The following is a 46121-nucleotide window of genomic DNA, read 5'->3' as shown; positions in this document are numbered from 1 at the left end:
ATGAGTATGTTCGTTAATCATAATGTGCCCTCAAACAAGATTTGAAGATCTGATCATGACATTGAGATTTAGTTCAAAAAAATCCCCGCTAATTTCTTAGCAGGGATTTGTGTATAAGAGACAGCCTAATCGGTGGCTTTTGTGTGTTTGGTTACTTTAAGCTGCGCTTATTAAAACTTCATTTCTATTTTACCGTACACGTAGCGTCCGTTAAATCCATACGGCGAGAAGCTAGAGTATGCGAACAAGCGTGAGAAAGTGCTTACTTCGTCAACATTTTCGCGTGTTGCGTCTGGGTAAATATCAAAAATGTTATTCGCTCCCAAGCTTAACGATACGTTATTGGTAAGTGCATAAGCTACGTCTAAATCAGTGATCCATTTTGGTTTTAGTACTTCATTTAGCTCTGCCGTTGATGATGGATCTTGAGTTTCACCGTAACGTGTTGTTCTAAGCGTGGTGCGTATGTCGTCGTTAGTCCATGTTGCGCTTAAGTTGTACTTATTACGCGGTGTGCTTACTTCAAAACGACGCAGCTCAGTGCCTGAGAACAGGTTGTCTTGATCGAACCCTGCACCTTGCAGCTCTGCTGGTGGGTCGATAATATTTGTTACTTCATTTTTACCGTAGTTGTAACCTAGGTTAAAGGCTAAATCGCCATAACCATCAGTTGCTACATTATAAGAGGCAACCACATCAACACCACGGGTTTTACTGTCAATTGCATTTAAGAAGAAACGACCTTGATTAGCACCTGTGCCTTGAAGTAAATCGGCAATAGCATCGCCCGATAAGTTGTTTGATAACACAATGCGGTCATCAATTAATATTTGGTAGTAATCAACCGATAAGCTGAAATTAAAGTCGGTAGACCATGTAAAACCAACGCCGTAGTTTGTTGCTTCTTCAGCTTCAAGACCCGGTGAGCCCAGTGCTTTTGCTACATCACTGCTTGGTGCGAACGTACCTGTTTCGGTTGGTTCGCCATCAACAAATACAGTGGCCACTGAGGTAAAGTATTGTTGCTGCAAAGAAGGTGCTCTAAAACCAGTTGATACAGAGGCGCGCAGCGCTAAGTCTTCAGTTAATGAATAACGAGTCGCAACTTTACCGTTAAGTGTATCGCCAAAGTCTGAGTAATCTTCATAACGGGCGGCAACCGCTAAATTCCAATCGTCGGTTAGGTAGGTTTCAAGGTCTATATACAAGCTCACGTTATGGCGGCTATTATCGCCCTCTGATTCGGGTGTAAACCCTGGGAATACTTGTGCGCCCGCTGCGCCAAATGGGCCATCAACTGGGTCGGTTACTGCGCCTCCTGGGCCAAATGTGCCTTGTGCATATGAAGCTTCTTCGCCTGCATCTATTTGGTATCCTTCGCGGCGATACTCAGCACCTACAGCTACACTTACCGAGCTTTCTAAAAAGCTGACGTCTACTTCGCGACTAAAATCAACGTTTAAGGTAAGTTGATTGTAAGTAAGTGTTCCTGCATCAAAGCTTGTTTGGCTAGTCGGGCCGTATGAGGTATTTAAACTATTTATTACACCAAACTCAAATGCATCTTGACCATATACGGCCGATACATCGTAATTCCATTCACTTACAAAACCTTTAGCGCCAAGTGCCAGTGAAAAGTCATCTATGTCTGAGGTGATAACAGGTAAAAAGCCATCAGGATAAACTTCTTCTATATTACGGCTATCGCTTGCACGGCGATAAAAACCACCGCCTTCGCCTTCGCGTTTGCTGTAAGAGCCAAACGAATATAAATCGACCTCATTTGTTAACTGGTAACCTGCGTTATAAAACACTGAAAAGTCTTCTACATCGCCATTACCAAAGTTATGGTTATATCGATTTACGGTAAGTTCACGTGGGTCGAGAGAGCCATCATCTAATCGTGCGTAGTTTTCACGATTATCGTAGTCAGAGCGGTTAGTTGAATGGCGGTCGCGGTATTCTGTTGAAATGTTTAAAAAGCCATTATCGCCAAGTTCAAAACCCATATTACCTTGCAGCGTTAGTGTTTGGCCGTCTGTTAAAGAGCGATCGCCCCCTTCGGTAAAGGCTAAATTACCATCACTGCCTTCAGATACAGACTCAAGCTGTGGTACACCGTCCATTTCGGTTACGTTAGCACCATATATAGCCGCCACTGAGCCACCGCTGCTGGCACTTTTAAGCACAATATTAATAACACCGGCTATAGCATCAGAGCCATATTGGGCTGCTGCACCATCACGTAATACTTCAATGCGGTCGATAGCATTTGCTGGAATAGCATTTAAATCAACTGATGATGAACCACGACCCGTTGAGCCATTTAAGTTAAGTAATGCATTACTGTGGCGGCGTTTACCATTAACAAGCACTAAAGTGTGATCAGGTGCTAAACCACGAAGTTGAGCAGGGCGTACATGGTCGCTACCATCAGTAAGTGATGCTTGCGGGAAGTTAAAGCTAGGTAATAAATTGCTAAGTAGGGCATTCGTTTCAGTAAAGCCTGAATTTTTAAGTGCATCTGCACCAATTATATCGATGGGTACTGCGCTGTCTTCTACTGTACGGCCTAATCGGCGAGAGCCAATTACGCTTATTTGTTCGATGTTTTCTTCTGCTTTGGTGTCTTGCTCTGCAGCATTTACTGAGAGCGAACCAACTAGTGCAGCTGATGCACTCATGGCGAGTAATATTTGTGGTACCGACTGCTGTAATTTTAATAACGGTTTTCTATTCATGCTGTATTTCCCCATACCCATTGAATTATTTTAGTTTTGTACAAAAAGATAAAGATTAAACCTCTTTGTTACCTTGAACATATACTTAATTAACAAAGTCAGTCAATTGAATAACATTCAATTAATTTAAGGGTTTTTATAATTACATTTGGTTGTTTTTTATAATGACCATTGTTTTAGTTATATAGCGAAGGTAATTGCTAAGTAATTGATGGATAATGAATTATATTTAAAAATTAAATTTAACGTTTAATTAACTGGTAAGATGAGGTTGGTAGATTTAACTAATTATTTGTAGGAAGCCATTTTTATTGGGCTGGCAATAAACAACTGTTGAGCTATAAATATTTTTAAAAATATAAAATAAAAATACACCCATTAAATGTTAACTAAATTAACATTTAATGGGTGTGTTATAAATTATGTACTACTCATTAGAACCTATACTTTAAAGCATGAAGTAATTTTGTTTTTATAAGTAATTGGTATAAAAAAGAGTGCTAGAAATAGTGTTAAAATTTAATTTTTCCAATAAGTATGTCTTTAAACATTACCCAATCTCCCCACAAACTGTAAAAAGGGTGTTTAAAAGTAGCAGGGCGGTTTTTTTCAAAAAAGAAATGCCCGACCCACGCAAACCCATATCCAATAACAGGTAATAGCCACAATAAACTGTAGTGTTGTTTTAATGATGCTATTGCGATTACAACAAGAACGAGGGTGCTTCCTATAAAATGTAAGCGGCGGCAAGTCACGTTGCGGTGCTCTTTTAAATAATAAGGGTAGAAGGCTTTAAAGCTTTTATACGTGGGGTTTGTACTTTGCATAGTGTGCTCTTTTATTGTTTTTTATTTTAATGAGGGTCGTGCTATTAAAGCGTAAGTTTACATTTGTTTACAGCGATAAATGGCGCTTAACGCATCTAAATAGACAAAAGGGCTAAAAGTTAATAACTTAGGCGCACTATTAATAAATAAGAATGGAACTCGGGATGTTTAAACATACTCTAGCGTGTGCTGTAATTGTAGCGCTTAGCGGCTGTTCAGAGCCAACTAATACGGTAACTCAAGAAGAAGTAAAAGCACCTATGAAGCAAGTTAACGCAGTTATATACCCAGAAACAAAAAAAGGCGATGTAGTAGATACCTACTTTGAAGAAGCGGTTAGTGACCCATATCGTTGGCTTGAAGATGACATGAGCAGCGAGACTGCCGATTGGGTTAAAACGCAAAATAATTTAACGTTTTCTTATTTAGAACAAATTCCTTATCGCGATAAGTTAAAGCAGCGCCTTGAAAAACTAATGAACTACGAAAAAATAGGCGCTCCTTTTACTGAAGGCGATTACACCTATTTTTATAAAAACGATGGCCTGCAAAATCAATATGTTTTGTACCGCAGTAAAGATGGTGGCGACGTTGAAGTATTTTTAGATCCAAACAAGTTTAGTGAAGATGGTACGACGTCTATGTCGGGTTTATCGTTTTCAAAAGATGGGTCATTACTCGCGTATCAAATATCTGAAGGCGGCAGCGACTGGCGTAAAATTATAGTTATTGATGCACATACTAAAGAACAAGTTGAAGAAGCGCTTGTTGACGTTAAATTTAGTGGCATAGAGTGGCTTGGCAACGAAGGTTTTTACTATTCAAGTTACGAAAAACCTAAAGGCAGTGAGCTTTCGGCTAAAACAGATCAGCATAAAGCGTATTACCATAAGTTAGGTAATGCACAATCTGCTGATAGTGTTGTATTTGGTGAAACTGATGAGCAAAAACATCGCTATGTAGGCGCTGATGTAACTCATGACGGCCGCTACTTACTTATTTCGGCAAGTACGTCTACTTCAGGCAATAAGCTGTTTATAAAAGATCTAACAAAAGAAAACAGTGAGTTTGTAACGGTTGTAGGAAATACTGATTCAGATACATCAGTTATTGATAACGAAGGCAGCAAGCTGTTTTTAGTTACTAACCTTAGTGCACCAAACAAAAAAGTAGTGACGGTTGATGCAAGTAACCCAAGCCCAGAAAATTGGGTTGATTTAATTCCTGAAACCAAAAACGTACTAAACCTGACAAAAGGCGGCGATACCTTTTTTGCCAACTACATGGTTGATGCTATTTCTCAGGTAAAACAGTACAACAAAAAAGGCGAGCTAATTCGCGAAATTACATTGCCAGGCGTGGGTACAGCACGTGGTTTTGGCGGTAAAAAAGATCAAACAACGCTTTATTATTCGTTCACTAACTACAAAACACCAGGTACTACTTATACGTTTGATGTAGCTACGGGTGAATCGGGTGTTTATCGCAAGTCAGCTATTGATTTTAATAGTGATGATTACACGTCTGAGCAAGTGTTTTACACATCAAAAGACGGCACTAAAATACCGATGGTAATTACCTATAAAACAGGCATTAAGCTTGATGGTTCTAACCCTACAATTTTATACGGTTACGGTGGTTTTAATATTAGTTTAACGCCAAGCTTCAGCCCCGTTAATGCGGTATGGCTTGAGCAAGGTGGTGTATACGCCGTCGCTAATATTCGCGGTGGTGGTGAGTACGGTAAAGACTGGCACAATGCAGGCACTAAATTGCAAAAGCAAAATGTGTTTGACGATTTTATTGCCGCAGCTGAGTATTTAAAAGATAAAAAGTACACATCTAAAAAGCGCTTAGCACTTCGCGGTGGATCTAATGGTGGTTTGTTAGTTGGCGCAGTGATGACGCAGCGCCCAGACCTATTCCAAGTAGCTCTACCTGCTGTAGGCGTACTTGATATGCTGCGCTACCATACATTTACTGCGGGCGCTGGTTGGGCATACGACTATGGTACCAGTGAGCAAAGCAAAGAAATGTTTGAATACATTAAAGGTTACTCACCACTTCATAATGTAAAAGCAGGTGTTGAGTATCCAGCGACTATGATCACAACTGGCGATCATGATGACCGCGTTGTCCCTTCGCATTCGTTTAAGTTTGCAGCTGAGCTTCAAGCAAAGCAAACGGGTAATAATCCAACGCTTATTCGCATAGAAACCAATGCGGGGCATGGTGCAGGTACACCAACGAGTAAAACAATTGAGCAGTACGCTGATATATTTGGTTTTACGCTATATAACATGGGCGTAGAGTCGTTATAAAAGCGCTTTAACAAAATAGCTAACTTTAATAGCTGAGCAAAAAGGCCGAGTAAATTAAATTTACTCGGCCTTTTCAATGTTAGCAGTTAGCAGTTAGCTACTGCATAGGTGAAAACAATCGTTGGTATGTTTTATAGGCGTACTCGTCGGTCATTCCGCTCAAATAATCGCAAATTATACGCATCCCTTGGTTTTGCTTTTGCGCTTCTATGTATTGTGCTTGTGTTGTTTCGGGCAATAAACGCAGCGGATCGCTAGCAAACGCGGTAAATAACTCTATTAGTAAGTTTTGACCTTTGAACTCTATTTGCTGCATTTCGGGGTCACGTATTAAACGTTGAAACACAAAATGCTTAAGTATTTGCAATACACTGTCGTATTGGGCATCTAATTTAGCGGTGTACTTTAAAATGGGGCATTCAAAGTTATCGTTTTGTATATCCAAATGTATATGAATAATAAAGGTATTAACCAGCTCACCTATGGCATCTTTTCGCTCATAATCATTTTTTGAAAACAAGCGCTGGGTCAGCGATTCAAGCATGTCGTTTAGCCAGTCAAAGTTTAGTGCTTTTAAATGGGGCAGAGCATGGGTTTGCCAATCGTCTAATGTGAGTACGTGGGTTGCAATGGCATCTTCTAAGTCATGTACCGCGTATGCTATATCGTCGGCATGTTCCATTATGGCGCTGTCGAGCGATTTATACGTTGTTTTAGCGCGGTACTTATCAATAGCGGCATGGTTACCTAGCAATGTTTTATCGTTTTGACTCAGTGGTTCTACTATCCAATTGAATATGGCTGCATCGTCGTTGTATAACCCTTTGGCAGGGCGCCAATCATCTGCTTTTATAAATGCACGACCGGTTGTGGCATCGGGAATGGTATGCCAAAGCGTATTAATAAACGCGGGGTATTTTATAAAACCTAATAAAGTACGACGAGTTAGGTTCATACCGTGCCCATTACTATAGGGCTCAAGTTTTGCAACTATGCGCAGTGTTTGTGCGTTACCTTCAAAACCACCGTGATCGCGCATCATGTAATTTAGCGCTATTTCACCACCATGACCAAAAGGCGGATGGCCAATATCGTGCGCCAAACACAGTGTTTCTAGCAGTCCAGTTGATGGAAAGTGCGTAAAGTCGCTATGTTGCGCTTTTAAATGGCGCAATATGCCGGTACCAATTTGCGATACTTCTAAAGAGTGGGTAAGGCGAGTGCGGTAAAAGTCGTTTAGGCCTATGCCCATAATTTGGGTTTTAGCTTGCAAACGCCTAAATGCTGCGGCATGAATAATACGCGAACGGTCGACCTGCCACGGCGAGCGGTTATCGTTAGGACGATGTTTATATTGCTCTATTATTCGGCTTTGCCATTGTTTATCCATACTGCTTACTCACACATAGTTAATATTATTAAACTTTGCTCAGTATACCCATGGACTTATAAATTGCGAATGAACAAATGCACTACATAGGCTCTGTTTTATCTAAAACCCAAATCCACTGCTGAAAATTCAACCGTAAAAGGTCATCAAACCCCAGTTATTCGCGTTTATAAAGTGGCTTAGGTATAATGCGCCTTCGTATGCTTGTGTATTAACCATGCATAGTTGTTGTTTCAAAGAGAGAATACATGTTAAAAACGATTTTTAAGCTTTTACTAACAGTGTTTTTTGTATGGGCGCTTGCATATCCGTTTATACAAAATGATGATGTTGAATTAGATGAACAAACGTCAGAACAACCAAAAAAAGTGAAGAAAAAAGAAAAACCATTACATAATGTAAAACTGCCAAAGTTTTCAGAATTTAGTGATGTTAAAGAAAAAAAACATGCATTTTTTAGCTTTATTCGTCCGCACGTTGAAGCCGAAAACAAAAAAATATTACAGCAACGCGCTAAGCTTGAAATAGCACGCATGATGCTTGAGGGTAACGAGCCACTGCAATCTAAACAAAGCAAAGATATTGTTAAAATTTTAAAGTCGTACGGTTTACCAACCACCATTGATACGCTAATACTTACGCAAGCACTACGCCGTGTTGATATAATCCCTAAAGAATTAGCGCTTATGCAAGCTGCGAATGAATCTGCGTGGGGCACATCGCGTTTTGCACGTATTGGCCTTAACTTTTTTGGTCAGTGGTGTTACACAAAAGGTTGTGGCATGGTACCAAAACGCCGTAATACTGGAGCTGCACACGAAGTTGCTGCGTTTAAATCGGTAAGAGCTGCTATAAACTCTTATTTTAAAAACATAAATACGCATCCTGCTTATAAAGATTTGCGCGCAATACGTGAAAACTTACGTCTTGAGCAAAAACCAATTTTAGCGACTGAACTTACACATGGTTTAATGTCTTACTCTGAGCGCGGTGAAGCGTATATAGAAGAGCTAAACACGATGATTAGCCAAAATAGAGCCTACTTTGATGAATAAATACATTTTTAATTGCACCAACGCCATTGCGTTAGTGCTGCTGGGCATGAGTGCATTTAATGTTAATGCAAGAGAATTTGTTATGTCGTATGACGGTTTTTATGACCGATTAAAAGTTGTTAACAAAGGCGACTTTCAATATGCGCGAGTTAATTTTTATATAAGTGATATAGCAACTAATGAAGCGTGTGCCATTAAAAGCGGCACTATTTTAACTGAAAGAAACGAGTACCCACTTAACTTCACCGATAAAGCACAATTACTATTACCGTTCGATAAGCAACTTGATACAGATAAAGCCGTCATTGTGGTGCAGCCACAAAATCCAGATCATGATTGCCAATTAAAACTTCAAATTGAAGCAAACGAACTTGAAGATTTAACGTTTTCAAAGCAGTCGTTATATACCATTAACGAAGAACTTGATGAGCTGTTAACTGATTTGTCGGGCTTTTTTGTAAGTAAATTAATGTGGTTTTTATTACCAGAGCAAAAGGGCGTAGCAGTTACATTTAAGAGCCCAGTGCAATTTGATGATAAGGGCATAACGTGTGAAAAGTCAGTGTGTTATTTTGCAGTTGAAGATAACTGGGAAGATGATACCGCGTCACTTGGCGATATATCGAACGTTATTAAAGTAACACCTTGGATTGTTAAGTAGCTCACATATAAAAAGCGGCATTTAGCCGCTTTTTTGTACCAAAATTAGTATTTGCTTTTAGTCTTTATTTGATAAGTGGTGCAGATGAATCGCGCTGCATTAAAGTAGGTTCAAAAAAGCGATTTATAACAAGGTTTTTATTTTGATAAACATCTTTAAGCACTAATTTAGCTGCCATTTCGCCCATTTTCCCGACCGGATTATCTATGGTCGTGAGTGTAGGGTATAGGTAGTTTGCAAAAATAACGTTATCAAATCCAACAATCGATAAATCAATTGGTAAATTATAACCGTGCTCTCGAGCATATTTCATAGCACCGGAAGCCATTTCGTCATTGGCGCACACTAGTGCAGTAAAGCTGAGCTTTTCATCAATAAAATGTTTTAAGCCTTTACTACCGCCAGTTTCGTTAAAGTCGCCAATATAATAAAGCGTAGGATCAAATTTAACACCAGCCTCTGTAAGCGCTTGTTTGTGACCTTCAAGTCTATTAAATGCATCGGCTTTAAACTGCGGGCCTGCAATATACGCTATTTGTGTATGGCCTTGATTTAATATCGATTTAGTGGCTAGGTAACCACCTAATTGATTATCTAGGCTGATACAGTTGTCTTTTAGTTGCTCTACGTAACGGCTCATTAAATAAACGGGTGTAGAGCCTTGGCTTAATTTTATTAGGTAGTCGTCTGAGACGGCTTCAACGTGCAAAATAATGGCATCGCAGCGTCTGCTAATTAAAAACTCAATGCCTTCTTGTTCTTTGTCTTCTTCACTGTGTCCGGTGGTAATAATAACGTGTTTACCCGCAGCACGAAGCTCTGATTCAATACCTGCCATCATTTGGGCAAAGAAAGGACCATGTAACTCAGACACTAAAATACCGACACTGTTAGTACAGTTAGAGGCTAAAGATTGCGCTATTGAATTAGGCTTGTAGCCAAGCTGCGCCATAGCATCAAGCACTTTTTGTTTAGTTTTATCGCTTACACGGGTATTTTTGTTCATCACGCGAGAAACGGTGGCTAACGATACGCCCGCAAGCTCTGAGACTTGATAAATTGTTGCCATGTTATTTGTTCACTCGCTTATCCTTAACTACTTCGGCTAAATAATACCTTAGAGTATATATCTTAACTAGCTGTTAGTTTAGATTGAATATTTTCAACAACCTGATTAGTCAGTGTATATTTTTTCATTATGTAGGCAACAAATAAAGATCCAAAAGCAGGTAACACAGTAAATGAAAGTAAAATACCGTGTTGAGTATCAAGTGTTTGTACTACATCGGCCTGATAACTGTAAAAAGATAACAACCAGCCTGCAATTGCGCCGCCTACCGCCACGCCCATTTTAATAAAAAATATGACGCCTGAATAAACTAAACCCGTAATGCGTACACCTGTTTTTTCATGCCCGTAATCTATGGTGTCGGCCATTTTTGCCCACAACAAAGGGGTTGCCATATCTAAAAAGAATTTCCATAAAATAAAGGCAGTAAATGCGAGTACTAATTGATCTTTACTAATAAAGTAACTAAAACCACAAATAGCGGCGGCAATAACTTGTAAGCTTATATAGGCTTTTATTTTACAAAAGCGCTTTGCAAGCGGTTGAGCTAAAGCACACCCTAGCATGCTTGCTGCAACGCCTAGTGTCATAAATAAGGTGATTAAATCGTCTCGACCTAAATAGTATTTTACGTAGTAAACAGCAAGCGTAAGCCTTAATACTTGACCGGTAAGTAAAAAAAACGCAGCTAAGCAAAGTGTTCGCCATTGATCGTTTTTAATTAATGCTTTAACACTTTGGGCAAAAGGAATGTTTTGCTCTTTTGGCTGTTGTATACGCTCTTTTGTGCCTAAAAAACAAAGTAAAAAAAGTACAAAGCCTAAAATGCTCATTGCAGTCATGGTGTATTGATAGCCCTTAGCTGCATCGCCTTGGCCAAAGTACTCAACCATTGGCATAGTACAACCCGCTACTATTACGCCGCCTAACATACCAAATACAAACCGGTAAGACTGAATAGTCACGCGCTCTTTTACATCTGCAGTAAGTACACCGCCCAGTGCACAATAAGGAATATTGATAGCGGTGTAAGCCACCATAAGAAGTGTGTAAGTAGTAAAGGCGTAAATTATTTTATCGGTGCCTTCTAAATCAGGCGTAGTAAACGCTAAAATACTAATAATGGCAAAAGGAAGTGAAAGCCAAAGTAGGTAGGGGCGAAAGTGCCCCCAGCGCGTATGTGTTTTGTCAGCAAGGTTGCCCATTAATGGGTCGGTTACGGCATCAAAAATACGTACTGCTAAAAACATAGTACCGACAACAGCGGGTGATAAACCCACTACGTCTGTGTAGTACAGCATTAAAAACATCATAACTGTTTGAAAAATAATATTACTGGCGGTGTCGCCTAAGCCATACGCTATTTTTTCTTTTACACTGACCATGATTATTTATCCCGCTTTATACTTGTTTTTAGTTATGGGTATGCTCTTATCTTTTAGAGATGAGTTCTTTATAAGCTAAGCCACTGTTTTTAATAGTGCGTTGCTGGGTTTTATAATCTACATACACAATACCAAAACGTTTTAAATAGCCTTCTGCCCATTCAAAGTTATCCATTAGGCTCCAAGCAAAGTAGCCATGTATAACAACACCTTGTTCAATTGCATTATGAACCGCGTTTAAATGAGTATTATAATAACTTAAACGGTCTAAGTCGTTAACTTCACCATTATTATATGTGTCGGGCATTGCTGCACCATTTTCGGTTATATAAATAGGCGGTAAGGTGTATGTTTTATTAAGCGATACGAGCAGGTCGGTAAACGATTGCGGGTAAACCTCCCATCCCATATCAGTCAACGGACCCGTTGGTGCAATGGGTTCATAGATATCAGTAGGGTGCGCTTTATAAACTTGGCGAGTATAAAAATTAATACCTAAGTAATCAATAGATTGAGAAATTAGTTCCATATCGCCCTCAAGAATTTCAGGCTGATGGTTTAATGGTAATTGATTAATTATATCAGGATATTGGGCATCAATTATTGGTTTGATATACCACTGATTAAGATAGTCGTCTGCAAATGCAGTGGCTTTTAAGTCTTCGTCACTTTGAGTAAGGCTATAACACGGCGTAAAGTTAAGCACTATGCCATTTAATGTATTAGGCGAGTTTTGCTTTAATACGCTCATAGCGAGTCCGTGGGCTAATAATAAATGGTGCGCTGCTTTACGGCCATATTCTTTACCCACTTTACCTGGGGCATGAATACCAATTTCGTAACCTAAAAACGCACTACAAAATGGTTCATTCAATGTGGCATAAGAGTGAACGCGATCGCCAAAGGCTTTGGTAATTAAATTTACGTAATGTTCAAAAGCGTAAGCTGTTTGTCTGTTAAGCCAACCGCCTTCATCTTCAAGGTGTTGCGGTAAATCCCAGTGGTACAAAGTAACAAAGGCTTTAATATTGCGACGTTTTAGCTCATCTAAAATATCAGTATAAAACTTCACGCCAACAGGATTTAACTTTGCGTCTTGGGTCATCACGCGCGGCCAAGAAATAGAAAGCCTGTAAGCATCTACGCCAAGTGACTCAATAAGGTCTATATCATCACGCCAAAGGTTATAGTGATCGCACGCGGTATGACCGTCTGAGCTATCGACTATTTTATTGGGCGTATCGCAAAAAGTGTCCCAAATACATGGGAGACGATCTTGGGATCCGCCTTCTATTTGAAAAGAAGCTGTGGCCACACCGTATACAAAGTTTTTAGATAAAAGCGGTGAATGGGGTGGTAATGATAATTTTGTCATTAATAACAAACCTTTTGTTAGTCATTTACAGAGAAATAAGCTCTGTGTTTTTGCTTAATTAATGCTGTATGCGTGGTACAAAAAATAAAAAGTGTTGAAATATACAGCTTGTTCGTATTTAATTGCATATGAAAGCGCTTACATTTAAGGTTAGTGTTTATTAATTCTTAGGTCAACTCTTTAATGCTTCTGGATGGTTAAAGACAGCTGAAAACTAAAACAGGGCACCTTAAGAATAGATTTATAATAATAAAATACGGAGAACACATGGCAAGTTCAGCACCAGTGACAACACACACACAGTCGCAAAACTATCAGGATAAAAATTACAGTTTTGCATTAACTTCTCTAACAACATTATTTTTTATGTGGGGATTTATAACCTGCTTAAATGATATTTTAATCCCACACTTAAAAGCCGTATTTAACTTAACGTATGTACAAGCCATGTTGGTTCAGTTTTGCTTTTTTGGCGCTTACTTTTTAATGTCACTTCCAAGTGGTTATATAGTTAAAAAGGTGGGCTATAAAAAAGGCATTGTGATTGGATTATTAATTGCAGCAGTCGGGTGTATATTATTTTACCCAGCAGCGTCTTTACATAGTTACCCTGTATTTTTATTCGCTTTATTTGTACTTGCCAGCGGCATAACGTTATTGCAAGTATCTGCTAATCCTTACGTAAGTTTGTTGGGCTCACCAAAAACTGCGTCATCTCGACTTACGCTTACCCAAGCTTTTAATGCATTAGGTACCACTGTTGCGCCATCATTTGGTGCTCTGTTAATTCTAGACTCAGCGTCAGAAGCCTTTTTAACACCGGCTCAAAATGCAGAGTCAGTTCAACTTCCTTACCTCCTTTTAGCTGCAATGCTTATTTTACTAGCCGGTATTTTTGCTTGGCTTAAATTACCAGACATTATGAGCGAGCAAAAAGCAGAAGCCGAAAAATCAGAGGCAATTGAAGGCAGTGCTTGGCAGTATCGCCATCTTGTATTAGGTGCTGTGGGTATATTTATGTATGTAGGCGCCGAGGTGGCAATTGGTAGCTTTTTAGTAAGCTTTTTAGCACAAGAAAATATAGCAGGGCTAAAAGAGAATGTTGCAGCTCATTACATCACTTATTATTTTGGTGGTGCTATGGTTGGGCGTTTTATTGGTGCTGCTGTAATGCAAAAACTACCCGCAGGTAAAGTACTTGGCTTTAACGCAACCATGGCTATTATTTTAGTCATTATTGCCATGAGCACGTCGGGTCAATTAGCAATGTGGTCAATACTATTGGTTGGTTTATTCAATTCGATTATGTTCCCAACTATTTTTAGTTTAGCGTTAAATGGACTTGGCAAACATACAGCTCAAGGCTCTGGTATCTTGTGTTTGGCGATTGTGGGTGGTGCAATAGTGCCACTTTTACAAGGTGCACTTGCTGATAGTGTGGGTGTTCAACTTTCGTATGTTTTACCTATTTTATGTTACATATTTATCGTGTTCTATGGTTTAAGCGGTAGCAAACCAGTTCATGCGCAGGAGACTCTATAATGAAAACCCCTTTTACACTTAATAAAATAGCCTTAGCAACATTAATTGCATCAGTAGGTACTTTATCGGCTTGTTCAAACGACGCAGTGACATCGGTTGAAACTAATGAAACGTTATCTAAAACAGCGCAAATTTGGCCAAAACTTAATATTGCCGTTAAAAAAGATGCCGATATTGAAGCTAAAATAGTTAACTATTTAAAAGCCATGACACTTGAGCAAAAGGTTGCTCAAATGATTCAGCCAGAAATTCGTGATATTACCGTTGAAGACATGCGTAAATATGGCTTCGGTTCATACCTTAATGGCGGTGGCGCATTCCCTAATGGCGACAAACATGCAACACCTATGGACTGGGTAGCCTTAGCAGAGAGCTTTTATCAAGCTTCTGTCGACGACTCAGTTGATGGCAGTAGTATCCCAACTATGTGGGGCACCGATGCAGTACATGGCCATAATAATGTAATTGGTGCCACGTTATTTCCGCACAACATTGGTTTAGGCGCGGCGAATAATCCTGATTTAATCGAGCAAATAGCATCGATTACTGCAGTAGAGGTAATGGCTACGGGTATTGATTGGGTATTTGCACCCACAGTTGCCGTAGTGCGCGACGATCGCTGGGGAAGAACCTACGAAGGTTACTCAGAAGATCCAAAAATTGTACATGATTACTCAGCAGCCATAGTAAATGGCTTACAAGGTAAAGCCGATGGCGACTTTTTAAGTGACAAGCGTGTAATTAGTACCGTTAAGCACTTTATTGGCGACGGTGGCACGGTTGATGGTGATGATCAGGGTAATAATATCGACAGTGAACAATCATTATTTGATATTCACGCACAAGGCTATGTAGGCGGTTTATCAGCAGGTAGCCAATCGGTTATGGCTTCTTTTAATAGCTGGAATGGCGTTAAAAATCACGGCAATAAATATCTACTTACTGATGTATTAAAAACACGAATGGGTTTTGATGGATTTGTAGTAGGCGATTGGAACGGTCACGGTCAAATTGAAGGCTGTACTAACGAAAGTTGTGCGCAAGCCGTTAATGCTGGCCTTGATATTTTCATGGTGCCAACAGGTGCCTGGAAGCCTCTTTATAACAATACAATTGCGCAAGTTAAGTCAGGCGAAATTAGTATGTCGCGTATTGATGACGCAGTGAGCAGAATATTACGCGTAAAACTTCGCGCTGGTTTATTTGATAAACCAAGCCCGGCTAAGCGTCTTTACTCGGGTAAAACAGAGCTAATTGGTGCCCAAGAGCACCGCGAAGTAGCACGTCAAGCTGTGCGCGAATCACTTGTGTTACTCAAAAATAAAAATAACCTATTGCCTATCGCAGCTAATCAACGCGTACTTGTTGCAGGTGATGGAGCCGATAATATAGGTAAACAGTCGGGTGGTTGGAGTATTACGTGGCAAGGTACTAATAATAAAAATGCTGATTTCCCTGGTGCTACTTCGATATATAAAGGGCTTGAAGATCAAATATCTGCAGCAGGTGGAAGTGTTATTTTAAGCGCTGATGGTACGTTTGAGCAACGTCCTGATGTTGCCATTGTTGTATTTGGTGAAGAACCTTACGCAGAAGGGCACGGCGATAAAGATAACCTTGAGTTTGAGCGCGGAAATAAAAAGTCATTAGCACTTTTAAACTCACTAAAAGAGCAAGGCATTCCTGTTGTATCTGTGTTTATATCAGGTCGACCTATGTGGGTTAACAGCGAACTTAACGCATCTGACGCGTTTGTAGCTGCATGGTTGCCAGGTACAGAAGGCGCAGGTATTGCTGATGTTTTATTAAAAGCGGCAGACGGCACCATTCAAAATAACTTTAGAGGTAAATTATCGTTTTCTTGGCCTAAATCAGCGGTACAAACTGCGGTTAATAAAGGCGATGAAAATTACGACCCATTACTCCCTTATGGTTTTGGCTTATCGTACGGCGATAAAAACGTGTTAGCTGACGACCTTGATGAAGACTCTAAACTTGATAACTCTGGGCTTACGAGTATGGATATACTTGTTGGTGCGCCTGTAGCACCATGGCGCTTATTGTTAAAATCGGGCGATGAGCTTTTAGATGTATCGAGTAGTACCCATGAATTTGGTGCAATTAAATACCGTACTGAGGACAAAACAGTACAAGAAGACGCGCGCCAATTTAACTTCAGCGGTGCAGAAAAAGCCAGTGCTGAAATAGTAACAAGCTTTGCAGAAGATACCATTGCCTACGTTGAAGCAAACAGTGTGATTAGCTTTGATATTAAATTAAACGAAGCACTAACGAGCGATGTAGCCCTTGCTATGACTTGTTCTGGTGAGTGTGGTGCAAGCATTGATTTAGCAAACGTCGTGGATAAAACTATTGAAAATAAATGGCAGTCAGTATCAATCGATTTAGGTTGTTTTGCTGATAAGGGTGTTAATTTTGCAAGCCTTACAAGCCCATTTAGCTTGCACAGCAATGGTAAAGCATCAATTTCTGTAGCTAATATTCAGTTTGTGCCAAATAAAGCGGACGAGGCTACGCTGTCTTGTAAGTAGTTTATTAACTTTATTGTGTGTATACCAAAGCCCTTCTAATGAAGGGCTTTTTTTATGGATAGGTGTTAGCTAGATAAAATATGGTAGTGTAAATATAGTTGTTTTTAATGCGCTTATAAGTCACTTAAAAGCAATTAACTTTTCGTGAGTAAGCTTTTTTCATCAAAGGTTACTACTTTGTCTCGGCCTGTTTCTTTAGCTAAGTAAAGGCGTTTATCGGCATAAGCGAGCAGCTCTTTTATAGTTGCATTCCCATTAATTGCATTACTTACCCCAGCGCTTACGGAAAGTTTTATATGCTGATTTTCATGATAAAAAGCTTGAGTGCTTATATTCTTTCTTAATAGCTCAGCATCACTTTTTGCTGCACTAAGGGTGTAATCAGGTAGTAAAATGGCAAATTCTTCTCCGCCAATTCTGGCACTAATACCTACATTTAAAAATTGCTCTTTAATAAAGTGAGATATCCACTTAATTGCGTGGTCGCCCGCTTCGTGACCAAACTGATCGTTTACACGTTTAAAAAAATCAATATCGAGCAAAATAACAGACACATTTTTGTCTATATTCTTAGGATCACTTAGTGCTTCTTTACTTTTTGTAAAAAAGCCACGGCGATTAAGTAATTGGCTTAAAGTATCGGTGTTAGCAAGGCTTGAAAGTGTATGCTCTGTATTAGAAGCCAGCAGGTATGGCAATATTAGTGCGCTACAAGTGGCCAAAATTAAATGACTACTTAAGATAAGTTGCAGTGGCTCTATGTAGTTTGGCGAATTAATACTAAAAATAGATATTGCCAATAGTGTTGTTTGTATGAGCATTAAAATGCTGTGAATTGAAAAACAAACTATCAGCGCTTTTTTTTGCAAAGTGGCTACAAAGTTCATCTGCTTAATAATATATGCGGAATATAGGTATAAAACCGAAATAATTAAGCTTGTCAGCATTTGCCCTGCAGGGTCTGAATATATGGGTAATAAAGCAACCCCCGTTAATCCAAGGAGACAATAAAGAGGTCTTAAGTTTAGTGCCTTACTGTGCTTATATTTATTTAACCCAATAATAATTAACAATGGACTTAGTAATATAAAAATATCAGCCAAATAGTGTGTAATAAAAGGCGCGTCTATTACTAACTTTAAACAGGCAAGTAACTCGGCAAATGCAAAGGTAATGCATGCTAGGCCAAATAATAAAAATGATGTTTGTTTTTTAAAGTTATGTACGGATAAAAAAAACAAGCCTATTAATACGTTAAGAATAAAAGAGAGACTGATCACAGTAGGCAGGTGTAGCATTTAAGATTCTCTTTTATTAAAGATAGGCGTGGTTGGTGTGGAAAACTTGCTGATTATTATGTATTAATGTTTAAAGGTCAATATGGGTAAAAAGTAGTAATTTACCCATATATCTAATTTGAAAGGGATTTTAACTGAACGAATATTAACGCCCGCTAAACCAAGCTCTCTAAAGCCGATTTTATATCAGGATGATGAAAACGATAATTGTTAACGAGTGCCTTTTTAGGGATTACAAATTGCCCCGTTGTTAGTAAGTCTGACATTTCACCCATTAATAGTTTAAGTACTGGGGTTGGCATAGTGATAAATGCAGGTCGAGAGAGCGCCTCGCCTAAGCTTTTACTAAATTGAGCATTGCTTACAGGGTTGGGTGCTGTTGCGTTAACAGGGCCTGATATTTCTGGGTGTTTAATAATAAAGAGTATTAGCTGAATCATATCGTCGATGTGTATCCACGACATGCCTTGCTCGCCATTACCAATCGGGCCACCCAGGCATAATTTAAAAGCAGGTAACATTTTTCCAAGTGCACCTCCTTTTTTAGCTAAAACAATACCTGTTCGCAAAAGGCATACTCTGGTTTGTTCTGATTGGGCGAGTAGTGCTGCATTTTCCCAGTCTTTACAAAGCTGGTGGCTAAATTCATCGTGTGGGCGTTCAAAAGTTTCATCAATAGGATTACTATTTTGTCGACCATAAAAACCAATTGCACTGCCAGATATAAAAGTATGCGGGGGTATACTACAGGCTTTAATCGCTTGACTAATTTGCTGTGTAATATCAATACGACTGTTTCGTATTATTTGCTTTTGTTTGTCGCTCCAGCGTTTATTTACAATCGGCTCGCCAGCGAGATTAATAACGATATCAACAGTGTTAAAGTCAACATCACTAATGTCACTTACGGCTTTAACTTTGTGGCCTAATAATACGTTTGCTTTAGTTGGATTGCGGCTAAGTACAGTAACAGTATTATGATGAAGTAAAAAAGGGCATAAGTGCTTACCAATTAATCCGGTCGCGCCAGTTATAAATATATGCATTATTCATCCTTACAATAAAATAGAAGCAAGTGATTAAAAAACATACTCGCTAGCAAACAGCTTTGCAAATTTATACGTAAAACAGGCTTTTATGATCACTTCGTAATTATTTCATTTAATTACCTTTTGCCTTACACTGGGACGATATAGTTAATAAAAGGATTAATAAATTGGCAAGTTTAACTGGAGTAAATAAAAGCTTAATAGTTTTTGCTTCCTTAGTAGTGGTCCTCGCTGGAATAAAAGCCGCGAGTGTAATTATTATTCCGTTTATTTTGGCGGCATTTATTGCCATTATTTGTAACCCGCTTATCAAGTTTTTTGCGCGCTACAAAATTCCTAAAGGCATTGCTGTTATGTTGGTCGTGCTGATTATAGTTGGCTTAGGGGTAAGCCTTGGCGGGCTTGTAGGGCAATCTATCAACGATTTTTCTCAGCAGCTTCCTGAGTATAAAACACAACTTAAAGAAGAATTTGTGTGGCTGGTCGATTTAGCATCTCAATACAACATACTGATCAATAAAGATCAGTTAATCAATATGTTCGACCCTGGCAAAATGGTTGATGTGGCCACTAATATGCTCACTGGATTAGGTGGCGTAATGGCAAATATGTTTTTAATTATTTTAACGGTTGTTTTTATGCTTTTTGAAGGGCCAATGCTGAGCAAGAAAATACATATGGCACTTGAAGACCCTGATAGTAAAATGAAGCAAATTGACCGCTTTTTAGAATCTATTAATTCATACTTGGCAATTAAAACGCTAGTAAGTTTAGGGACGGGTATTATTGCTGCGTTTTATTTATGGATTTTAGACGTTGACTACTTTGTGCTTTGGGGCGTTTTGGCATTTATGTTCAATTACATTCCAAATATAGGTTCAATTATTGCGGCTGTACCAGCTGTATTACTTGCCCTTATTACTCAAGGCCCATTAGTGGCAGGACTTGTTGCTGCAGGATATTTAACAATAAATACGGTAATGGGTAATATTGTAGAGCCTAAATTTTTGGGTAAAGGGCTGGGTCTTTCAACGTTAGTGGTGTTTTTATCATTAATATTTTGGGGCTGGTTATTAGGTACTGTGGGTATGCTTTTATCTGTACCATTAACAATGATTGTAAAAATAGCCCTAGAAGCCAGTGCAGAAGGTAAGTGGGTTGCCACTTTACTAGGCAGTGGTGAAGACGTTACTAAAAACAACTAACATTTATAACCATCAAGGGCTGTAAAATTAAAACCCTTGATGGTTAAGTTATCAATAAATACAGGGCTATTAATTAATAAACGATTTAATTGCGTCATCCACAGCGTTTATTGCGCCTTCTAAATATCCAGCTTCTTGTTTTGCAAACTCACTCGCTACAAAATGAATATTGAGGTTACTTAATTGCTCTTCCAAGTTTGAAAAATCAAATTCTGGGTGCTGTGAAGGCTGAGTTTGATCGTCTCTATTAGCTACAAATTTATCCTCTGCCCAGTCTTTAATAAAGTATCCGGTTGCCTTTTCAGCATCCTTACCATAAAAGTAGCTGAGCTGTTGGGCACAGGCTTGAATTAATTGCTCTTGAGTTACTTGGTTTCGTGATAAGTAGGGGACACCTATAAAGCCAAATAATGCGGCGTAATTACTATCCTCAGCACTGGCATCGTGAATTTCGACCATAGGGCCTACGCGGCTAAAGCATTGCCCAGATAAGTTTTTATCACGCCAAAATGCATGTTCAAAAGTAGCTATAAACTTGGCTTGTCCTGCCATCCATGTAGGTACACTACTGAGGCGGTTTATGAGTGTTGGAGTCGCCCATAGTTCAGGTGTTAAATGCGTTGTAATCATACGAGGAGGAATTGCTGAAATTAATTTGCCAGTAGTAAAGTGCTTTATATTGCCTAAGTGATTAACAGTAACTTGCCAGCTATTATCGTTCTTTTTAAGCTCAATGACATTGTGTTCTAATAGCACTGAATTAGGATTAAGTTTCTCGTATAAGGCAGTTATTAAGGTATTCATGCTATGTTTGAGTCTAAATAGTTGCATATCTCCAGCGCCTGCAATTTGTTGAGGTTGCTTGGAGTTAGGTGCTTGATATAACACATCACCTTTATTGTATTGCTCAAATATACTTAAGTTGAGTGACTTAATTAGCGCTTGAATTTTTGGTTGGTGGGGAAATATCCACGTAGGACCCAAATCAAAACTAACATCGTTATTTATTGGTGATTGCGCGGCAAAAATTCGGCCACCTAATTGCGATTTAGCTTCTAATAATAAGTACTCAATATTAAGTAGTTGTAATTTATACGCACTGTACAAACCAGCAAGTCCGCCACCTATAATAATTACTGGTTTAGTCATCTGTTTATCCATTAGTTTTTAGCAATCTACTAGTAGGTAGTTTGTTTTGATATGAATAAATTGTCAAGTAAGCTAAAGGGAGTGAGTAAAGAAACGTAACTAGTTTAGTGTGCTTAAGTTACGTCAAAATGGGTGTTTTAGTGATTCTGTAAATTGATTTATAAGCTCAATTTCACACAGTTTATAGCTAATGGCTGCGGTTGTCGCATTAGGAAGTTTTATTAAGTAACGCCATTGGCAGGCGCTCTCAAGGTACTTTTCATTATTTTTAATGCTGCGCATAAATAACGGCAGCACTTGCGTATTGCCTGTGCTTTCTTGTGATTGAGTTAGCTCATATTTACGCTTTTGTATCCAACTACCTTGTGCTTGTTTTGCTTTATCAATTTGGCTATCTAGGCATTGAATATATCGCTTAGCTTCATCGGTTGTTGCTTTAGCGGCTAAAGTACATGTCTCATCTGCAAAGCTGTATTGGCTTGAAGCTAATAACACAATGGCAGTTAGTTGTAATAAATGGTTACTTTTTGTCATTGTAATTAAACTCTAAAATAAATTGAGCGCCGCCTAAGTTATCAGCTTCTGTAATGGTAAGTGTACCGCGATAGGACTTAACCAAGTCAGATACAATTGCCATCCCTACGCCGTGTCCACTTTCGTATGTATCCAGACGAGTACCCCGTGTAAGTAGAGATTCACGTTTGTCCTCTGGTACGCCAGGGCCATCATCGCTAATTCCAATACACAAAGTTTTGCTTTGAATAACTTGTATTGCTACTTGTGAGCGACACGCTTTACAGGCGTTATCAATCAGGTTACCAAGTAATTCCATTAAATCTGTTTGGTCACCTAAAAAGTAATCTTTTTCGGTTACGGTGCAGGTAAAAATAATATCTTTATCACGGTACACTTTTGCCATAGCACTGAGTATTGAATCGAGTACTGGCTTAATAGGTGTTTGTTTTTTCCAGGTGTCTGATGCACCGGTTGCAGCACGCTTTAATTGGTGCTCGATCATCACATTAATTCGGTCGAGTTGTTCTTGTGCATCGGCATCGTTTGCCAATGGACTTGATTTAAGTACCGCAAGCGGTGTTTTAAGTGCATGAGCAAGGTCGCTTAATGAGGCTCTGTAGCGCTCTTTTTGGCGTTGTTGCGACTCAAGTAGCAAGTTTAGATCTGCTTTTATTGTTTGCAGTTCTACAGGGTAGAGGCCTTTAATTTCTTGAATATCACCCGATTCAATTGCTTTTATTTCTTTATCGAGTCGTTGGAGTGGGCGAGCGCTCCAAATAAAACCAATCGCCATCAGGCCTGCAATTGCAATGCCCATTATAAACATCCAATCTACAAGGGTTTGCTTAAAGCCATCCATTAAACGAAGTAGAGCGTCATTACGTTTAACTAATATAAAGCGAGCTTGTTCTGATTGATCTATGTTATTTAAAATTACAGTCAGGCTAAGTTGCCAGTACGCGGTGTTATTATACTCCACGCGCCTGAAATCGGCAGCACCGGCTTTGGTTTCTATTTGTTGAGGTACATAGTTTAAGTTTACAGCCGATTCTGAGTTCCAAACAGGATCATCATCTCGGTAAATCATTGCGTAGGTATCTGAATTTAATCTGTTTAACTCAGGCGCTAAAATAGTGCTTGGCATAATAATACCATGCTCAGTAAAGTCGACTTCAGATATTAGCGAGTAAAGCTGTGCTTCGAGAGTTTTTTCAGTCGCATCAACAAGTGAAGCGTAATACGCCTTACCAATTGAATAAAATAAGATAGGAAGTGCGACTAACAAAACAAAGACAAGGATAAATCCTTGCCTTATTTTTAACGATATTTGCGGTATTACCACTGGCTTTTAAGCCTGTAACCACGCCCTCGTAGTGTTTCTACTGGGTTTAGTACGCCTTCAGGGTCAAGCTTTTTACGCAAACGTAGTACAAATACTTCAATTACGTTTGAATCAAGGTCGAAATCTTGGTCGTAAATGTGCTCAGTAAGTTCTGATTTAGAAATTACTTTTTGCGGATTTACCATTAAGTATTCAAGTACTTTATATTCGTAAGCTGTCAGGCTAAGTTCTTTGTCATCAACCCATACTTGTTGTGAACGTGTATGGATTTTAATTGGACCTGCAGTCATTTCTGGATTTGCTTTACCAGCACTGCGACGAATTAATGCATTACAACGGGCAATAAGCTCTTCAACATGAAATGGCTTAGTAAGGTAGTCATCGGCACCTGCATCTAAACCTTCTACTTTATCTTGCCAGCGATCGCGCGCGGTTAAGATTAAAATAGGGATTGTAATGCCTTGTGCTCGTGCTTTATTAATTAGCTCAATACCGTCTATTTTAGGTAAACCTAAATCAACTACGGCCATATCAAGCGGGTATTCTGTAATGTGGAAAAGACCTGCTTCACCATCGTGGCATAAATCCACGCTGTAACGTTCTTTTTCTAAGGCATTACGTAGGTTATCTGCTAAATGTAAATCGTCTTCTATAACTAAAATTCGCATTTTTAATCCTTTTTCACTTCGCCGGTTTTTTTATTAATATGTAAATCAACGACGTGGCCGTCAGATTTGAGTATTCGTACGGTATAAAAATCTGTTTTTTCGGTAATTTTTAAGGTCTTACCGCCAATTGTTTTCTTTGCGAGTATTACGGCTTTCTTTTTGTCCACCTCAGCATGAGATGCTTGGGTGGCGGTTGCTGCTTGACTAAAGTTAGCTAAGCTAACACAAGCAATAAAACCGAGGCTTAATAATACGCGCATAATGGAAAACTCCTAGACCAGACTCACTTAGTTTAATTAACTAAGTTACTAAAATTCAAGTAAAAACGGTAAATTCGTTTTTATCCTGATAATTTTAATTAAAAACCTGTGAACAAACCCTGAATTACAGTGCAACGCACGCTCTAGGGTTTAATACTTTTTAAGCAGGAAATACCTTTTTAAAAGGTTTAACAATTGTATTTTCATAGATGCCAGCGGCAACGTAAGGGTCTGCTGCTGCCCACTCTCGAGCTGCTTCAATTGATTCAAATTCAGCAACCACTAATGAACCGGTAAAACCTGCTTCTTGAGGATCTTCACTATCGACTGCCGGTAATGGACCGGCGGTAAGTAGACGGTTTTGTGAATCAAGCTCACTAAGGCGTGCTAAATGTGCCGGGCGTGCTGCTTTTCTAAGCTCTAAGCTGTTTTCAACGTCTGTTGAGTGAATCATGTACAACATAAGGAATCTCATAAAAATTGTTAAATTTGATTAACGCAATACTACCACAGCGTTGAAAATTGGTGAATTAAAAGCGTATTTACACAGGTTTACACTTCGATTTTATTTTTAAGCTGTAATTGCTTGAAAATCTCTGTGTAACACTGGTAGAGTCGCTGAAATATACAAAATAATAAAAAGGTTTTATGCATGAGCGAAAATAGAGAACGATTTAGTTCCCGCCTTGGATTCATAATGGCAGCGGCCGGTTCAGCTGTTGGTATTGGTAATTTAGTTGGTTTTCCGGTTTCTGCTACTAAAAATGGTGGTGGCGCATTCTTATTAATTTACGCTTTATTTGTCATATTCATTTGTTTACCAGTCATGATGGCTGAAATGGCAATGGGTCGTAACGCTCAAAAAGATCCACTTGGTTCGTACAAACTATTATCTAATAACGATAAAAAATGGAAGTTAGCTGGGTTTTTTGCGGTGCTTACACCATTTATGATTGCTGTATTTTATATGGTGATTACGGTTTGGATCTTTGGTTATTTAACGCAAACAGGCCTCGGTAATTTAGATTTACTTGCAGATCCTGGCCACTTTGGTGTTTTTATTAATAGTTACACTGTGTTTGGTTATATGGCTGTTGTGGTTATTATGGTGAACTTAATTTTGTTAGGTGGTGTTAAACAAGGCATAGAAAAAGCCGCCAAATTTTTAATGCCCGCTTTATTAGTTATGCTACTAGCTCTAGTTACTTATGTATTAACGCTTGATAACGCAATGGCCGGTGTTAAATACTATATTATTCCTGATTTTTCTAAAATGAATGCAAGTGTCTTAAATGGCGCATTAAGCCAAGCGTTTTTCTCGCTATCTTTGGGCATGGGTATCTTAATGACTTACGCATCGTATATTTCTAAAAAGGATGACATTGTCAGTAGCGCTAAAATGGTTGCTATTACTGACTCACTCGTTGCGTTTGTAGCGGGGCTAATGGTGTTGCCAGCGATATTTAGCTTTGACCCAAATACAGACCCATCAGCACTTTCTGACTCGTCCGTATCAATGATTTTTGTATACCTACCTAAAATATTATTAGCACTGCAAAATGATATTGGCTATGTAGGTGCGTCTATTGTTGCGTTCTCATTCTTTTTATTGGTATTTTTTGCAGCGATTACTTCACTTGTTTCAATAGTGGAGGTACCGACAGCAACACTAAGCGACCGTAAAGGTATTAGCCGTAAAAAAGCACTGGGTATCCTTACACTTTCAACCGGTGTACTTACTATTTTATGTACAATGTCGTTTGGTATGATTGACAGCCTTACATCTTTCACCAGTTATGGCGGCGTTAGTAAGAGCTTTTTTGATATTATTGTTGATGTATTTTACGACACAATTTTACCGCTTAATGGCTTAATGGTGTGTTTGTTTGTAATGTACCGCTGGAAAAAAGCACGCTTAACACAAGAGCTAAGCTTAGGTTCGCCTAATTATGCGGGAAGCTTGATGGAAAAGTACGTTAACTTTTCACTTTCAACGTTTATTCCTGTCATTCTAGCTGTAATATTTATAAATACAGTGGCGACTAAGTTTTTTGATTTAAAAATATTTGGTTTTTAATAGGCCTCTTTAAAAGCTTATTGAATAATATAATGCCGCTCAGTTAAGCTTAGCGGCATTTTTTATAGGCGTTTTTTACAGGTATCTGGTCTAACTATTATACCAACCTGCATAAATCTTTGATCAATTTAACGAATTAAATTGCACTATAACGTCGTTAAAAATTTTTTATTTAGAACAACTAGATACAAAAATTTTTGCCTAGTTCTAGCGTAATTTTCTTAACGTTAAATAGACCCCATATATAAGCAGATTGGTATTAAAGGGATTTAAAATGAATAAAATTATTATTGGGTTTGCTTTTGCTATTTCATCATTTGGCGCATTTGCACAAAGTACTGATGATTGGCCAGAAGGCGGTGCAATGCACACGGGCAATACTTATAATTTAGAGGGCAATAGATACAAAACTAAAATCAGTAAAATGATGGATGAGATCTACCCGCAACTAACTGATGATTACCAAGTAGATGCAGTTAAAGCGCAAATAAAAGCATGGGAGCAGTATATAGATGCTACATGTAACGTTGTTGGCATAGCAACGGGTGCCGGTGGCTCTTGGCCCTCAACGTATAGTGTTAAATGCGAAAGAAGCCTAAGTTATGATAGATACTTTGCGACTAATAACGCGCTGAAGTGCGTTAATAGATTAAGTAAGGAAGAGTTTGTAGGGCGTAGCGAAAAGTTAAATTGTTTAATTCAAACATTAAATATAAAAATATTTTAAGGTTTGCAGCAGCGCTACAGCTAAATTATACAGTTAGCTGTAGCATTTTAGGCTTTATAGCAACTCAATACTTACTGTTGCGCCTTTTTCGATATTGCCGCTTTGCGCCGGAACTACAATTAAACAGTTAGCTTTACTAAGCGACGAAAGTACACCCGAGCCCTGTTTATTAAACGGGGCAACTACCAAGTCACCTTGTTCGTTAATTGTTGCAGTACCGCGCTGAAAGTCAGCTCTGCCAGGGCGCTTTTTAATGACGGATGTAGTAACAGCGTTAAAGCGCATTTTAGGATTTACTTCACCAAGACCCGACAGCTTTTGCAGTGCAGGCTCTACTAACTGATTAAACGTAACAGCAGCCGACACAGGGTTACCTGGCAAGCCAAAAAAGTAACTGTTACTTAATTTACCAAAGGCAAAAGGTTTGCCTGGTTTCATGGCTATTTTCCAAAAGTGGATATTGCCAATTTCGTTGAGCACTTCTTTGGTAAAGTCGGCTTCACCAACCGATACACCGCCTGAGCTTATTACGGCATCGGCAAGTTCGTTCGCTTTTAAAAATGCATTAGTGATGAGTTCTTTGTCATCAGGGATTATTCCTAAATCAAGCACGTCTATATTTTTTTGTTGCAGCGCACTAATAATAACAGCGCGGTTGCTTTCAAAAATAGCGCCTTGCTTAAGAGGCTGACCAGGTTCTATTAGCTCATCGCCTGTAGAAAGCACGGCTATTTTTAGGGTTCTTACCACATCTATATTCGCAATTCCTAAAGATGCCAGTAATCCCACATCAACGGCTTTTAATTTATCGCCTGCTTTTAAAATAACGTCGTCTATAGCAATATCTTCGCCAGCAAAACGCACGTTTTCATTTAGCTCAGGTTGCGCAGTAAACGTAATTTTATCGCCATCAACCGAGGCGTTTTCTTGCATTACAACGCCGTTAGCGCCAGCTGCAATGGCGGCGCCGGTCATTATTCTTACGCATTGCCCTGGGGTAAGTGTTCCTTCAAAAACTTGACCTGCAAACACGCTGCCTACTTGTGTGTAGGTTAAGCTTTTATCTGAAATACACAGCGCATAGCCATCCATTGCTGAGTTGTTATGAGCGGGTACGTTTATAGTTGACTTAACATCGCTTGCTAAAACGCGATCAACACTTTGCATTATAGAAATGGTTTCAACGTCTTTAACAGGCGTTATTGTGCCAAGTATATTTTGTATTGCAGTTTCAATTGGTAATAAACCGGGTGCATTGCAAACATCGTTCATATATATTGCTTACTTAAATCATTTTATTTTGAAACAATACTTATAATGTCAAAGCTTTACAATACATGGTTGGGTTATTTTTTGTGTGTGATATGCATGCTTTCGTGCAGCGTAAACGCAAAAGAAACGCTGCATGTAGCCGTAGCGAGTAATTTTAAAACTGTATTGGAAACCCTACTAAAAAAATCCCCATTACCTAATGTTGACGTGAAAATATCAGCCGCTTCTAGCGGTGTTTTATATTCGCAAATAGTGCATGGCGCGCCATTTGATGTGTTTTTATCGGCCGACGATTTTCGCCCGCAATCGCTTATTAAAGAAGGTTATGCCGAGCAAAGTAGTTTGATCACTTACGCGTTAGGCGAACTTGCTTTGTGGCAACCCAAAGCTGAAAAAGTAAATGATAAAGTAGCCATTGCTAATCCGCGTTTTTCACCATACGGACGTGCCTCAGAGCACTACGCGAATAACCATTTTAAAAAACCAATAAATTATGTGTACGGGAATAACATTACGCATGCATTTCAGTTTGTGCAAAGTGGTAACGTAGGAGTAGGGCTGGTGGCTGTTTCATCCCTAAAGGCGGCTTACAGTAACACGCAAGATCAAAAATATTTAGATTACACCGTGCTGCCTACCAATCAATATCCCGATATAATTCAACAAGGCGTTATTATTAGCTCGACTAAAAAGCATGCTAGCGCTAAGCAACTTATGCAATTTTTAATGACGCAGGCTACGCAGCAGCAGTTAATTGAATTAGGTTACAGAATAAAGGATAACAATGCTTCAAAGTGATTTAACCGCGCTGTGGTTAACTATAAAACTTGCCTTTATAACCGCGGTACTTCTTCTTATTTTTTGTATTCCGCTGGCATACAAGCTCGCTGGCTATAACGGTAAATTTAAACCATTTTTAGAGGCATTAATTGCAATGCCTTTAGTGCTACCGCCTACGTTGTTAGGGTTTTATTTACTTGTTTTGTTTTCGCCTGATCACGCTTTTGGGCAGTTTTGGTTTTGGCTAACGGGTACGCAGCTTGCGTTTAGTTTTCAGGGCGTGGTTATTGGCTCGCTTTTTTATTCGCTGCCTTTTGTAATGCAGCCGCTTGTGGCTGGGTTTAAGCATATTAATCAAACCTATAACGAAGCTGCCATTGCGCTTGGATTAAGCCCATTTAAACGCTTTGTGCATTTAATTATTCCGCTTTTAAAACCCAGTATTGGTAGCGCATTTGCTTTAGGCTTTGCGCATACATTGGGTGAATTTGGTTTGGTATTAATGATTGGCGGTAATATTCAGGGGCAAACACAGGTGGTGTCTATTGCGCTTTATGACCATGTTGAATCGTTAAATTATACGGCGGCGCATCAGCTTTCACTTATTTTACTGGCTATTTCGTTTGCCTGTTTAGTGCTGTTATTTAAGTTTAATAAAAGCATTGTAGGGGTTAAGCAATAACATGATTAAGTTAAGCCTTTTTAAAGCACTCAATAATTTTGATTTAGATATAAACCTTGAGCTTGAGTCGTTTAATGTATTGGGTGTTTACGGTCCTTCAGGCTCCGGTAAGTCAACATTACTGCGTTGTATTAGTGGTTTAGAGCCTGCAAAAAGTGTTCATATTAATAATCAGCCAGTGCATGAGTTGCCAAGTGATAAACGCGGTATAACGCTTCAGTTGCAATCGTGCCCGTTGTTTCCTCATTTAGATGTGGCAGGTAATTTAGCGTTTACACAAAAACACTGCGAAAATAAGCAAACCAGCTTAACGCTTCAATACGTTGTTAAAACACTTGAATTACAAGATTTACTAAATCGTGATGTACAAAGCTTATCGGGTGGCGAGCGCCAGCGTGTAGTATTTGCGCGCACTTTGCTTGCCGGTCAAAAATTTATAATGCTTGATGAGCCTTTTAGTGCGCTTGATTGGTCATTGCGTTTTAAAACGCTCACTAAACTCAATGAGTTAGCCGTTAAGTTTAATATTAAATTTATAATAGTAAGTCACTCATTAAAAGAGCTGCTATTTTGCTGCGATACCCTTATTCAGCTTGATAAAGGTAAGGTGATAAACCAAGGTGCAAGTGCGCACGTTGCAAAGGCTATTTACGCAAACGACAGGCAAACACCGCTGAGCTTAATTAATTACGATGTGGTTAAATTGGATAAAGACTACGGGCTATATCAACTGCAATTACAGCAAAGTGAGCAACCGCTTTTTGTGCTTCCTGCACTTGTCGATAGTAGTAATAAGCTAATTATAGAAAGTGAGCAAATGTCGCTTAGTGCGTTAAAGCCTGAGCAAATAACGCACAGTAATGTTTTAAGGTCGGTATTAACTCAAGCTGAGCTTATTAATAATAAGTGGCAGTTAACGCTTAATGTTGACGGGCAAACTTTGTATTGCTTGGCTTCAAGACGAGTGTGGGACAAAAACGACTTTAAAGTGGGCGATGTGCTTTATACAACAATCAGTAATCTAGAATAACTAAATACTGCACATCGCACATTGGCTATTTTTAGCTATTTTAAAACGATTAAATTCCATGCTTAAACCATCTACCAGCAATAAGTGTTCGCTTAAGCCGCTGGGTAAACCAGCAAGCATTTTTAGCGCTTCAGTTGCCTGAATACTGCCTATTAACCCCACAATAGGAGAAAGCACACCAGATTCAGAGCAGCTTTGTGTTTGTTCACTAAAAAATTGCGATAAACAACCATAACAATGGCTGTTTTCATCCATAGTAAAACACGCGACTTGTCCTTCCATACGTATTGCAGAGCCTGACACTAGCGGAACTTTAGCTTTAAAACAGGCGCTATTAAGTGCATTACGCGTTGCTAGGTTATCTGAGCAATCAATCACTATATCAATGTTATTAAATAGCTGTTCTGTAGAGGTATTTACATCAAAAAATGCCTCAATGGTGTTTATATCTATTTCACTATTAAGTGCGTTAAGCTGTTTTTTTGCAGCACTGCATTTTGAGCTACCAATATCACTTTCTTTATACAGTATTTGCCTTTGCAGGTTGGTCACGTCTATTTCATCGTTATCAATTAAGGTAAGCGTGCCAACGCCAGATGCCGCTAAATATTGACTTACCGCACATCCAAGCCCACCCACACCAACAATTAAAGCATGCGATTGCCATAGTTTCTCTTGTCCGTCTATATCAAGCTGCGGCAGCATAATATGCCGAGAATAGCGTAGTTGCTGTTGGTACGTTAACGGTGCTTTTTGCATTTTTAAACATCTCATACTTTTTTTGAACAATACCAATTTGTTAAATCCTAGAGCAAGTAGTAACGCTTTTTATTTGCACTGTAACAGCCCTTACCCCCTCACTCATATAGTGCAACTATAACGCATTAAAATAATAAATACATATAACCATATGAAATATATGGTTTTTAATTAGTGGCTCAGTAATTGCTGTGTTTGGTTAACTAAAATTTAACAAAGTTTGAGCTACTACTCATATAAAAGAGTGGGGCATTTATAAAACAATAATACGTTTACGAGGAAATAAACATGCAACCGAGTTCTGGATTTAACTTAATATCCTTTAAAGGAAAAATGAAAGTATTACATCTGAGTTGGATGGTCTTTTTTGTGTCATTTTTTGTATGGTTTAACCATGCTCCTTTATTAGGTGCAATTGCGGGCTCGCTTGGTATTACCATGGCACAAGTTAAAACATTACTAATTTTAAATGTAGCGTTAACTATTCCTGCCCGTGTTGTGGTGGGTATGCTGACCGATAAATTTGGTCCCCGGATTGTTTATGCCGCGCTACTTATTACCTGTAGTATTCCGTGTTTTATGTTTGCTATGGCAACCACATTTGAACAAGCCGCTATAGCGCGTTTTGCGCTAGGCTTTATTGGTGCTGGCTTTGTTGTGGGCATTCGTATGGTGAGTGAATGGTTTCCTGCTAACGAGCTGGGCATAGCAGAAGGTATTTATGGCGGCTGGGGTAACTTTGGTTCAGCAGCAGCGGCTATGTTATTGCCAATTATTGCACTTATGTTTGGTGGCGAAGATGGTTGGCGTTACGCAGTAGGTTTAACGGGTGTATTAAGCGTTATATTTGGTATTATTTGGTACTTAAATGTAACCGATACACCAAAAGGCGGTACATACTTTAAGCCTAAAAAAGTAGGCGCAATGGAAGTAACCAGTAAAGGCGACTTTGTATTACTTCTTATTATGAAAATCCCTATGTATGGTGCACTAGCATTACTTACTTGGAAGCTTTCACCAACTGGTGCTAACCTAATTTCGGCTAACTTTGTACTTGCCGTGTATGCTTTTTTAGTTCTGCTTTATATTTACGAAGTGTATAAAACCTTTGACGTAAATGGTCATATTTTTAAAGAGCCTGTACCTGAGTCTCATCGTTATGAATTTAAGCAAGTGGCTGTTTTAAATATTTTATATTTTACAACTTTTGGTTCTGAGCTTGCAGTTGTATCTATGTTACCGCTATTTTTTATGGATGTGTTTGCGCTTGATATGGTGTACGCGGGTATTTTAGCCTCAGCTTATGCATTTATGAACTTAGCATCTCGCCCAGGTGGCGGTTGGATTTCAGATAAATTAGGTCGCCGTATAACACTTATTGTACTTACGACAGGTCTTGCTGTTGGTTATTTTGTAATGGGCTTGGTTGATGCATCTTGGCCTTTATGGCTTGCAGTTGTTGCGGCTATGGCGTGTTCGTTCTTTGTGCAAGCTGGTGAAGGCGCTGTATTTGCCGCAGTACCGCTAATTAAGCGTCGTTTAACTGGGCAAATAGCTGGAATGACAGGTGCTTACGGTAATGTAGGTGCAGTAGTGTACTTAACGGCATTGTCACTTGTTGATTATCAAACTTTCTTTTTCATTATTGCGGGTAGTGCATTACTTGGTCTAGCTGCACTGTTTTTTATGAGAGAACCAGATGGCCATATTACTGAAGTAAATGAAGACGGCACCGTTGAACTTATTTCAGTGACTTAAGGCATTATTGACTATGTTTGATGAAACACTCCACGCTAAATCGCTAAAAAATGAACTCAACGTTTCATTTGGCGGGCACAGTGCTAAAGGGTTAAAAGCAGAAAACCAAGATGCGTTTGCAGCTCTCAATACCAAAGCGCAAGAAAAAGAGTCTAAAGGCGTTATTGCCTGCTTAGCCGATGGGTGTTCATCAGCAAAAAATGCTAAACAAGCGTCTCAACTTTCGGTTACTCATTTTATAAATGAGTATTTAAATACCCCCGAAAGTTGGGCGGTTAAAAAGTCAGTGTCGAAGGTGTTAGCAAGTTTAAATCAGTGGCTTTATTCGCAATCGGTTAATTACAATCACTTAGGTCAGCGTCAAGCCGATTGGATGACGACTTTTACAGCACTTATTTTAAAGTCGGCAACGGGTTATATATTCCACTTAGGTGATACGCGTATTACTCGCTTGCGAGGAAATAAAATCGAGGCAATAACACGGGATCACAAAGTAAACGATACGCTAACGCGTGCTCTTGGCGCGCAACTTCATCAAGAAATAGATGTATACGAGGTTGACCTAAAAGCAGACGATATTTATATATTAACCTGCGATGGCGTACACGATGTGCTCCCAAGTAGTGATATAGCTAAATTAATTAACGAGTACACTAATTTAGAAAATGCAGCTAAAGCAATTACCGAACTTGCATTAGCACGAGGCAGTGACGACAACGTAAGTTGTTTACTGGTAAAAGTAGAAAATATTGCCGAGCAAAAGTTAGATGAACTTTACCATTCGCTAACACGACGAAAAATTCCACCTGCGCTTAATGTTGGGCAAAAAATTGATGACTACACGGTTATTCGTAAATTACATGCCAGTAGTCGCTCGCACATTTATTTAGTGCAACAAGCGCCCGATATACCGCCAGTGGTTTTAAAAGCACCTTCGGTTAATTTTGAAGACGATGTGCACTACCTTCAAGGCTTTATAAGAGAAGGCTGGGTAGGGCAACGCATAAACCATTTAAACGTGATGAAAGTGCTAAGTACGCAATCGCAGAGTCGTTTTTTGTATCATATTTGTGAGTACATGGACGGGCAAACACTCAGTGATTGGAAGCACGACGTGCCGCACCCAGAAATAACCCAAGTACGCAGTATTATTGAACAAATAGTACATGCACTAAGGGCGTTTCAGCGACTCGATATGGTACATCGTGATTTAAAACTCGATAATGTAATGATAGATGCGCACGGTAAAGTAACGCTAATAGATTACGGCACAGTAAGTGTTGCGGCTATGGACGAGTCGGTTAAACAAATTGCGGATGATTGCCCGCAAGGCACTGCCGACTACACCGCACCCGAAACACTTATTACTATGCACGCCGATTTTAAAAGTGATTTGTTTTCACTTGGCGTGATTGCATATGAGTTATTGTGCTCAAAATTGCCTTATAAACCACTGCCACTTAACCACGTAGCGCCAAAAGATTACAGCCATTGGCATTACACAAGTATTCGTAAATACAGAGCCGATATTCCGTTTTGGTTAGATCAAGCCCTTATGAAGGCGCTTGCCCCTAAACCTGAGCTCAGATACCAAGCTTTTTCTGAGTTTATAAACGATATCAACAAACCTAATCCTTATTTAGAAAGTACCGCTAATAAAAGTTCAATAATGAAACGCGATCCAGTTATGGTGTGGAAATGTATTTCGCTGTGTTTATTTATTGCTTTGGTATGTGTATTAATAATTAAAACTTAGAGAACCAAAATGCTTAATTACAAGAACAACTTACCTATTATTTTTATACTGGGTTGCTTCACTGCGCCTTTAATAAGCCAAGCTGCGCAAACTGATCTTGATTTTAGACTGCGTTTTGAAAGCGTTGATCAAGAAAATGCTCTAAAAGATGCAAGCGGCTTAACACTTAGAACCCGCTTAACGCATCAAACAGACGAGGTGAATGGTTTTTCAGCACTTATTGAAGTAGAAGACACTCGCAGCCTATTGGGCGTAGATGATTACAACAATACAGTGGGGAAAAACACTAATTATTCTGTTATTGCAGACCCAGAAAACATCGAGATAGACCAAGGTTTTGTTAAATATGCCCGCGATGGTCTATCGCTAAAAGTAGGGCGCCAAATAATAGCTCTTGATGGGCAGCGCTTTGTTGGGCACGTAGGTTGGCGCCAAGACAGACAAACCTTTGATGCCGCGACCATTAATTACGCATTTAATAACATAGATTTACAGTACAGTTATTTAAATAAGCGTAACCGCATATTTGCTGACGATAAAGACATTAAATCGTCCGATCATTTAATTAATGCAAGCTTTAAAACAGACTACGGTAAAGTGGTTTTATACAGTTACTTATTAAGTGACGATGCACTACAAGACGACAGTTTAGATACTTATGGCGTTTCTTTTAACGGTAATAAAACCCTAAACGACATAAAATTTTATTACAAAGCGGAGTATGCAACGCAGTCTGCTTCAACAAGCGTGAGTGATTTTGATGCCGATTACTATGCACTTGAAGGCGCTGTCGATTTAAATGGGTTGGGCATAAAAACAGTAACATTAAAAGTTGGCATAGAGTCACTTGGCTCTGATAATGGCGATTACGGGTTTGCAACACCGCTTGCCACGATACATAAATTTAATGGTTGGACAGATACGTTTTTAAATACACCCACACAAGGTTTGGACGACAGTTACATAAGCTTAAACGGTAAAGCGTTTGACGGAAAATGGCTGGTGGCTTATCACAGTTTTGATGCTAATGAGCAATCAAATGGGGTTGACGATTTAGGCAGTGAACTAAACGTACAATACGTTAAACCTATTAATAAACAATACGCAGTAGGTGTTAAGTATGCTGATTACTCAGCGGGCGATACTGCTGCTAATAAAGTCGATACTCAAAAATTGTGGGTATGGATGAGCGCTAAATTTTAACCCTCTCTATCTTCTAATATTCACTTGTAATTTATAGCGACACACGATGGTGCAATTGCACCATCTTGTGGGACTTTATGCTTTTCACCTCTGCACCAATGTAGGCAACTTGCTGATTTTAAATGCTTATATATTTGGCTTACATATTGCTATAACAAACCTATAACAAATTATTCGATTTCAATTTTAGTCAATTACTAAAATAGGTATCACTTTAAGGTGGGTGAATGTTAAGCAAGCAGCGTGTTGTAGTGGTAGGAAACGGAATGGTCGGGCACCATTTTGTGCAGCAGCTAGTTTCTCAAAATCAAGCTGATGAGCAATTTGAAATTACGGTACTTAGCGGTGAAGACCGTTTAGCGTATGACCGTGTACAACTATCCTCTTTTTTTAAAGGCAAAACCGCAGACGACCTCGCACTTACATGTAATAAAACCTATGACGATTGGCAAGTACGCTTTCATACTCATTCTAAAGTGGTTGATATAAATCGTGATACGCAAACTGTAACGACCGCTAAAGGGGAATTGTTTGAATACGACAAACTTGTGCTTGCTACAGGTTCATTCCCATTTGTACCGCCTATACCGGGTAAAGATCGCGAGCATTGCCTTGTTTATCGCACCATTAACGATTTACACGCAATAAAAAATTCAGCCCACGGCAGCAAAGTAGGCGTGGTAATTGGTGGCGGTTTACTGGGGCTTGAAGCTGCAAACGCATTAAAGCAATTGGGTTTACAGACTCACGTAATAGAATTTGCACCGCAACTTATGGGTGTACAAGTTGATGCTGGTGGCGGTCGGTTACTAAAAAACAAAATTACGGATTTGGGCGTTACTGTACATACAGCGGTAGCAACTGAGGAAATAGTAGAAGGCGAAAGTTGCCGTTATAAAATGTGTTTTAAAGGTGGCAAAACCCTTGAAACAGACATGATTGTATTTTCGGCGGGTATTCGCCCTTATGATAATTTAGCCCGCGAGTTTAATTTAGAGTTAGGCGAGCGCGGCGGTATTGTAATTAATAACCACTGCCAAACGAGTGATAAAAATATATACGCTATTGGTGAATGTGCACTGTGGAATAATTTTATTTTTGGCTTAGTGGCACCCGGTTACGCCATGGCTAAAATAGCAGTTGGGCATATTTTACAAGATACGCAGCAAGGTACTTTGCAAAGTACTGGCTTAGACAATAAAGCCGATGAATTTAATGGTGCCGATATGAGCACCAAGCTTAAGTTAATGGGTGTTGAAGTAGGCTCTATTGGCGATGCACATGCACGCAGCGAAGGCGCAATAAGCTATTACTTTGAAGACCAAGCCAATGGTATTTATAAAAAAATAGTCACTAACTCACAAAGTAATAAGCTGATTGGCGCGGTACTTGTTGGCGATACCAGCGATTACGACAATTTGCTGCAATATCATTTAAACGACATTCAACTTACCACCGCTCCCGAAGCGCTCATTATGCCCCTTGCCGGCGACATAGCAGAGCTAAGCGCCGATGACTTGCCTGATGACGCCATTATTTGCGCTTGTCATAAAGTAACTAAACACACCATTGAACAAACAGTCGCTAAAGGCTGCATAGATTTGGCAAGTGTGCAGCAAAGCACCAAAGCCAGTACAGGCTGTGGAGGGTGTGAAAAGCTCGTTCAAAATGTAATAAACAGCGCGCTCGCTAAAGCAAGTAACACTATTAACGTAGTTACCCTTAATGAGCCTGTAAAACAGCCTGCATAAATTAAAGCACACTAAAAGAGAGCAGTATGACAACCGCAAACACGTCACCAACTATAAATAAAACCAGTTTAAAACAAACAACATGTGCTTACTGTGGTGTAGGGTGCGGTGTTGATATTTCACTTTTTAATAATGTGCCAACCAAGCTTGAAGGCATGCGAGAGCATCCCGCAAACTTTGGTCGTTTATGTGTAAAAGGCACCCATTTGCTCGACACAACAGGCAGTGATAATCGCTTAACGTCGCCCCTTATTAATAACCAAGCCGTTACGTGGGATGAAGCCACCGACCATGTTGCCAATAAATTTAACGACATAATACAAAAGCACGGACCCGATGCTGTGGCTTTTTATGTATCGGGGCAGTTACTTACTGAGGATTACTACATCGCGAATAAATTAATGAAAGGCTACATAGGCTCAGGCAATATTGATACAAATTCGCGCCTGTGTATGTCATCTGCTGTGGCAGGTTACAAACGCGCTTTTGGTGAAGACGTAGTGCCGTGTACCTACGAGGATTTAGAGCAAACTGAGCTGCTTATTTTAATTGGATCTAATGCAGCATGGACTCATCCGGTTTTGTATCAGCGAATGGAGCGTGCAAAGCAGCTTAACCCAAATATGAAAGTGGTGGTTATTGACCCACGAAAAACCGACACCGCTGAGCTTGCCGACACATTTTTAAATATAAAACCAGGCAGTGACGCCGCGCTTTATAACGGCTTACTTAATTATTTAAATGAGCATAACCACCTCGATACGCAATTTATTGCTCAGCACACAAACGGCTTTGAAAGCGCACTGCAAGAGGCACAAAAATGGAGCTGTGAGGCAGTTAGCGACTTTTGCGATATAGCAATTGAGCAAGTCACTGAGTTTTACGCGCTATTTGCTAACAGCCCAAGTGCGATTAGCTTTTACTCAATGGGTATAAATCAGTCAAGCTCGGGTGTAGATAAATGCAACGCCATTATTAATGCACATTTAGCCTCAGGTAAATTACTTAAACCAGGCAGTGGTCCGTTTTCGATTACTGGGCAACCCAATGCGATGGGCGGGCGCGAAGTAGGTGGTTTGGCTAATCAGTTAGCGGCGCATTTAGATATTGAAAACGAAGCACATCAATCACTTGTACAACGCTTTTGGCTCTCGCCAACTATCGCTAAAAAAGCAGGCAGCAATGCCATCGATATGTTTGATGAAATAGCCGCAGGAAAAATAAAAGCAGTGTGGGTAATGGCAACAAACCCAATGGTGAGCTTGCCCAATAACGCCGCTATTAAAAAGGCATTAGAGACCTGCGAGCTGGTGGTTGTATCTGACTGTATTGCAAAAAGTGATACGTTAAAATTTGCCGATGTTTCTTTTCCATCAACCGGATGGGGTGAAAAAAACGGCACAGTAACTAACTCAGAGCGCAGAATATCAAGGCAGCGCCCTTTAGTAGCGCCTTATTCGGGAGCTAAAAACGATTGGCAAATTATGTGCGCTGTAGCTAAAAAAATGGGCTTTGAAGGGTTTGATTTTACAGACCCAAGTGGCATTTTTGAAGAATGGGCACAATTAACCGACTTTGAAAATAACGGCAGCCGATTATTAAATCTCTCTGGTTTAGTTGGGCTCACAAGAAGCCAGTACGATAATTTAAAACCCATTATGTGGCCTGTTGTTAAAAATAAGCCTTATAAAAATGGTCAGGTTTTTACAGATAACCAATTTAGCACCGCTGATAAAAAAGCGCGTTTTATACCTATAACGCCGCAATTACCTGTGCAACAAACATCAAGTGATTATCCGTTTGTAATGAACTCAGGACGTATACGTGACCAATGGCATACGATGAGCCGCACGGGTAAAAGCACTGCGCTTTCATCGCATATTACACGCCCGTACATTGAAATTAATCCGCTTGATGCCAGTAAATTAGCAATTAAACAAAACGATTTAATAAGCGCGATTGCCCAAACAGGGCAGGTTACCGCGCATGCCAAAGTAACCGATTCGGTGCGAAAAGGTGAATGCTTTATGCCTATTCATTGGAATAAGCAATTTGCATCATCCGCAACAGTAAGTGGGTTGTATCAATCGGTAGTTGACCTTCTATCTGGTCAGGCTGAGTGCAAACACGGCGCTGTTAATATAGTTAAGGCACCCTTTGTGCAATATATGCAGCTGTTTGTTAAAAACGAACTTGTTATAAACAGTGATTTTTGGCTCAAAGTTAATGCAAGCAATTGCTTTAATTACCAATTGGCGCTTAATGAACCACAAAGTGATTTACTGTATTACTGCCAAACCTTGACTGGTTTACAAGGGCAGTGGTCGGCTATGAATACGGCAAAAGCCATGCATGTGCAGTGTATTCAAAACGATAAATTAGCGTTTGTTGGTGTTATTTCTAATGAACAAAAAGAAATATCACTTGAGTGGATAAACCATTTATTTGCAGAGCCATTACTGACCTTTACACAGTTACAGTCTTTGCTTTATGCAACCCCCGATGAAGAATTTACCCAAGGCGTGCAAGTGTGTAGCTGCTTTAAAGTAAGAGAGCAGCCAATTATAAACGGCATTAAAAACGGTGCAAACACAGTCGAGCAATTGGGGTCTGAACTTAAATGTGGGACGAACTGCGGTTCGTGTAAAACGCAATTAAGCCAATTAATAAAACAACATTACAAAGCCGGTTCTAGCAGCATTGATGTTGCGGTTGAAATGTAAACAAACAAGGAAGCATATGCTTAATGATCAATTTGGTCGGCAGTTTAACTATTTGCGCCTCTCAATAACTGATGTATGTAATTTTAGTTGTAGTTATTGTTTACCAAACGGGTATCAGTGCGATACGCCGCGTAATTTTTTAAATAAAAACGAAATTAGCACGCTAGTAAATGCGTTTGCAGAGCTAGGTACTAAAAAAGTACGCATTACAGGTGGCGAACCGTGCTTGCGAAACGACGTAACCGATATTATAAAACTCTGTAAAAACACACCTGGCATAGAAAAAGTAGCCATTACTACCAACGGGTTTAATTTATTAAAGAAAATTGATGAATTTGCTGAGGCAGGGCTTGATGCGCTTAATGTCAGTATTGATAGCTTAAATCCGAGTATGTTTAAACTCATAACAGGGCACGACAAACTTAACCTTATTTTAAAAGGGATTGAACGCGCGGTAGATCTGGGCATAAAAGATATAAAAATAAATGCAGTGCTTGCCAAGCAGTTTAATAAAAACCAATTGAAGGATTTTTTAGCGTGGGTAAAACACCACAAAGTTACAGTGCGCTTTATAGAATTAATGGAAACCGGTGACGGCGCAACATTTTTTGAAGAAAACCACTTAAGTGGGCAAACGGTTAAAGCCCAATTACTCGATCAAGGTTGGTTACAAGTCGTTAGGGGGAAATTAAACGGACCCGCTGAGGAATTTTGTCATCCTGATTACGATGGTCGTATTGGTTTAATAATGCCGTACAGTAAAGACTTTTGTAAAAGTTGTAATCGCTTAAGGGTGTCGGCGCTGGGTAAATTACACTTATGTTTATTTGCAGAGCAAGGTATAGATTTACGCGAACTACTCAACGAGGACGATACTGCAGCGACCGTAAAGGCAATTCGAGCCGCTATGGGCAATAAAGAAATAAGCCATGAGCTGGATAAACGCTTAACAGGTGCGACAACTCACTTAGCCATGTTAGGCGGCTAATATGGAAGCTAATATAAAATCTAATATGAAAGTTAAGCGAGATTTTACAGGCGTTGTGCTTGCTGGTGGTAAGTCATCAAGAATGGGCACAGACAAAGCCGATTTAGTTTTAAAAAATAAAACGCTATTACACAATGCGTGTGATTTATTAAAAGACGTAGGCGCTAAAAACATACTTATAAGTCGCAACGTTACAAATCCAGTCAAGTCATTGAACCATTATTCACCGAGCGATTATCCCTCAGAAAAGTACGTTAAAGATATATACCCAAATAGTGGACCCCTTGGCGGAATTTATTCCACATTAATAGCCACTGAGCACGACTTACTTATTACTGCGGTAGATATGCCTCTACTTACGAGTAGTTTGTTAAGCATAATTGTGCTGGCTTCTCAGTCAAATAACGTACAAAGTGTGAGCAATCAATTAAATCAGTCACAAATACATGCTTGGCACTTTGAAAATGAACCACTACCGCTGTATATTCGTAATACAAGCAGTGTAAAAAATCATTTAAAACACATACTCACAAACGCTAACAGTCATAAATCAATAAAACAGTTTACCCAAAGCATTGGTGTGCAAACGCTTTTATGTAATAAAGCGCACGCATTAATAAACACCAATACACCGGCGCAATTTAAAGCTGTAAATGAGCATTTTGACCAAAGCATTAATCAATTAAGAAGAATATTATGAGTCACACAACTGAGTCACAAATAGCATTAAACATTGCCGTAATGACGGTAAGCGATACACGCGATGCGATTACCGATACTTCTGGTCATTACTTAATTAAAGCGCTAACTGAAGCTGGTCATCACTTAGCTGATAAAGACATAGTTAAAGATGACGTTTACCAAATGCGTGCAGTGGCATCGCAGTGGATAGCCGATGACACCATTCATGCTATTTTAGTGACTGGCGGTACAGGTTTTACTGAGCGCGATTCAACACCAGAGGCATTTGCGCCGCTGTTTGATAAAAGCGTAGACGGTTTTGGTGAGCTATTTAGGCACATATCGTACGGCGAAATTGGTAACTCTACTATTCAATCTCGTGCATTGGCAGGACTTGCTAATAACACCGTTATTTTTTGTATGCCAGGCTCTACAGGCGCATGTAAAACTGCGTGGACAGGCATAATAAAAGATCAACTTAACTCAATGCATAAACCGTGTAACTTTGTACCGCACATTACCATTGGTAAAAAGTGTGAATCGCGTGAGCAATAGTATGTTGAGTCACGTTGACGAAAACGGCCAAGCGAATATGGTTGATGTATCGCTCAAAGACGTAACCTTGCGCGATGCCTCAGCTGAAGCATTTATTAGCATGAGCAAGCTTGCCTTTGAACAAGTAATGCTTAATCAAAACAAAAAGGGTGATGTGTTAGGCGTGGCACGCATTGCAGGTATTCAAGGCGCTAAAAAATGCGCTGATTTAATTCCGCTTTGTCATCCGCTTGCACTTAGTAAAGTCGCTGTTGATTTTGAACTTGATGAAGCAAACAGCCAAATTAAAATAACCAGCTACTGCAAACTTGCAGGTAAAACGGGGGTTGAAATGGAAGCGTTAACAGCGGTATCTGTGGCTAGCCTTACTTTGTTTGATATGTGTAAAGCAGCCGACCCACTAATGGAAATTAGCGGCATGCGCGTTACTCAAAAAGCAGGGGGCAAAAATGGTAGTTGGCAACGCGATTAATCCAAACGATGCAATATCTAGCGCCGGGAAAGTAGAGTTATTGTTTTTTGGGCAACTAAAAGAGCGGTTAAAGTGCAGTAAATTAAGTCTTGAGATTACGCAGCCGCTTACTATTTCAGAGCTTAAATTAAAATTAGTGAGTCAATACCCGCACTGGCAACCGTGGCTGGAAGAGCGTGAGCTACTTGCAGCGCTTAACCAAACTATGTCATCAAGCGACGAAATAGTGAAAGCAGGGGATGAGCTTGCCTTTTTCCCGCCGGTTACAGGTGGCTAATGAGCATACATATTCAAGTACAAACCGATGATTTTAATGTAGGTGACGAGCACAATACGCTTTGTAGTAATAATAAAAGCGATGGCGCTGTTGTCACCTTCACAGGTTTGGTAAGAGAGTTCAGCAGTGGCGATAACGTTATTGCACTTGAGCTTGAGCACTACCCTGGTATGACCGAGCAACTTCTTCAATCTATTGCAGAGCAAGCACAAACTCGCTGGCAACTGGCGCGAATATGTATTATTCACCGCGTTGGTTACTTAGCACTTGGCGAGCAAATTGTATTTGTTGGCGTAACGTCCTGCCATCGCCAAGCCGCGTTCGAAGGCGCACAATTTATAATGGATTACTTAAAAAACCACGCCACGTTTTGGAAAAAAGAGCACTTTAAAGACTCATCAAATTGGGTTGAGTTTAAACAAAGTGACAAACAAGCGCTGGATAAGTGGGAAAAGTGATGCAGATATTTCATTACTTGTGCTCTACAGAGGTTATATAGCTCTCAGTTTGCGTGTGAAGTCTGCGTTTTTATTGTTATAAATCAGCATATTAGATTGTTAGCTCGACCCAAGTCTGGAAGACATATGCGCACATCAAAAATGTTATATTTTACAATGTTATTACTTGTTCTACTTTCAGCTTTTCTTGCTGTATGGGTATATGATTTAAAAGAAGGTAAAGATTTACTAAGCTTTACGATATCAACAGTAAGCTTTTGTATAGCCGTATTAGCTTTATTTATTACTGTTAGAACATATACATCAATTGATAGTGTAAATAATATTAGCAAAATGGAAGGTAACATTTTAGATAATGAAAATTACGTAACCTCACTTCCAGAGTTAATTAACCAGTTTAAGTCCCAAAATGAAAATACACTAGAGAAAGAAATTTTTGACTCTATTGAGCATAAACTAAAAAAAGAGTCAGAAACCGCCGTTCTTTTTGCCGATACCCTGCAATATATAATCGACCTAATTGTTTTATTTCCAGCTGTTTTTAATGCATCAGAAACTAACAAAGTGCTTTATAAAAAGCGTATGGATACAATTTTGTCAGAAGTTGATAGGCGCTGTGAAATATTGCACTCGGTGAGTAAAGGTAATTCAATTCAAATAACGGAAACGATAAAGCTATTTAAAGCTGTTGTGTCTTACCAAAGTTTTGTAGCTGATGATAATTTTAATATTCATGCAGACTTACTTCATGTGAGAGGTCCAATTCTTCGTAACCCAGTAACAAAAACCATTTACCATAATTACCTAGGTTTGTATTACAACAAAAAAGGCATGCATTTATTACGAGAGTCGCTAAATATGAACTCTGTAGATATTTTGTCGATTGATGGTTTAGAGTTGGCTCAGAAAAATATTAATACCATAGAGCCATCAATACTTGAAGAAGTAAGTATGTATCTTAAATCTGCCGCTGAGCAGTTCGATAAAGCACTTAAAGTATCTAGCGAAGATGTTATGTGGCCTGCTTTTATTAATTACAATAAAGCACGTACGGTATATTTTTTATCTTTACTATCAAATACAAAGCTTAATTGGTTAGATATTCTCGACGAAGCAATAGAGTCTCGCAGCAGGTTAAATCGACTAATTGACGAAATTTTAATGATCGACAGATCAAAACCAGCCAATATTGTTAGCACACATTTAAGAGAATTTTTTCTATATCAAGAAGAGTTAGCACGTACAGTAAAATTGAATGTTTTACTGTCGAATAATCTAACCAGACAAAATAATGCACCTATTATATACAAAGGGATTAATATCTCTGATATATCAAACGAAAAACTAACTGACTTATTTGTTTCAATACAAAAGTTTTCTACAGTTAGTATTTACCAAGAAAAAATCATAAGTCGACTTAAGAATAACCTCGCTGTGACAAGCTAACAAAGCTTCAGCGAGAAAGTAGGGGATATACTATTTTTACGGCTTTTTTCTCATCATAAAAAAGCCACCTACCTATGCATGAAAAGTCATAGCAAGAATAAATGGCTCTTTATTAAAATGTTTTTTGGACTGAGCTTATTTTATTACACTTTTCCAATGCTCAAATCAGGCATTAAATTGAGCCTGTTATGGATAGCATGATGGATGAAAGATAACTTAGTTCGCACCGCTTGAGTTAGTACAAATGGGTAGGCATCGGCAAGTCCCATGCTGCGATTTAGTGAATTTAGAATGATCGAAAATTCCATCCAAGTATCTAAA

40 protein-coding genes (1 of these 40 cut by a window edge) are annotated in these 46121 nt (G+C 39.2%); 23 read left to right on the top strand and 17 right to left on the bottom strand.

Going from position 1 to position 46121, the window contains the following annotated elements; genetic code table 11:
• Positions 1-170: 170 nt before the first annotated feature.
• The gene (locus tag H5088_RS02345; protein ID WP_182752121.1) at positions 171-2741 is read right to left on the bottom strand and encodes a TonB-dependent siderophore receptor; all 2571 of its coding nucleotides are present in this window, start codon (positions 2739-2741) and stop codon (positions 171-173) included.
• Positions 2742-3253: 512 nt separating this feature from the next.
• Positions 3254-3568 carry a DUF962 domain-containing protein gene (locus H5088_RS02340; protein ID WP_182752120.1) on the bottom strand — a complete coding sequence of 105 codons (315 nt, stop codon included), beginning with the start codon at positions 3566-3568 and terminating at the stop codon, positions 3254-3256.
• A gap of 164 nt (positions 3569-3732) precedes the next feature.
• Between H5088_RS02340 and H5088_RS02335 the strand changes: the two genes are divergently transcribed.
• Positions 3733-5889, top strand: coding sequence for a prolyl oligopeptidase family protein (locus H5088_RS02335; RefSeq protein WP_182752119.1), 2157 nt, complete (start codon positions 3733-3735; stop codon positions 5887-5889).
• Positions 5890-5986: 97 nt separating this feature from the next.
• On the opposite strand, the gene H5088_RS02330 is transcribed toward H5088_RS02335, so the two are convergent.
• Entirely contained in the window at positions 5987-7279 is a 1293-nt protein-coding gene (locus H5088_RS02330; protein ID WP_024606442.1) for an anti-phage deoxyguanosine triphosphatase, read from the bottom strand.
• A 248-nt stretch (positions 7280-7527) separates the two neighbouring features.
• Between H5088_RS02330 and H5088_RS02325 the strand changes: the two genes are divergently transcribed.
• Together H5088_RS02325 and H5088_RS02320 are read left to right on the top strand one after the other, a co-directional pair.
• Positions 7528-8334, top strand: a complete 807-nt coding sequence (locus H5088_RS02325) for a glucosaminidase domain-containing protein (RefSeq protein ID WP_182752118.1) — start codon at positions 7528-7530, stop codon at positions 8332-8334.
• On the top strand, positions 8327-8995 hold the full coding sequence (locus tag H5088_RS02320; RefSeq protein WP_259398075.1) for a DUF2987 domain-containing protein: 669 nt from the start codon (positions 8327-8329) through the stop codon (positions 8993-8995). The genes H5088_RS02325 and H5088_RS02320 overlap by 8 nt, the downstream gene beginning before the upstream one ends.
• Positions 8996-9059: 64 nt before the next feature.
• Here H5088_RS02320 and H5088_RS02315 read toward each other — a convergent pair whose 3' ends face one another.
• From H5088_RS02315 to H5088_RS02305, 3 genes are all read right to left on the bottom strand, one after another.
• Positions 9060-10064 carry a LacI family DNA-binding transcriptional regulator gene (locus H5088_RS02315; protein WP_010552528.1) on the bottom strand — a complete coding sequence of 335 codons (1005 nt, stop codon included), beginning with the start codon at positions 10062-10064 and terminating at the stop codon, positions 9060-9062.
• Positions 10065-10126: 62 nt separating this feature from the next.
• On the bottom strand, positions 10127-11449 hold the full coding sequence (locus H5088_RS02310; RefSeq protein WP_182720449.1) for a glycoside-pentoside-hexuronide (GPH):cation symporter: 1323 nt from the start codon (positions 11447-11449) through the stop codon (positions 10127-10129).
• 46 nt (positions 11450-11495) lie between these two features.
• On the bottom strand, positions 11496-12824 hold the full coding sequence (locus H5088_RS02305) for a GH1 family beta-glucosidase (RefSeq protein ID WP_182752117.1): 1329 nt from the start codon (positions 12822-12824) through the stop codon (positions 11496-11498).
• 267 nt (positions 12825-13091) lie between these two features.
• Between H5088_RS02305 and H5088_RS02300 the strand changes: the two genes are divergently transcribed.
• Positions 13092-14366, top strand: coding sequence for a sugar MFS transporter (locus H5088_RS02300; protein WP_182737575.1), 1275 nt, complete (start codon positions 13092-13094; stop codon positions 14364-14366).
• Positions 14366-16918: an exo 1,3/1,4-beta-D-glucan glucohydrolase gene (locus H5088_RS02295; RefSeq protein WP_182752116.1), complete on the top strand. Its 2553-nt coding sequence runs from the start codon at positions 14366-14368 to the stop codon at positions 16916-16918. Before H5088_RS02300 ends, H5088_RS02295 begins: the two co-directional genes overlap by 1 nt.
• A 134-nt stretch (positions 16919-17052) precedes the next feature.
• Here H5088_RS02295 and H5088_RS02290 read toward each other — a convergent pair whose 3' ends face one another.
• Complete coding sequence (locus H5088_RS02290) at positions 17053-18216, bottom strand: GGDEF domain-containing protein (RefSeq protein WP_182752115.1); 1164 nt, start codon at positions 18214-18216, stop codon at positions 17053-17055.
• A gap of 155 nt (positions 18217-18371) precedes the next feature.
• Complete coding sequence (locus H5088_RS02285; RefSeq protein ID WP_182692544.1) at positions 18372-19262, bottom strand: TIGR01777 family oxidoreductase; 891 nt, start codon at positions 19260-19262, stop codon at positions 18372-18374.
• Positions 19263-19432: 170 nt separating this feature from the next.
• Here H5088_RS02285 and H5088_RS02280 point away from each other — a divergent pair, with 170 nt between their 5' ends.
• Positions 19433-20470, top strand: a complete 1038-nt coding sequence (locus tag H5088_RS02280; protein ID WP_024595420.1) for an AI-2E family transporter — start codon at positions 19433-19435, stop codon at positions 20468-20470.
• Positions 20471-20539: 69 nt separating this feature from the next.
• Here H5088_RS02280 and H5088_RS02275 read toward each other — a convergent pair whose 3' ends face one another.
• The 6 genes from H5088_RS02275 to H5088_RS02250 form a co-directional block, all read right to left on the bottom strand.
• Positions 20540-21619, bottom strand: coding sequence for an FAD-dependent oxidoreductase (locus tag H5088_RS02275; RefSeq protein WP_182752114.1), 1080 nt, complete (start codon positions 21617-21619; stop codon positions 20540-20542).
• 123 nt (positions 21620-21742) lie between these two features.
• On the bottom strand, positions 21743-22153 hold the full coding sequence (locus H5088_RS02270) for a hypothetical protein (RefSeq protein ID WP_182752113.1): 411 nt from the start codon (positions 22151-22153) through the stop codon (positions 21743-21745).
• The gene (locus H5088_RS02265; RefSeq protein WP_002959804.1) at positions 22140-23477 is read right to left on the bottom strand and encodes an ATP-binding protein; all 1338 of its coding nucleotides are present in this window, start codon (positions 23475-23477) and stop codon (positions 22140-22142) included. Before H5088_RS02265 ends, H5088_RS02270 begins: the two co-directional genes overlap by 14 nt.
• The gene (locus H5088_RS02260) at positions 23471-24145 is read right to left on the bottom strand and encodes a response regulator transcription factor (RefSeq protein ID WP_007375447.1); all 675 of its coding nucleotides are present in this window, start codon (positions 24143-24145) and stop codon (positions 23471-23473) included. The genes H5088_RS02265 and H5088_RS02260 overlap by 7 nt, the downstream gene beginning before the upstream one ends.
• Positions 24146-24147: 2 nt before the next feature.
• Positions 24148-24405, bottom strand: a complete 258-nt coding sequence (locus tag H5088_RS02255) for a PepSY domain-containing protein (RefSeq protein WP_024594903.1) — start codon at positions 24403-24405, stop codon at positions 24148-24150.
• Between the two features lie 160 nt (positions 24406-24565).
• On the bottom strand, positions 24566-24868 hold the full coding sequence (locus tag H5088_RS02250; protein ID WP_024599115.1) for a YciI family protein: 303 nt from the start codon (positions 24866-24868) through the stop codon (positions 24566-24568).
• A gap of 189 nt (positions 24869-25057) precedes the next feature.
• Between H5088_RS02250 and H5088_RS02245 the strand changes: the two genes are divergently transcribed.
• Positions 25058-26482 carry a sodium-dependent transporter gene (locus H5088_RS02245; protein WP_024606454.1) on the top strand — a complete coding sequence of 475 codons (1425 nt, stop codon included), beginning with the start codon at positions 25058-25060 and terminating at the stop codon, positions 26480-26482.
• A 274-nt stretch (positions 26483-26756) separates the two neighbouring features.
• Complete coding sequence (locus H5088_RS02240; RefSeq protein WP_182752112.1) at positions 26757-27209, top strand: hypothetical protein; 453 nt, start codon at positions 26757-26759, stop codon at positions 27207-27209.
• Between the two features lie 54 nt (positions 27210-27263).
• Here H5088_RS02240 and glp read toward each other — a convergent pair whose 3' ends face one another.
• A complete protein-coding gene (gene glp / locus H5088_RS02235) occupies positions 27264-28481 on the bottom strand; it encodes a gephyrin-like molybdotransferase Glp (protein ID WP_182752111.1) in 1218 nt (405 codons plus the stop codon).
• 96 nt (positions 28482-28577) lie between these two features.
• Between glp and modA the strand changes: the two genes are divergently transcribed.
• From modA to H5088_RS02220, 3 genes are read left to right on the top strand one after another with little or no spacing between them, the layout of a single operon-like run.
• Complete coding sequence (gene modA / locus H5088_RS02230) at positions 28578-29279, top strand: molybdate ABC transporter substrate-binding protein (RefSeq protein WP_024606456.1); 702 nt, start codon at positions 28578-28580, stop codon at positions 29277-29279.
• Positions 29266-29943 (top strand): molybdate ABC transporter permease subunit, encoded by a 678-nt coding sequence (gene modB, locus H5088_RS02225; RefSeq protein WP_007375247.1) that lies wholly within the window; start codon positions 29266-29268, stop codon positions 29941-29943. Before modA ends, modB begins: the two co-directional genes overlap by 14 nt.
• Position 29944: 1 nt before the next feature.
• Positions 29945-30973: an ATP-binding cassette domain-containing protein gene (locus H5088_RS02220; RefSeq protein ID WP_182752110.1), complete on the top strand. Its 1029-nt coding sequence runs from the start codon at positions 29945-29947 to the stop codon at positions 30971-30973.
• Here the strand turns inward: H5088_RS02220 and moeB are convergent, their stop codons facing one another.
• Complete coding sequence (gene moeB / locus H5088_RS02215) at positions 30974-31732, bottom strand: molybdopterin-synthase adenylyltransferase MoeB (protein ID WP_182752109.1); 759 nt, start codon at positions 31730-31732, stop codon at positions 30974-30976.
• A 288-nt stretch (positions 31733-32020) separates the two neighbouring features.
• Here moeB and H5088_RS02210 point away from each other — a divergent pair, with 288 nt between their 5' ends.
• The 12 genes from H5088_RS02210 to H5088_RS02155 all read left to right on the top strand — a co-directional run bounded on the left by H5088_RS02210 (position 32021) and on the right by H5088_RS02155 (position 45800).
• Positions 32021-33490: a NarK family nitrate/nitrite MFS transporter gene (locus tag H5088_RS02210; protein ID WP_024595623.1), complete on the top strand. Its 1470-nt coding sequence runs from the start codon at positions 32021-32023 to the stop codon at positions 33488-33490.
• 13 nt (positions 33491-33503) lie between these two features.
• Positions 33504-35246, top strand: coding sequence for a bifunctional protein-serine/threonine kinase/phosphatase (locus H5088_RS02205; protein WP_024595624.1), 1743 nt, complete (start codon positions 33504-33506; stop codon positions 35244-35246).
• Positions 35247-35255: 9 nt separating this feature from the next.
• Positions 35256-36449, top strand: coding sequence for an alginate export family protein (locus H5088_RS02200; RefSeq protein WP_182752108.1), 1194 nt, complete (start codon positions 35256-35258; stop codon positions 36447-36449).
• Between the two features lie 227 nt (positions 36450-36676).
• On the top strand, positions 36677-38200 hold the full coding sequence (locus tag H5088_RS02195) for an FAD-dependent oxidoreductase (RefSeq protein ID WP_024595626.1): 1524 nt from the start codon (positions 36677-36679) through the stop codon (positions 38198-38200).
• Between the two features lie 26 nt (positions 38201-38226).
• Positions 38227-40923: a nitrate reductase gene (locus H5088_RS02190; RefSeq protein ID WP_182752107.1), complete on the top strand. Its 2697-nt coding sequence runs from the start codon at positions 38227-38229 to the stop codon at positions 40921-40923.
• Between the two features lie 16 nt (positions 40924-40939).
• Positions 40940-41911: a GTP 3',8-cyclase MoaA gene (moaA, locus tag H5088_RS02185; protein ID WP_024603705.1), complete on the top strand. Its 972-nt coding sequence runs from the start codon at positions 40940-40942 to the stop codon at positions 41909-41911.
• A gap of 25 nt (positions 41912-41936) precedes the next feature.
• A complete protein-coding gene (locus tag H5088_RS02180; RefSeq protein ID WP_404936284.1) occupies positions 41937-42611 on the top strand; it encodes a molybdenum cofactor guanylyltransferase in 675 nt (224 codons plus the stop codon).
• The gene (gene moaB, locus H5088_RS02175) at positions 42608-43147 is read left to right on the top strand and encodes a molybdenum cofactor biosynthesis protein B (protein ID WP_182695790.1); all 540 of its coding nucleotides are present in this window, start codon (positions 42608-42610) and stop codon (positions 43145-43147) included. The genes H5088_RS02180 and moaB overlap by 4 nt, the downstream gene beginning before the upstream one ends.
• Before the next feature lies 1 nt (position 43148).
• A complete protein-coding gene (gene moaC, locus H5088_RS02170) occupies positions 43149-43619 on the top strand; it encodes a cyclic pyranopterin monophosphate synthase MoaC (RefSeq protein ID WP_007375236.1) in 471 nt (156 codons plus the stop codon).
• Positions 43597-43896, top strand: a complete 300-nt coding sequence (locus H5088_RS02165) for a MoaD/ThiS family protein (RefSeq protein ID WP_182695789.1) — start codon at positions 43597-43599, stop codon at positions 43894-43896. The genes moaC and H5088_RS02165 overlap by 23 nt, the downstream gene beginning before the upstream one ends.
• Positions 43896-44354, top strand: a complete 459-nt coding sequence (gene moaE, locus H5088_RS02160) for a molybdopterin synthase catalytic subunit MoaE (protein ID WP_182752105.1) — start codon at positions 43896-43898, stop codon at positions 44352-44354. The genes H5088_RS02165 and moaE overlap by 1 nt, the downstream gene beginning before the upstream one ends.
• A gap of 126 nt (positions 44355-44480) precedes the next feature.
• Complete coding sequence (locus H5088_RS02155; RefSeq protein WP_182752104.1) at positions 44481-45800, top strand: hypothetical protein; 1320 nt, start codon at positions 44481-44483, stop codon at positions 45798-45800.
• Positions 45801-45943: 143 nt separating this feature from the next.
• Here the strand turns inward: H5088_RS02155 and H5088_RS02150 are convergent, their stop codons facing one another.
• On the bottom strand, positions 45944-46121 hold the 3' end of the coding sequence (locus H5088_RS02150) for a putative zinc-binding metallopeptidase (protein WP_182752103.1). 992 nt of this gene lie beyond the right edge of the window; the window shows 178 of its 1170 coding nt (coding positions 993-1170); the start codon falls outside the window, past its right edge; it ends in the stop codon at positions 45944-45946.

The organism is Pseudoalteromonas sp. SR43-3 (assembly GCF_014163875.1).
GTDB classification, from domain to species: domain Bacteria; phylum Pseudomonadota; class Gammaproteobacteria; order Enterobacterales; family Alteromonadaceae; genus Pseudoalteromonas; species Pseudoalteromonas distincta.
This window is presented reverse-complemented; position numbering and strand designations above follow the sequence as displayed.

Bases quoted from the DNA above. Each gene is read 5' to 3' on its own strand.
- H5088_RS02345 (WP_182752121.1), bottom strand. From the start codon at position 2,741: ATGAATAGAAAACCGTTATTAAAATTACAGCAGTCGGTACCACAAATA.
- H5088_RS02340 (WP_182752120.1), bottom strand. From the start codon at position 3,568: ATGCAAAGTACAAACCCCACGTATAAAAGCTTTAAAGCCTTCTACCCT.
- H5088_RS02335 (WP_182752119.1), top strand. From the start codon at position 3,733: ATGTTTAAACATACTCTAGCGTGTGCTGTAATTGTAGCGCTTAGCGGC.
- H5088_RS02330 (WP_024606442.1), bottom strand. From the start codon at position 7,279: ATGGATAAACAATGGCAAAGCCGAATAATAGAGCAATATAAACATCGT.
- H5088_RS02325 (WP_182752118.1), top strand. From the start codon at position 7,528: ATGTTAAAAACGATTTTTAAGCTTTTACTAACAGTGTTTTTTGTATGG.
- H5088_RS02320 (WP_259398075.1), top strand. From the start codon at position 8,327: ATGAATAAATACATTTTTAATTGCACCAACGCCATTGCGTTAGTGCTG.
- H5088_RS02315 (WP_010552528.1), bottom strand. From the start codon at position 10,064: ATGGCAACAATTTATCAAGTCTCAGAGCTTGCGGGCGTATCGTTAGCC.
- H5088_RS02310 (WP_182720449.1), bottom strand. From the start codon at position 11,449: ATGGTCAGTGTAAAAGAAAAAATAGCGTATGGCTTAGGCGACACCGCC.
- H5088_RS02305 (WP_182752117.1), bottom strand. From the start codon at position 12,824: ATGACAAAATTATCATTACCACCCCATTCACCGCTTTTATCTAAAAAC.
- H5088_RS02300 (WP_182737575.1), top strand. From the start codon at position 13,092: ATGGCAAGTTCAGCACCAGTGACAACACACACACAGTCGCAAAACTAT.
- H5088_RS02295 (WP_182752116.1), top strand. From the start codon at position 14,366: ATGAAAACCCCTTTTACACTTAATAAAATAGCCTTAGCAACATTAATT.
- H5088_RS02290 (WP_182752115.1), bottom strand. From the start codon at position 18,216: ATGCTACACCTGCCTACTGTGATCAGTCTCTCTTTTATTCTTAACGTA.
- H5088_RS02285 (WP_182692544.1), bottom strand. From the start codon at position 19,262: ATGCATATATTTATAACTGGCGCGACCGGATTAATTGGTAAGCACTTA.
- H5088_RS02275 (WP_182752114.1), bottom strand. From the start codon at position 21,619: ATGACTAAACCAGTAATTATTATAGGTGGCGGACTTGCTGGTTTGTAC.
- H5088_RS02270 (WP_182752113.1), bottom strand. From the start codon at position 22,153: ATGACAAAAAGTAACCATTTATTACAACTAACTGCCATTGTGTTATTA.
- H5088_RS02260 (WP_007375447.1), bottom strand. From the start codon at position 24,145: ATGCGAATTTTAGTTATAGAAGACGATTTACATTTAGCAGATAACCTA.
- H5088_RS02255 (WP_024594903.1), bottom strand. From the start codon at position 24,405: ATGCGCGTATTATTAAGCCTCGGTTTTATTGCTTGTGTTAGCTTAGCT.
- H5088_RS02250 (WP_024599115.1), bottom strand. From the start codon at position 24,868: ATGTTGTACATGATTCACTCAACAGACGTTGAAAACAGCTTAGAGCTT.
- H5088_RS02245 (WP_024606454.1), top strand. From the start codon at position 25,058: ATGAGCGAAAATAGAGAACGATTTAGTTCCCGCCTTGGATTCATAATG.
- H5088_RS02240 (WP_182752112.1), top strand. From the start codon at position 26,757: ATGAATAAAATTATTATTGGGTTTGCTTTTGCTATTTCATCATTTGGC.
- glp (WP_182752111.1), bottom strand. From the start codon at position 28,481: ATGAACGATGTTTGCAATGCACCCGGTTTATTACCAATTGAAACTGCA.
- modA (WP_024606456.1), top strand. From the start codon at position 28,578: ATGCTTTCGTGCAGCGTAAACGCAAAAGAAACGCTGCATGTAGCCGTA.
- modB (WP_007375247.1), top strand. From the start codon at position 29,266: ATGCTTCAAAGTGATTTAACCGCGCTGTGGTTAACTATAAAACTTGCC.
- H5088_RS02220 (WP_182752110.1), top strand. From the start codon at position 29,945: ATGATTAAGTTAAGCCTTTTTAAAGCACTCAATAATTTTGATTTAGAT.
- moeB (WP_182752109.1), bottom strand. From the start codon at position 31,732: ATGCAAAAAGCACCGTTAACGTACCAACAGCAACTACGCTATTCTCGG.
- H5088_RS02210 (WP_024595623.1), top strand. From the start codon at position 32,021: ATGCAACCGAGTTCTGGATTTAACTTAATATCCTTTAAAGGAAAAATG.
- H5088_RS02205 (WP_024595624.1), top strand. From the start codon at position 33,504: ATGTTTGATGAAACACTCCACGCTAAATCGCTAAAAAATGAACTCAAC.
- H5088_RS02200 (WP_182752108.1), top strand. From the start codon at position 35,256: ATGCTTAATTACAAGAACAACTTACCTATTATTTTTATACTGGGTTGC.
- H5088_RS02195 (WP_024595626.1), top strand. From the start codon at position 36,677: ATGTTAAGCAAGCAGCGTGTTGTAGTGGTAGGAAACGGAATGGTCGGG.
- H5088_RS02190 (WP_182752107.1), top strand. From the start codon at position 38,227: ATGACAACCGCAAACACGTCACCAACTATAAATAAAACCAGTTTAAAA.
- moaA (WP_024603705.1), top strand. From the start codon at position 40,940: ATGCTTAATGATCAATTTGGTCGGCAGTTTAACTATTTGCGCCTCTCA.
- H5088_RS02180 (WP_404936284.1), top strand. From the start codon at position 41,937: ATGAAAGTTAAGCGAGATTTTACAGGCGTTGTGCTTGCTGGTGGTAAG.
- moaB (WP_182695790.1), top strand. From the start codon at position 42,608: ATGAGTCACACAACTGAGTCACAAATAGCATTAAACATTGCCGTAATG.
- moaC (WP_007375236.1), top strand. From the start codon at position 43,149: ATGTTGAGTCACGTTGACGAAAACGGCCAAGCGAATATGGTTGATGTA.
- H5088_RS02165 (WP_182695789.1), top strand. From the start codon at position 43,597: ATGGTAGTTGGCAACGCGATTAATCCAAACGATGCAATATCTAGCGCC.
- moaE (WP_182752105.1), top strand. From the start codon at position 43,896: ATGAGCATACATATTCAAGTACAAACCGATGATTTTAATGTAGGTGAC.
- H5088_RS02155 (WP_182752104.1), top strand. From the start codon at position 44,481: ATGCGCACATCAAAAATGTTATATTTTACAATGTTATTACTTGTTCTA.